This window comes from Rhodanobacter sp. Root561 (genome assembly GCF_001427365.1).
Lineage (GTDB): Bacteria > Pseudomonadota > Gammaproteobacteria > Xanthomonadales > Rhodanobacteraceae > Rhodanobacter.
The window spans coordinates 113,736-167,938 of record NZ_LMGH01000014.1 but is presented as its reverse complement, the minus strand read 5'-3'; the positions used below and the strand labels follow the sequence as shown (position 1 = coordinate 167,938).

The window sequence follows — 54,203 nt, the reverse complement described above, 5'->3', positions numbered from 1 at the left end:
CGACGAAGCGTCACCGTTTCTCGCGGCCGGCTACGCGCTGGCGCAGAGCAGCTATGCCTCGCAGGGCTGGGCGGTGGATGACGCGCTGCGCGACAACGAACGCCTGCGCGCCTGGTTCGTGCAGCGGCACGGCCAGCCCCGGCATACCTACGTCGTGGGTTTCTCGATGGGTGGCTATGTCGTACTGACCAGCCTGGAGCATCACGGCCAGCACTACGACGGCGGGCTCTCGCTGTGCGGTGCCAACGTGCCCGGCACGCGCGTGTTCGACGACATCCTGACCTCCGTGGTCGCGTTCGACTACTTCTTTCCCCGCACGACCGGCTTGCCGCCGGGCGGCCTCGCCGATCCCGCCGCACCCGCGCTGGGCCAGATGGAAGTGATGCATGCGGTGGACACGGCGCTGAAGACCGACGAGCACGCCGCGCAGCTGCTCGCCACGCACCTGCATGTATCGCGCGAACGCCTGGCCGGCGCCATCGGCGTGCATTACCTGGTGCTGCACCAGATGCAGCAACGCGCCAAGGGCATGCCGGTCGACAATCGTGCGACGGTGTATGCCGGCTTCGGCGACGATGCGGCATTCAATCGGGGCGTGCACCGCTACACCGGCGACCCGCAGGCGATGCGCTACCTGGCCGCGGCCACCTCGCTCAGCGGCGAGATCCACAAGCCGCTGGTGCTGCAGTACAACCACGACGACTTCCTCATCCCCGCGCGCTACCAGTCGGTGTATCCGGCCATGGTGCAGTCCGCGCACGGCCGCGCGCCGACCGTGCTGCCGTCGGTCGGCGAAGGCCATTGCGGCTTTGCGCCGGAGCAGATCATGCAGGCATTCCAGACCCTGACCCGCGAGGTCAGCGAAGGACACTGACCCATCGGATGGAAGGCGACCTCGCACGGGCGAGCGGAGGCGGAGAGGGTGGTCTGCGGCCATCGTGGGAAGGCTGTCTTCCAGCCCACTGGATCGGAGCACCGCCGGTGAGCCGCGGGGGCGGTGCCGAACGGGTGGTTGAGCCGGCTTGATTCGGCGGAACCGTTCGTTTCAGGGAACGGATGACCCATCCGTTTGTGCTCAGCCCGGTCGATAGATCAGTGCCACCACCCCGCCCGGAAAGCTCTTCGAGCTGATCAGTTTGAGTGGCCTCGGCGCGGGCAGGTCGGAGAAGATCGCCAGGCCTTGGCCCAGCATGATCGGATGGACCATCAGTGCGTACTCATCGACCAGGTTCCGGGCGATGAGGCTGCGCGCGAAGCTGGCGCCGCCGTGGGCGAGGATCGGCTTGCCGTCTTCGGCCTTCAGCCGGCTGATTTCATCGGACAGGTCGCTGCTGGCCACGCGGGCCCGGGCCCAGCTTTGCGCGCCAGGTTGAAGCTGCCCTGTCTGGCCATCGCCCGCATCGTCCAGTGCATTCCCGAGTTGTCGGGTCGAGGTGGCCGCTTTCTGGATCGCCGGCCCCTGTCCGGAAAACACCGCCTTCGGGATCTGGTTCATCGGCGGCGCGAATGCCATGGTCGACGTGGGCCAGTAGGGCGCCATCGCCTGGAAGAAGCGCGATTTCGACTCACCGTCGCCGTTCAGCTGTGGCGAATGAATGCCCGCACCTCCACGGGTGCGCGACAGGCGACGACGGCCCGGGACCCCCACGCCAGCGCTTCATCCATGTCGGCGGCTTCCAGTATCCAGAAACCGCCCACGTGTTCCTTGGCCTCGATATACGGCCCATCGGTGACGATCACCTTGCCAGTGGGTTGCCTGCGCAGCGATTTCGCCTTGCTGTTCGACTCCAGGCCGCCGGCGAAGAACCTGGCGCCTGCGGCCTTCATCTCTTCATTGAGCATGCCGATGTCGCGGATCATCGTTTCGTCCTCGGTGGACGGGTCGTAGTTTTCGGGGTGATGAATGGCAACCAGGTATTGCGGCATGTTGTTCTCCCAAGGGCCAGCCCGGACGGCCTGATCGCCGGTCCATGTCATTGAGACGAACGGGCGGAGCCGAATTCGACACCTTCGCCGGAAACCATGGGTGCTGGCATGCAGCGAACAATTTCCGGGCGCCGGAACACGACAGGGAAAGTTTTTTGAAACCAGCTTCGACCAGTTGAATCCGCCACCCGGAGCGGGCGTTCCAAAATGCGCTCTGCCCCGGGTTCTACCCGGCCGCCGCCCGTTCTGGCGAAGCTCAAGCTCAAGCCACCGCGATCTCGACCGTCACGTGCACCAGTTCGTCGTGGATGGCCAGTTGCCGGCGGACTTCCTCGGCACTGATGGCCGTGGTGGCAACCAATCCGAGGATGCAGGCGTAGCTGTCGCGGCCGACTCGCCAGACATGCAGGTCGCTGATGGCCGCTGTGGCGAACTGCTCCCGCACCACGTCGCGAATTTCCTCGACCACCGGCTGGTCCATCTCGGCGTCCAGCAGGATCTTGCCGGACTCGCGCAACAGGCCGAACGCCCAGCGCGCCACCAGGATCGAGCCCACGATGCCCATCACCGGGTCGAGCCAGGCCGCGCCATAAAGCTTGCCGCCGACCAGCGCGACGATGGCCAGCACGGAGGTGGCCGCGTCCGCGATGACATGCAGGTAGGCCGCGCGCAGGTTCACGTCGTGATGGTGGTGGCCATCATGTCCGTGGTCGTGGCCATGCCCGTGATCGCGGCCGTGCCCATGGTGGTGTTCCCCTTTCAGCAGCCATGCGCACAGCAGGTTGACGCCCAGGCCGAGTATCGCGATCAGGATCGCGTCGTCATAGTGGATCACGGCGGGCACGAACAGCCTCTGCAGCGACTGGATCATCATCAGCGCGGCAACGACGGCCAGCAGCAGGGCGCTGCTGAAACCGCCGAGTATTTCGATCTTCCAGGTGCCGAAGGCGAAGCGGCGGTCCTTCGCGTAGCGTCGTGCCAGCACATAGGCCATCACCGAAAGACCCATCGCCAGCGCATGCGAACTCATGTGCCAGCCATCGGCCAGCAAGGCCATCGAGTTCAGCCAGTAACCGCCGATGATCTCGACCACCATCATCGCCGCCGTGATGTACACCACGCGTCGGGTGTTGCGCTCCGCTTTCGCGTCCACGTGGTTGAACTGGTGGCTGTGGGTGTAGGGGGCGATGTCGGGGGCAGGCATGAAGCGTTCTCGGGTCGTATACTCCCCCATAGTATATGACCGGAAGGCCATCGCCATGTCCCACGTGCAGGAAAACCGCAAGAAACTGGTCGCCCGGGTTCGCCGCATCAGCGGCCAGATGGCTTCGCTGGAACGCGCCATCGAAGGCGATGAGGATTGCGGCGCCGTATTGCAGCAACTGGCCGCCGTGCGCGGCGCGGTCAATGGCCTGATGCTGCAGGTGATGGAAGGGCACCTGCGCTCCCACGTTGTCGAGGCCGGCAACGTCAAGCAGCAGGACGAACTGCTGCCGGTGCTTGCGGTGCTGAAGAGCTACCTCAAGTAGCGGCGCCGTCGAACGCCCCCGCTTCCTTCAGTGCGGTGCCGGCCGGTTCCTGCGCACCCGTCGCGCCACCGGCACCAGCGCGAGCAAGGACACGATCGCGAAGCCCGCGCCGGCGAGGAAGGTGGCGCGCGAACCAAACGCATCCCACAGCCCGCCGGCGACCACGCTGGCTGCCAGCAGGGCCAGTCCGTTGACCAGATTGAACATGCCGTACGCCGTGCCGCGCAGGTCGGTCGGCGCCGCGTCGGCGACCATCGCGGCCAGCAAACCCTGGGTCATGCCCATGTGCAGTCCCCACAACGCCACGCCCAGCGCCAGTCCGGCCAGTCCGCCGACGAAGGCCAGCGCCAGATCCGCCAGCACCAGCACCAGCACCGCCAGCGCAAGCAGGCTGCCGTGGTCGAAGCGGTCGGCCAGCACGCCGACCGGATAGGACGACAGCGCATACACCACGTTCAACACCACCAGCACCAGCGGAATCAGCACCAGTCCCAGGCCCAGTTCCTGCGCGCGCAGCACCAGGAAGGCCTCGCTGAAACGGGCCAGGGTGAATACCGCAGCGATCACCACCACGCCCCAGTACAGCGGCGGCAGGCGCGCCAGCTCGGCGCGCGACAACGGCGAGCGCGCCCGCCTGCTTTCCCGGCCGCGCGGCGCGTCGTGCACGCCGAACAGCACCAGCGCGAACGCGGCAAAGCCCGGCACCACCGCGAACCAGAACACCAGCGGGATGTTGTCGGCGGTCAGCCACATCAGGGCGATCGCCAGCGCGGGGCCGAGAAACGCGCCGGTGGTGTCCAGTGACTGGCGCAGGCCGAACGAGGCGCCGCGCAATTCGGCCGGCGCCAGGTCGGCGATCAGCGCGTCGCGCGGTGCGCCGCGGATACCCTTGCCGACGCGGTCCACAAAGCGTGCGCCGACCACCCAGCCGAGCGTGCCCGCCAGCGGAAAGACCGGCTTGGTGAACGCGGCCAGGCCGTAGCCGATCGCCACCAGCAGCTTGCGCCGCCCCAGCCAGTCCGACAGCGCGCCGGAGAACACCTTGGTGATCGCCGCGGTGGATTCGGCGATGCCCTCGATCACGCCGACTGCCAGCGCCGAGGCACCCAGCGCGCCGACCAGGTACACCGGCAGCAGCGCGTGGATCATCTCCGAGGAGGTGTCCATCAGCATCGAGACCATGCCCAGCGCCCAGATGCCGGGCGGAATCCGGCGCAACACGGAAGGCGCTTTCACCGTGGTGCTGCGGGTTGCTTCCGGGGACTGGCTCATCGTGGCGCCTATCGGAATGTCGCGGTCGGCTCGGGCCACCCGCTGGCGGGCAGGGTGCAGGCGAGATCGTAACCGCGCCTGCCGTCGACGGTGGTGATCGCCATCAAGTCGTTCAGGTCAGGGGCAGACGCAGTGCGCGATGCGTTGGTGGCATGCAGGGTGAAAAGCTTTCGTCCTTTGCGGAGGCGGGTTTCTTTGCTGCGCACTCGCTCGATGCGGGGAACGCCCGCCGTTTGAGGAAAGTGTCGTCGACGGTGTTGAATCGGTAGCGGCTCTGTGGGGGCGGTCAGTGTCGGTGAGCGTACAGTTGACCGGGAATGTCCTCGCACTCCAGGCCACCCGCTTCGAGCCAGTTGGATGTGGCTTCATAGGCGCGTGCGATGAGGCGGTCCGCCGAAGAGTAGTCATATGGTGACGTTGCCAGTGGGCAAAGGCTTGGCACGATGCGCAGCTCTATGTGGCTATGGGACCAGTGTTCGGCGTCGCGTGTGAGTTGGCCCGCCACCATCATGGTCAGCGCATGCATCGCGCGTGGAATCGCGCCTCGGGGTGCCGAATCCAACGCGCACGCGAAGCCAGTAGGGAGCACGATCACACGCTTTGCGCCAAGCGCGACTGCTACGGAAAGAGGTGCATTGTTCGCAACTCCTCCATCGACCAGCAAATGAGGCCCGATTCGCACCGGTGGGAACAAGCCAGGGATTGCGGTGCTTGCGAGGACTGCATCTATGAGGCACCCCTCGGACAAGACGACTTCGCGCGAGCTCACGAGGTCCGATGCAACGATGTGCACGGGCACTTCGGCTTCTTCGAACAGCCGATAGGGGAGATTGCGTTCGAGAAGGTGGCGCAGTCCCCGTGGATCGACAAGATAGCCACGTCGGCCGAACAACCCGGTTACCAGTGTGCGCAGATCGATCGGCAAGACGTCCCGCCTGCGGATCGAACCAGGCATCACGCAGGCGTTCCACGCCCTGTACGGTTGGATTGCCGGCAAAATACGTGGCATTGATGGCGCCAGCCGATGCGCCTACCAGGAAATCGGGGGATTCCCCGAAGGAAAGGAGGGCGGCAAGCATGCCGACTTCGACCGCGCCGAGACTGCCGCCTCCGGCCAGGACGAACGCTGTCGGAGACGGCCTGCCGGAAGCGGAGGCGAACACGATGCAGCCCCGCCAAACCTATAGCCCGTCGTAGACAAGACGAGTGAAGAAGGCCGGATCGATGAGCGAATTTCCCCATTTTGCGTCATAGGCCGCGGTGGGTTTCGCGGCAATGGTCGCTTCCAGGCTCTTGCCTTCGCCCTTGAGCTTGGCGACATTGTTGCGAATCGCCTGGAGCAGTGAGCGATACGCCTCCAGATCAGCGCGAGTTGCGATCGGACCATGGCCGGGGACGATGATGGTGTTTTTGCCGGACATCTGCAGACCGCGGTCCGCGGCGCGGATCATTCCGTCGATGCTGCCGCCATGTTTGTTGTCGATGAACGGGTACATCCCGTTCCAGTAAGTGTCGCCAACGAACAGGACGTCGGCGTTGTGGAACCGCACGAACAGGTCACCATCTGTATGTGCAGGCGGGATGGCCTCGACGTCGATCTTCTCACTGCCAACGAGAAAGCGCTTGTGCCTGGAGACCAAGGTTGTGGGGCGGCCTGAGGCAGGTAGCGCGTCGAAGCTATGCCGCCAATCATCGACGACTTCGGTCCGGGCAAGATAGGTGGCCGTCCGTGGGTGGGCGATGATCTGGGCACCGGCGTCATGAAGCCACGCGTTGCCATCGGTATGGTCCCAGTGCCAGTGTGTGTCGATTACGTGCGTGACAGTCGCCGGTCCCAGTTCGGCCAGCGCGCGCGACAGTTTGTCTTTCGACACCGCGATGCCGGAATCGACCATGAACTTTTCCCGCGGCGTTACCAGCACGCCAATGTTGCCACCGGAGCCTTCGAGCATCGAGACGCCACTTCGTAGCGGAGTCGCCTTGATGTCCGACTGTGCTGCTGCGGCGTTGATCTTGTCGACCGGGCTGTCCTGCCCCAATGCGATAGGCGCGCAGGCAAGAGTGGCTATTGCGAGAAAGATGCGGGAGCCAACCAGGGCCCACGCCGATACGGATTGACTATATGTGCGTGACATGGTTTTGAGTCCTCAGGATTGTATGAACGCGAGCAGATCCTTGTTGAGCCTGTTGCGATGCGTATCGACAAGCCCGTGTGGAGCACCTTCATAAACAAGCAGCTTGTTGTTCTTGATCAGCCTCGCGCTCTGGCGCGCCGACGCGATGATCGGTACGACCTGGTCGGCCTCGCCGTGTACGATCAGTGTGGGGATATCGAATTTCTTCAGGTCTTCCGTGAGATCTGTTTCCGAGAACACCTTGATGCACTCATACGTGGCTTTGTAGCCACCTTGCATGCCCTGCAGCCACCAGAAGTCGATCAAGCCCTGATCGGGCGTTGCGCCCGGTTTGTTGAAGCCGTAGAACGGTCCACTCGGGATATCGCGGAAGAACTTCGAACGATTTTCGAGAAAGGCTTTGCGCAGTCCATCGAAGACTTCGATGGGTGTGCCCAGAGGGTTGCTCTCGGTCTTCAGCATCAGTGGCGGGATCGCCGAGATCAACACGGCCTTCTTCAGTCGCTTGGTCCCGTGCCGACCGATATAGCGCGCCACTTCACCTCCGCCGGTGGAGAAGCCGACCATCGTGGCGTCCTTGACGTCGAGATGATCGAGCAGCTGTGCAAGGTCGTCGGCGTAGGTGTCCATGTCGTTGCCTTCCGAGGGCTGGGCGGAACGCCCATGGCCGCGTCGATCGTGCGCGATCGTGCGATAGCCTTTGGAAGCCAGGAAGAACATGTGTGCTTCCCAGCTGTCGGATGACAGCGGCCAACCATGACTGAACGTGACGATGGGGCCTTTACCCCAATCCTTGTAATAGATCTCCGTGCCGTCTTTGGTGGTGAATGTGCCCATGGTCTTGCTCCAGGTATTGGGAGGAGGAGGGGAGGGTGTCATCGCGACAGTTGGGAGATGTGATCTGTCGCATCCGCCGAGTGGAAGCAGAAGGCTGATTGCCGCAAGTCCGCTGCCGAGAAGAAGACCCCGACGAAGTTCATCGACATTGTGGTCAGTAACGGAAATGGGCTTCATGGTGGCCTCCCGTATTTGGTCATCCGAGAAGACTCCTGACGCCAGCGACGGTCAATGCGTTTTCCGTGGCGAGCAGGCAAGTCCGCAATGCCGAAGAACTGTGCGCAAGCAGGCGAAACTTGCTGCCATCCCGGCACTAGCGACTGGCGTCGGCTTTTTCCGCCCACGCAAAGATGGCGCGGAAGACGGGTCCCAGCGCCCGTGCCTTGCCGGTGATGCGGTACTCCACTCGTGGCGGCATTTCCGGGTAAACCATTCTTGACACCATGCCGTCCCGCTCGAGTTCGCGGAGCTGCTTGGTCAGTGTGTGCTGGGTAATTCCCGGCAACGCCCGGCGGAGAGAGTTGAACCTCACCGTGTCGTTCCTGAGCAGCCACAAAATTTCAAGCTTCCACTTGCCATGAAACGTCGCGATGGCATCACGCAGTCCCGAATTCAGGGCATGGGTTTCAGGCGGTTCGGGTTGCGGTCCAGTCTGCTTTTTCATACCTGGTATCCATCGAAATCCTTCTTGTTGCATCGGAGCCGAATCCCTAAATTGCTGCGCCCAATCATTAGGAATTCAGTCATGCGCATCTTGCACATCGATTCAAGCATTCAGGGCGATCAGTCGATCAGCCGGCAGATCTCCGCTGCTGTCGTGCAGAGGCTCACCAATCTGGATTCCCGTGCACAGGTCGTCTATCGCGACCTTGTGGCGAACCCGTTGCCGCATTTCTCCATTGAGCCGGTGGGCTCGGATGCACAGGTTCTCACCCGGGTGCTCGAAGAGGTTTTGGCCAGCGATGTGATCGTCATCGGCGCCCCCATGTACAACTTCAGCCTGCCGAGCCAACTCAAGTCGTGGATCGATGCGATCGTGATCCCTGGACGGACCTTCGAGTACGGTGCCGATGGCGTACGGGGCCTGCTGGCCAGCAAGCGTGTGGTCATCGCCTCTTCGCGAGGTGGCGTTTATGTCGCGGGTACGCCAGCTGCGTCGTTGGACCATCAGGAGTCGCTGTTGCGCGACATACTCGGGTTTCTCGGCGTGATGCACATCGAAACCGTGCGGGCAGAGGGCGTTCGAATGGGCCAGGATATCGCTGCGCGTGCCTTGACCGATGCTTTTGCGCATGCGGCGAGCCTCGCGCAGGCGATACCGTGACGCCAAAAGTCATGGAGCGCCGACAGGCTCCGGGTGCGGCGGTAGCTGACTGGCAAATTCGGCGCGCGTCACGGGGCGTCCAACGATGGCCTCATGAGTGGCCTTCGAGCGATCGAGCCACTCCATCAAGGAGCGTGGGCCCTCGAACGGCCTACCGCCGATGTGCCAGCCGTCGGTGTGCAGTTCTTCAATCAGCACCCACACTACCTCGCGGAATGCTTCGGAGCCTTCGCATCTCACCATCACATCGGTGATCTGTCGCGCCATGTCGTGCTTCTGCTCCGGCGTGAATACGCCGTCGACCAGCTTTATGTTTACGAAGGGCATGGTGGGTTCTCTTTGCAAGTTGTGCGGCGGAGTCCGCGCCGCAAGGAGGCGCTTCGTGAAACAAGCCAGTCAATCCCTTCGCAGTGCTGAAGTGCGAGCTTCGCAATTCGGAAGAACTGCACGCAATGAGGCAAAAGTCGCGGTGTGGTCGAACCCATACACTCATCACGAATCCTCCATGGAGGCGATGCAATGAACAACACGGTGATTGAGCAAGTTCGAGCCGGGAAGGCGCGGTACTGCCGCTACCTCGACACGAAGCAGTGGTGCGATTTCGCGGAGTTGTTCACGCCGGATGTGCACGTGCTTGTGTTCGATCCGGACGGCAAGGAGCTGGCTGCTTTCGATCATCGCGACGCATTCGTGAAATCGGCTCGCGAGTTTCTTGCAGAAGCACGCTCGATCCATCAGGTCCATAACGACGAGTTCGTGCAGCTGCCTGATGGCGAGATTGCAGCCACGTGGTCCATGGAGGACTACATCGTGTTTCCGTCTACGCCGGGGAATGCGTCTCCCAGCGTGCATGGGTACGGGCACTACCACGAAAGGTGGGTCGAACGCGGCGGAGGTTGGCGCATTGCCAGTCTCGAACTAAGGCGCACCATCCTCGAGACCACAGTCGCTGGTGGGGAATCATGAGCCAACGTCCTGTTCGCGTAGGCATCATCGGCGTGCATCCCGACCAGGGATGGGCCGCAACCTCTCATATTCCGGCCTTGCGCCAACTACCCCAGTTCCACATCGAGGCTATCAGTCACACGCAGTTGGACATAGCGAAGGCCGCTGCGGAAAAGTTTGGCGTGCCGCATGCCATGGACACGAGCGAAGCGCTCGTTGCGCATCCGGATGTGGATCTGGTCGTGATCACCGTACGTGTGCCGCAGCACCGTCAGTTGGTGACATCGGCGATCGAGGCAGGGAAGGCAGTGTTCTCCGAATGGCCGCTCGCTACGGATCTCGCGCAGGCAAGAGCACTACGCGATCTCGCTCGCGAGAAGGGCATTGCGACGTTCATCGGACTGCAAACACGCGCTTCGCCGGTGTTCGTGCACGCACGGAACCTGGTCAAGGATGGATATGTCGGGAAAGTGCTCTCGGCAACGGTAGTTGGTTCGGGCATTCTTTGGGGCGAGGAAATAAGCGAGCGGTTTGCTTACACGCTCGATCGGCGAAACGGCGCATCGATGCTGAACGTGCCGTTTGCGCATTCAATCGATGGCTTGTTGCATGTCCTGGATTCGCCCGTCGCGACCGTGACGGGCCTGCTGGGCAATGCGCGCCAGTCCATTCGCATGGCCGAGTCCGGCATGGATCGTGAGCTCTCTGTTCCTGATCAGATTCACTTCTCGTGCAAGCTGGGGAACGGCGCATTCATCAACGCGCATTTCCGGGGCGGGCTTTCGCGCGCGACGAATTTTCATGTCGAGATCAACGGCACGCGCGGGGACCTGATCATCACCAGTCCGGTCGGCTACGTGGGCATTGGTGGCATGGCGTTGCAGGGCGCACGAGGCGAAGAAACCCTGCATGCACTGGAGATTCCCCACGAATGCGGCCCAGATCCTGACGCGCAGGGGCCGGTGCAAACTCTGGCCATCGCGTACGCGCGGCTAGCATCGGACCTGCGAACCGGCACGCAGTTGTCTCCAACGTTCGACGATGCGGTGACGTTGCACCGCTTGATCGATGCGGTTGAGCGTAGCGAAGGCGTGCCGCAGCCGTTCGACGGGTCGACCGATATCGGGCGGCCAGCATGAAAGCGATCGTCATGACCGGGCCCGGCGAGTGCGATGTGCTCGCGCTCGCTGACCGCGCGGAACCGGTTGCGGGTCAGGGCCAGGTCCTGGTCGAAGTGGCTGCGGCGGGTGTCAACTTCATGGACATTGGTGTGCGCCGCGGAAAGTTCTGGACAGATATGCCGGATCCGAAGGTGCTGGGCGTCGAAGGGGCCGGGCGCGTGCTTGCCGTCGGTGCGGGAGTACACGACTTCCAGCCAGGACAGCGCGTGGCGTGGGCATATGCTCCTGGCAGTTATGCTGAGCGCGTCGTGATATCGGCCGATGCGCTCGTTCCCCTTCCCGATGCCATCGACGATCGTACTGCAGCAGCGCTGATGATGCAGGGGCTCACGGCAAGTCACTTTGCCACCGATTTCTATGCAGTGCGCACCGGTGATGTTGCCTTGGTGCACGCGGCGGCGGGAGGAGTGGGCTTGCTGCTGACGCAGATCATCAAGCTGCGCGGCGGTCGTGTCATTGGTCGGGTCTCCCACGCCGGGAAGGTCGACGCAGCGAGGGACGCTGGCGCCGAGCACGTGATCGTGGAAGCGGAAGGCCAGTTCGCCGATACGGTCTTGCGACTTACCGCTGGCGATGGTGTGCATGTGGTCTACGATGGCGGTGGGCCGAAGACGTTCGCTGACTCTCTGGCATCGTTAAGGCGCTCGGGTACCTTCTGCTGGTTTGGCCCCGTTCTTGGCACGCCAGGCACGCTGGACCTGCTGCAACTGCCGCGGAGCATCAAGATCGGCTACGCGGTGTTTTTTGATCACATCGTGACACCGGCGCTGTTGCGCGAGCGGGCGGCGAGGCTTTTTGGCTGGGTCATCGCGGGGAAGATGAAGGTCAAGATCGGTGGTGTATATCCGCTAGCCGACGCTCTGCACGCCCATGCCGACCTGGAAGGGCGCAAGACCATCGGCAAGTTGTTGTTGATTCCTGGAGGCGTGTCATGAATGTCTCGCCCATCCCGACTTCCATGCGCGCCGCGGTTTTCGAGGCCGACGGTGAACCCCTGCGCATCAAATCAGTTCCCGTCCCTGCAGTTCGCCCGGGCGAGGTGCTGGTGCGCGTACAGGGCGTCGGACTCAATCCGCTGGACATAAAGATCCGTTCCGGCAACGCAGCACACGCTGCGCACCCGGCGCCAGCGATCCTCGGCATCGATATGGCCGGCATCGTAGAAGCGGTGGGAGATGATGTGGTTGGTTTCAGTCCTGGCGACACCGTGTTCGGAATGACGGGTGGCGTTGGGGGGATGCAGGGCGCGCTGGCACAGTACGCATCGGTAGACGCGTCGTTGCTTGCGCCCGCACCCGCGACATTTTCGTCGCGTGAGGCGGCGGCGACGCCATTGATATTCATCACCGCATGGGAGGGTTTGGTCGATCGCGCGAAAGTTGGGCCTGGGAGAACGGTACTGGTCCATGGAGGCGCCGGCGGCGTTGGGCACGTAGCGATCCAGATTGCTCTGGCCTTCGGTGCCACCGTGTATGCGACTGGCAAGGGTGCGCAACAAGCGATCATCGAGGCGCTCGGAGCAACCTTCATCGATCATCAGAGGCAATCGGTAGACCAATACGTGTCGCTGCATACGGATGGCGAAGGCTTCGACATCATTTTCGACACTGTGGGCGGTGTGACGCTGGACGCTTCTTTCCAGGCGGTTCGCCGTTACCACGGCCACGTGGTCAGTGCGTTGGGCTGGGGCACGCATGCGCTCGCACCACTTTCCTTCCGGGCCGGGACCTATTCGGGCGTGTTCACCTTGCTGCCATTGCTCAGCGGTCGCTACAGGGCACACCACGGTGAAATTTTGCGGGAGGCAAAGAGGCTCGCGGATGAAGGGCACCTCAAAGTGCGCGTCGATCCGCGTATTTTTGTTCTGGACACCGCAGAGGATGGCTATCGATATCTCGAGTCGGGGGCGGCCAACGGGAAGGTTGTTGTCGAACTGGCGTAGTGCGAGCTAACCCATGGCACCGCGGTAAGCGCGTGGCGAGGTTCCCGCATGGCGACGAAACGCGGTCGAGAAGGTCGAAAGAGAGCTGTACCCAACGGCGGCACCAACGTCGCTGACGGAAAGAGGTGTGGTCCTGAGCAGGTCACAGGCGACTCGCATCCGCATGTGCGTGAGGTACTCGTACGGTGCCATGCCGGTTGCCCTTCGAAATGCGGTGCAGAAGTGAAAGCGGCTCTGGCACGCGATATCCGCCATTTCCTGTAGCGTGATCTCGGTGCTGAGGCGTTCCCGCATGTAGGCGGTGACCCGCTTCACCTGCCAGGGCGCAAGGCCGTGCTGTTTCTGCGGCGGATAGACAAGAGTGGAGTGCGAGCGCAACAGCACATGGCAAAGCAGGTCGATCGCGTGTTCCAGAAACATTACGCATTGCGGTCCGGGTGAGCTTGCCTCGTCCGAGATGATCTTCATGATCGTGAAAAGCTTGGGATCGGCGTGATGCACGCGATCCAGCAGTTCGAAACTTCGGCCTTCAGCCAGCATGTCTGCACATGCGAGCAAACGATCGTGGCCGAGGAATACATTGGAAACGCTTGAGCCTCCGTCCATGGCCCAATACCCATGGTGACCACGTGCGAGAATGTTGACCGTCTCAGGCCGGATGGGTGCGACCGTTCGCTTGTTGTCCAGGATCGCGGTCGCCATGCCGCTGCCTAAATGCATGGCGGCGATGATATGGTCTTGCATCGGATGGACTTCCGCCTCGTAAGGAGCGTGCGACCATACGCCGGTGATCTGCGTTTTTCCGTGCAAAATGGAATCCAGGATCGGCGGGGTGGCTCCCCCGGCGATCCGGATCACTTCAGCCCTGGTCTCGCACAGTTCTCGCCTGCCCATGCGATGCGTCCCCATATGCCGTTCATGCCGAGGTACCGACGGCGCGCGCATTTGGCGCCATTGGGCTTTATAGGCTTGGGAAACATCTTGGTCAATCGCGGCAACGTGGTTTCGGGTGTATCTGCCCAGGCTCTAATCGATCACCGCGCCACATCCCACCCCGGCACCGCAAACGCCTCCACCAGAAAATCCACCAGCCGCCGCGTCTTGATCGGCAGGTGCTTGCGCGACGGATACACGGCGTGGATGCCGAGCGTCATTGTCCTGTAGGTCGGCAGCAGTTCGACCAGGTCGCCGCGGCGCAGGTCGTCGGCGATGATGAAGTCCGGTTGCAGGATGATGCCCTGGTGGTCGAGCGCGGCGGCGCGGCAGGTGTCGCCGTTGTTGGCGTGGATGCGGGCGTGGGTGCGCACCGCGACGAGGGTGTCGTCGGGCGAGACGAAGGTCCATTCGTCGCGGGCGGCAAAGTAGCTGTAGGAGATCACTTCGTGCTGCGCCAGCTCGGCGGGGTGCGTGGGCGTGCCGTGCTGCGCCAGATAGGCCTGTGAGGCGCAGGCGATCATGCGGGTGGTGGCGAGTTGCCGGCTGACCAGTTGGGAGTTGGCCAGGTTGGTGATGCGCACGGCAAGGTCGTAGCCCTCCTCGACAAGATCGACGACGCGATCGCTCAGCTCGATGTCCAGCGACACTTTCGGATACCGCTGCGTGAAGCGCCCCCATAGCGGGGCCAGGTGCAGCACGCCGAAGGTGAGCGGCGCATTGATGCGCAACCTTCCGCTGGGCTCGCCGCTGCGCGAACTGATTTCGGATTCCGCCTCGTCAACGGCGGCCAGCATTTCCTTCGCCCGGGCGAAGAACAGCTGGCCGTCGTCGGTCAGCGACAGCCGCCGCGTGGTCCGATGCAGCAGGCGCGCGCCGAGGCGCTGTTCGAGTTCGCCGACATGGCGCGACACCGCCGCCTTGGACAGGCCGGTGGCCTCCGCGGCGCCGACGAAGCTGCCGGCTTCGACCACCGCCACGAAGCTGGCCATCTCCTGGAATTTGTCCACGGCACGGTCCTTTTGTCTCGTTTTTCGGAACAGTCAGTCAATCCATGCCCAGTTTATCGGCGTTTCTTTGGCGAATAGAGTGTCTCCCATCAAATCGCTCCATCACCCATACCCAAGGAATCGTCATGAACGCTTCGCTCGCACTGCTCGGCCGCATCGGCCTCTCATTGATCTTCATCATTTCCGGCTGGGGCAAGATTGCCGCCTACGCCGGCACCCAGCAGTACATGGCATCCGCGGGTTTGCCGGGTGCGCTGCTGCCGCTGGTGATCGCGCTGGAACTCGGCGGTGGCCTGGCCATCCTCACCGGTGCTTTCACCCGCTGGATCGCGCTGGCGATGGCCGCGTTCTCGCTGGCCAGTGCCGTGGTGTTCCACGCCCACTTCGACGATGCCGCCCAGGCGATCAACTTCTGGAAGAACGTGGCGATGGCCGGCGGCTTCCTGATGGTCGCGGCCCACGGCGCCGGCGCGCTCAGCCTCGATCATCTGTGGAGCAAGCGTCGCAACGCGTGACGTTTGCAGCATCGATTCGTGCATTCCCCAGCAACAGGCGCGCCGCGCCTGTTGCCCGATGGAGCTTTTGGACAACCGTCATCATTCCCGCGCAAGCGGGGAGCGCTTTTCAACAGACGAATGTCTGGTCATCCATGGATGCAAGCCACGAAAAGCCGAGTCACTGGATTCCCGCTTGCGCGGGAATGACGAGCAAAAAATTCAAGCTTTCCAGACTTTCCGAGCAGGAATTGCCATGACCACCGCCCCTTCGCTCTTCATCTCCCACGGTTCGCCGATGTTCGCACTGGAACCGGGCCTGCTGGGCCCGAACCTGCGCGCCATCGGCCAGTCGTTGAGCGGCATCACCGCCGTGCTGGTGGTGTCGCCGCACTGGCAGACGCGCGGCGTGCGCATCGGCAGCAGCGCCGCGCCGGAAACGATCCACGACTTCGGCGGCTTCCCCGAGCCGCTGTACCAGCTGCATTACCCCGCGCCGGGTGCACCGGCGCTGGCGCAGGACGCGGCGCGCCTGCTCGCGTCGGCCGGTTTTGAAGCGACCCTCGACGAACGCCGCGGCCTCGATCACGGCGCGTGGGTGCCGATGCGCTATCTGTTCCCCGACGCCGACGTGCCGGTATTCCAGGTGTCGCTGCCGCAGGGCATCGATGCGGCCGGCGCCTTGCGACTGGGCCAGGCGCTGGCGCCGCTGCGCGAGCGTGGCGTGCTGGTGGTCGGCTCCGGCAGCCTCACCCACAACCTGTACGAATTCCGCCAGCACATCCGCGACCCGGAATACGCCCAGCAATTCGTCGACTGGGTTCGCGACGCGATAGCCGCGCGCGATGTCGAAGCGCTGCTCGACTACCGTCGTCGCGCCCCGCACGGCGAGCGTGCGCATCCGACCGAGGAACACTACCTGCCGCTGCTGGTGGCCGTGGGCGCAAGCTCCGCGACGGACACGGCGCAATTGGTCGAGGGCGGCATGACCCACGGCGTACTGTCGATGGATTCGTTTGCGTTCGGTCTGCCCCACATCGCGCAGGCCGCGCCGGAGAAATCAGCATGAAGACCTTGTCAGCACCGTCGAACGACTCGGCCTTTGCGCTGGCCTTCCGCACCTTGCAGCCGCCGCCGGACAAGCCGTCGTCGCTGCTGGTGCTGCTGCATGGCGTGGGTGGCAACGAAACCAACCTCGCCGCGCTCGGCGCCGAGGTCGAAAGCAACACGCTGGTGGTCTTGCCGCGCGGCCCGATCACGCTGGGCCCGACGGCCTTCGGCTGGTTCCGCGTGGCCTTCAGCGGCAACGGTCCGCAGATCGTGGCAAGCGAAGCCGACGCCAGCCGTCGCAGCCTGATCGACTTCATCGGACAACTGCAGCAGGCTCACGGCATCGACGCGGCGCATACCGTGGTGGCCGGCTTCAGCCAGGGCGGCATCCTCAGCGCCAGCGTGGCGTTGACCGCGCCCGAACGCGTCACCGCATTCGCCGTGCTGGCCGGGCGCATCCTGCCGGAGCTCGAGCCGCTGTTGGCGAGCCCGGAACATCTGTCCGCCTTGCGGGGCTACATCGCGCATGGCACGCACGACGACAAACTCCCGGTGAGCTGGGCACAGCGCAGCGATGACTGGCTGACCCGCCTTGGCGTCGCCCACGAGACGAAGCTCTATCCGGCCGGCCACAAACTGGGCGCGCCAATGTGCGCCGACTTCCTCGCCTGGCTGTCCCGGGAAGAGCCGCGCGGGAACCGGCCCACCGCCGGGCGATAGGTCGATCCTGCACTTGCGGCGTGCGGGACGTCCGATCCGGCCGGGTCGGACGTCCGGTCCGACGGTCTCGGGCGACCGAACGCCCCGGTGGAGCGAGGCTGGAGTTCGCATTCCGCCCAGGTAGACCACCATGTCCCTTCTGCTGTCTCTCGTTCGCTGGACCGCCCGGCTTCTGTTCGCGCTCACGTCGGTGGCGGTCGCCGTCTACGCCTTCGGCTATCTCTATCGCAGCCACGCGGCCGGCAATCCATTCGCCGCCCAGTTCGCGATTTCCGGATGGGACGTGCCGCTGCACATGTTCCTGGCCGGGCTGGCGTTACTGCTGGCGCCGTTGCAGCTCAGTGCCGGCGTGCGCCGACGCCTGCCGGCGCTGCATCGCACCGCGGGCTGGTTGTACGTGGCCGCGATCCTGATCGGTGCGCCGTCGGGACTGTCGCTGGCGTTCCATGCGCAAGGCGGCGCGGCCAGCGGCGTCGGCTTCGCCCTGCTGGCGCTGCTGTGGCCGGTTTTCACCTTGCGCGGCGTGGTGCTGGCGATCGCGGGCGACACCGCCGGCCACCGGCGCTGGATGTGCCGCAGCGTGGCGTTGACCTTCGCTGCCGTCACGCTGAGGGTGGGACTCGGCGTGGGCGCGGGCGTGCTGCACCTGCCGTTCCTCGCGGTCTACATCACGATGGCGTGGGCGTCCTGGCTGCTCAACCTTGCCGTGTGCGAAATCATCCTGCGCTGGCCTTCGTGGCGTCGCGCGCGTGCCGCCGGCGGTAGTCGCTGGGCGTTTCGCCCAACTGGCGCTTGAACGCCGCGTTGAAGGTCGATTTCGAGGTGAATCCGCAGGCGTAGGCGAGGTCCAGGATCGTACGCGTCTCGCCCGGATCGGCCAGATGGTCGCGCATCGCGTCGATGCGCAGGCGGTTGACGTAGTCCCAGAAAGTGGCGCCGAAGCGGCGGTTGATCACCACCGATACCAGGTACTCCGGGTAACCGCTGCGTCGCGCCAGCTGGCCGATCGTCAAGGCCGGCTCGCGGTAGAGCTGTTCGCCGCTCATCAGTCGGGTGAGCCGGACCTCGACTTCGGGAAAGCGCGGGTCGTCTTCCGCCTCGTCGCGCGAGCGATCGGGCGGCACGCCGCTTTCGTCGGGCGTCGCTGCATCGTGTCCGGCACCGGTCATCGGCTGGGCCGGCACCTGCGGCTGCGCCAGGCTGAACCAGCCGATCACGAAGATCCACAAGGCCACGGCACCGTAGATCAGGTGGTAATCCACGAACGGAATGTGCGCGATTTCCCGCAAGGCGGCGATGCACCAGATCAATGCCTGCGAGAACGCCATCGCGCCGAGCCATTGCAGCGACTGGCGGTCGGCGTCGGCACGCCGCGCGCGCAATTCCTGCCGGAACCGGGCGATCCGCACCAGGGCCGCGGCGACGTAGGCCAATGCATAGCCGAACAGGAACAGCGTGAACCACGCTCCGGGTCCTTCCCAACCGGCGTTGCCGGCAAGCCGCGGCCAGGCCACCACCAGCGCCAGCGCGAAGCCGGCGAAATGCACCAGGTCGCGCATGCGCAGGCGACTGCCGGTGGTGAGTGCACGCACGTAGACATAGAACAGGCTGGCGTGCAGGAACGGAAACAGGCTGACGACCGCGTAAGCCAGCGACCAGCGATCATCGCCTGCGGCCAGATGGACGGCCTTGACCGCCAGGTCCACGCCGACCAAGCCGGTCCATGCGGACAGGACGCGGTTGGCGGCAGCATTGGCCGGGCGCCGCCACAGCGCCAGTGCGAGCAGCACCGCCTGGGCGGCGGCACTGGCGTAGATGATCACCCAAGCCTGCATACGGAAACCGTGGAAGCCGAAGCGCGCCAGTGTAGCTGCACGGCGAACAGCCAGGACTGGTCAGGCCGGCGTCACCGCGGTCTCAGTGCAGCGCGGCGCCGAAGCGGTCTCCGCGCGGCAGGTAATGCTGTTGCGGGTCCAGCGAGACGAGGACGTGGTGCGCACGGCCGACGATCTCGCTGCGGGCGAAGAAGCCGAAGTAGCGCGAGTCCATGCTGTTGTCGCGGTCGTCGCCCAGCAGCAGGTACTGGCCGGGCGGAACCCTGGTCGGGCCGAAGTTGCTGAGCGGGCTGGGGTGACCGTTGGACAGGCGGATCGCGTGGCGCAGCGCGCCGTAGCGTTCGGTTTCGTAATGCGCGGGATCGCACAGGTCGTCGTGGATGCCCTGCTCGTGGCTCGCCGCATAGCCAGCCGCATGACCGTTGATGAAGAGCACGTTGCTGCGCATCGCCACTTCATCGCCGGGCAGGCCGATCACGCGTTTCACCAGGCGCTCGCGCGCGGCCGGCGAATCCAGCACCACGATGTCGCCGCGTTGTGGATCGGCCAGGTGGCGCAGCGAGACGTGGGTCAGCGGCAGGCGCAGGTCATAGGCCAGCTTGTCGACCAGGATGCGGTCGCCGATACGGATGGTCGGCTGCATCGAGCCGGTCGGCACCACGTTCCAGTCGGCCACCGCGCTGCGGAAAACGACCATGCACAGCATGAAGGTGATGAAGCCCCGGTTGCGGGTCAGAAAGCGGACGAGCCTGTGCATGCAGATCTCCAGTCGGGTGTTCCGGGTGCAGGGCGATGCGGGGCGAACGCCCGTGGTCAGGAGGATGACCGCGCCGGCAAGTTGAAGTTTCCTGATGGCCCCGGTTCGTCACCCGTCGGGTGCGACGAAGCAGACTTCAGTCGTGCGCAGCCGGGACGGCTGGAAGCTGCGCCGCCATCTTCACCAGATCCGGCAGCGAGCGCGCATGCATCTTGCGCATCACCTTGCCGCGGTGCGCCTTCACCGTGATCTCGCTGATGCCCAGGTCGGCGGCGATCTGCTTGTTCAAGCGACCGGCCACCACCATCGCGAGCACTTCGCGCTCGCGCGGCGTCAGTGAGGCATGGGCGTCGCGCAGCCCGTGCAGGCCTTGCTCCCGCACCAGCGCTTCGCGGCTGCGCTCCAGCGCGTCGGCCATGGCGAGCAACAGCACGTCGTCCTCGAACGGCTTGGTCAGGAACTCGGCGGCGCCGGCCTTCATCGCGCGCACGGTGAGCGGGATGTCGCCGTAGCCGGTGATGAAGATGATCGGCATCTCGGGCCGGTCGGTGCCGATCGACGTCTGCAGGTCCAGCCCGTTGAGGTCCGGCAGGTTCACGTCCAGCACGAGGCAGCTGGGCGCCGTGGGCCGCGGCCGGGCCAGGAAGGCCTGCGCGGAGTCGAACAGCTCGGGTAGCCATCCGGCGGAGCGGATCATCAGCTCCAGCGATTCGCGCACCGAGATGTCGTCGTCCACCACGAAGACGATGGGCAGGGCCGAAGGCATCGCTGAAAACCTCGATTCGTCGATGGGTGCAAAGTCTGCGTTGAACATGCCACGACCTCCCGCTGGCGTCGAATGTTTGTCAGTTCAGCGGCAGAGCGGCGCCGAGTGCCCGCAGCAGGGCCGCCTCGCTGAACGGTTTGAACAGGCAGTCCACCGCGCCCTGGCGAATCAGCCGTGGCCGGTCGGCGGCGTCGCCGTGCGCCGTGATGAAGATGATCGGAATCGCGTGACCGCGCCGGATCAGTTCAAGCTGCAGGTCCGGCCCGGACATGCCCGGCATCGCGATGTCCAGGATCAGGCAGCGGGTCGTCCCGACGTGGCCCGAGGCGAGAAACGCCTCGGCCGACGCGAACGCCTCGACCGCGAAGCCGAACTCACGCAGCAGGTCCGGCAGTGACTCGCGCACGGACTCGTCGTCATCCACCACCGACACGAGTAACGGCAGGCCCATCAAGAACGCTCCATGACGTGATCCGGATCGACGTTGCTTTCCGGGTGAACGTGGTCTGCCTCCGGCGCATCGAGCTCGCTGGCGGCCAGCTGGGGCAGGGAAAACGCAAAGCTCGCACCGCAGCCGTCATTGGGTGTGGCCCAGAGACGGCCGTCGTGGCCTTCGATGATCGAACGGCTGACTGACAAACCCATGCCCATGCCCGTGCTCTTGGTGGTGTAGAACGCCTGGAACAGCCGTTCCGCATCGTGCGGGTCGAACCCGATGCCGCTGTCGCTCACGGTCAGGCGAACCCGCGCGCCATCGTCGCGCGAGGTGCTGATCCGCATCTGCCGCGGTCGATCCGCCACCTCGCTCATTGCGTCGCTGGCATTCATCACCAGGTTGAGGATGACCTGCTGCAGTTGCACCCGGTCGCCGCGGATAGGGGGAAGGTCGTCGTCGAAATCCGGATGCAGGATCACGCCGCCACGTTGCAGTTCGCCCAGCAGCATCGCGATCACCTCGCGCGCGGCCTCGTTGAGGTCGACGCGTTCGGTCGTCATGTCCTTCTTGGCGAACAGCGCGCGCAACCGCTTGATCACGTCGGAGGCGCGGTTGCCGTCGCGGATCGTGCGGCGCGCGGTTTCGCGTGCGCCATCGACATTGGGCGGATCGGCGCCGAGCATGCGCAGGCAGGTATTGGCGTTGGTGATGATGCCGGCCAGTGGCTGGTTCACCTCGTGCGCGATCGACGCGGTCAGGGCGCCGAGCGTGGCCACGCGCGCCACGTGGGCAAGTTCGGTGCGCGCCTTGCCCAGGGCTTCTTCCGCCAGCCTGCGGTGGGTAATGTCCTGCACGGCGGAGATGTATTCCAGTCCACCGTCCTCGTCGCGCGTCATGTGGGCGACAAGGTGCAGGAACTTCACCTTCCCGTCGGGCATGAGCAATCGGTGCTCGCTTTCGAAATCCCTGGCCTCGTAGCGTTGCCGCCGCAGCATTTCATCGTGGGCGGGAATGTCTTCCGGGTGGATGCGGGTGTTGATCAGGTCGTGTGTCAGCGTCACGCCGGGATCGAATTCGTAGATGCGATACAACTCTTCCGACCAGAGGATTTCGTCGGTAGCCACCCGCCAGGCAACCGTGCCGGTCAGGGTGAGTCGCTGGGTCCTGGCCAGAAACGCTTCGCTCTGCCGCAGCGCGGCCTCGCTGCGGGAGCGTTCGATCGCGATGCTGGCCAACTGCGTGAACTGTGCGATCAGGTTGTGGTGCGACGGCTCCGGTGCCCTGGGTTCGCGGAACAGGATCGACAGCACGCCCATCACGTCACCGGTGCTGGACTTGACCGGCGTCGACAAATGGGCGCGGATGCCGTGCGCGAACGCGGTTGACTGCCACGCCTCCCAACGGGCTTCTTCGGCCACGTTCGCCACGAACACCGGCACGTCGCGCGTCGCCGCCAGCGCGAGGGGACTGGCATCGGACTCCAGCGGTCGGCCATCGGTGTCTTCCAGCAGGTCGGCGGGCACATCCGGGGCGGCGCCTGGCTGCAGGCGCAGGCGCCGCGATGTTTCCTGCACCGAGCGCGTGCGCCGGGGGTCGACCAGCACCACGCTGCAAAGTGCGTCATCCAGGCTCGCCTGCACCAGCTTGCAAAGCGATGCGAGCACCTGCGACAGCGGTGCGCCGCCAGCCATCAGCCCCAGCAGGTGTTTCTCGCCCGCGAGCAGCATCTCGGCCCGCTTGCGATCGTTGATCTCGGTGTTTTGCCCGTACCAGTTGACGACACGGCCGGCGGCGTCCAGCAGCGGCACGGCGCGGATCAGAAACCAGCGATAGCTGCCGTCGAGGTGGCGCAGCCTGGCTTCGAATGATCCGGGTTTGCCGGCATCAAGCAGCGCTTGCCAGTAGTTGCCCAGCGGGAGGGCATCCTCCGGATGAATCCGCGACGTCCAGCCATGGCCCAGCGACTGCTGCAGGCTGAGGCCGGTGTAGTCGCACCAGCGCTGGTTGATGAATTCCACCTCGCCGGTCGGCTTGGCCCGCCACACGAAACCCGGCACCGTGTCGATCAGCGCGCGCATGTGGTTTTCCGAATCCGCCAGCTCATCCAGCGTGCTTGCCAGCAAGGCCTCGCCGCGCTTCTGGTCGTCGATGTCCACGTCCAGCGTGCACCAGCGCTCGATGCGGCCTGCGGCACCCCGCATCGGCTGGCTGAACACGTGGAACCAGCGATAGACGCCATCGGCGCGGCGTGAGCGAAATTCCATCTCGAACAGGTCGCCGGTCTCGACGCAGCGTTCCCAGGCGGCAACCACGGCAGGCAGATCGTCCGGGTGAATCAGATCGGCCGACTTCCAGCCTCGCTGCTGCTCCAGTGTCGCGCCGCGAAATTCCTGCGACCGGCGATTGGAATACTCGATCTCTCCGTCAGGCGTCATGAGCAGCACGGAGGCGGGGATGACATCGGCCATTGCCGCGAAATCGCCGACGAAGCTCAAGGCTACGCCGGTCGTGTGCCGGTGATCTTCGATGTCACAGGCCATGCCGAGCCAATGGGTCAGCTTGCCGGTGTCGTCGGTTACGGGGCTGACCCGCAAGACGAAGTGGTGCCAGGCGCCATCGAAACGCCGCAGGCGTGCCGCCATGTCCACGGGTTGCCGCGACGCCACGATGACATGCCAGTGCTCACGCAGCTCGGGCAGGTCGTCGGGATGGATGGCATCGAGCCAGCCCTGGCCGGCGGCATCGCCAGGCGTGCCGCCGGTGTATTCGCACCAGCCCCGGTTGACGTGGTCGACCTGCCCGTCGGGACGCGCGATCCAGACAAGTCCCGGAATCACATCGACGGCGCGGCTGAATTCGTTCTCCATACCGGCCCTCGCTTGGCGTCGTCGTGGCAGCAGGATGCGCCAGTCACCGGCGCCTGCCCATCATACTTTGGTGTCGGTTGGCGGCGTGCCGGTTCGGTGGCCCCGAGCGGGGCCGTCCGGAAGGGCGCGTCGATGGAGGCTCGCTTCGTGTAGCGTGCGCCCGCTCCAGGTAGGCGTGGCGCAAGGTCGACCGACACCATCGTGCGATCGCGCGGCCGTGATCGCTCTGGTCTGATCGCTCCCCTGACTTTCCAGAGAGAGCACGCTCATGAACGACACCAACAGTCTCGCCGGCAAGGCCGCGCTGGTCACCGGCGGCTCCCGTGGCATTGGCGCGGCCATCGTGCGCCGGCTCGCCAGCGAAGGCGTTGCGGTTGCCTTCACCTACGCGGCTTCACCGGCGGCCGCCGAAGAAATCGTTGCCGGCATCGCAGCGAACGGTGGCACCGCCGTTGCGATCAAGGCGGATAGCGCCGAGCCTGCCGAAGTCGAAGCGGCGGTGGCACAGGCGGCGCAGCGGTTTGGCCGTCTGGACATCCTGGTCAACAACGCGGGCATCATCAGCAACGGCAGCGTCGACAACTACGCGCTGGCCGATTTCGACCGCATCGTGGCAGTGAACGTGCGCGCTGTGTTCGTGGCGGTGCAGGCGGCGCTGGCCCACATGGGTGAGGGTGGGCGGATCATCACCACCGGAAGCGTGGCGGCGGACCGCACCGGCTTTGCGGGCTCGTCGGCGTACAGCATGAGCAAGGCGGCGGTCGCCGGCCTCACCCGCGGCATGGCCCGCGACCTCGGGCCACGCGGCATCACCGTCAACGTGGTGCAGCCCGGCCCCACCGAAACCGACATCGTCAGCGACGAAGCCGTGCGCGAACGGCTGCGGCCGATGATGGCGCTGGGACGCATGGGCAGTGGTGATGAAGTGGCCAGCCTGGTCGCCTACCTGGCCCGCCCCGAGGCCAGTTACATCACCGGCGCGGCACTGACGGTCGACGGCGGCTACCTGGCGTGAACGGCCAGCGAGCGCTGCCCTTGCGGATCATCAGAAGGCCGGCACGAATGCTCCTGGGCGACTGGCGGTGATCAAGACCTGCGCGCCTTGCAGGCGCGCTGCGTTCACCACATGCCATGTCTGGAAGAACGTGAGGTGGCTGCCAAGGCCAGGCGCCGTTGTTTGAGCCTGCCAGGAACCTCCGCCCCCATTAATATCGCCGATGGCAATTCAAAACGTCATTCAGCGGAGTCCGCCATGCACCTCGAAGTGTTGAAAGTACGCCTCCATTCACTCAAGGATTTCGCCAAGCATTATCTGATGATCGTGCTGAGCATCCTCACGGCGCTGGGGCTGGAAGCCTGGATCGAACATGCGCATCACCGTCATGCAGCGGCCGAGGCCAGTACCCAGATCGAAGCGGAAATCCGCGCGAACCTCGCGGAATGCGATACCGATCTTCAACACGACCTGGCGCAGATGGTGCGACTGCGGGGCATCCGGGATGAGGTGACCCGGGAGCTGAAGATGCACACCTCCGATGACCTGATCGCGCAGCGCGTCCTGGAGCAGACCAGGCAACATTTCGACCTGAAACTCATGTTTCCCACGTTGCGCCATGAGGCATGGGACGTGATGGTCGCCAATCAGTCGGCCGGGTGGATCGATCCGGGCCGCTTGCAACGGTACGCCGTGGCCTATGCGAGCCAGCGCGACGTCGTTACCACGATGTCCGAAGACACGGAGCTGCTGATGAGCGGGACCGGTCTGGTCGACACGGTGGCCGACTTGCGTACCGATACGGTGCGTCCGCGGGAATTCCTGCATGTGGTCAGTCAGATGACGGCCATGCTTGAGCAAGCGGTGAACAATCTGCAGACACTGAGGAAGCAACTTGCCTCCGCATTGCCGGATACAGACACCGGCGCCTCATAGCGGCCATGTCTCCGCTAGCCGAATGAGCAGGCGGGCGCCTCACGCTCGCCTGATGTCGTTCCTCGGATAAGCGCGCCGCTCGACGCCACTGCAAGCTGCGTTTCCTTGCGAGGCGCTGTTGCGCGTGTCCGCATCCGCGAGTGCGGACACGCCTGAATGTCTCCATGCCAGCGTCATGGCAGGGAAGATCGGCGAATTCGCGGCAGTCTCAGGGTAGCCTTGCGCACAGCCACCGATACCAAGGTATCGACCGACACCATCGTGCAATCGTGCGTCTCCGGGTCTTCTGGTGTGATCGGTTCTGCGAGTTGCCGCTCGGCAGCTCACCGTTTCGCATCGCTCGCTGCGGTGCTCCCGTCCCCGGAGATCGGTCATGTCTGCATCCCCTTCGTTGCCCCGTCGGCGCCCCATCGTCGCCTCGTTCCTGGTCATGGCGAGTGCTGTCGTCTTGTCGGTGCCTTGCCATTTCGCCCAGGCCGCTTCGGTCGCCGGTGCGCGATCGACTGCCGGCAAGGGCGACACGAGCATTCGTCCTTTCCGAATCCACGTGCCGGAGTCCGAGCTGGCCGACCTGCGCAAGCGCATCGCTGCTACACGTTGGCCCGACAAGGAAACCGTGAGCGACGCCTCGCAAGGTGTGCAGCTGGCGACGATGCAGGCGCTGCTTAAGTACTGGGGCAACGGTTATGACTGGCGCAAGGTGGAGGCGAAGTTGAATGCACTGCCCGAATTCGTCACCACGATCGACGGTGTCGACATCCAGTTCGTCCACGTGCGTTCGCGCGAACCGAATGCGATGCCGCTGATCCTCACCCACGGCTGGCCGGGTTCGCCGCTGGAGTTCATCAACACGATCGGGCCGCTGACCGATCCGGTGGCCCACGGCGGCCGTGCCACGGATGCGTTCGACGTGGTGATCCCGGCGATCCCCGGCTACGGCTTTTCGGGCAAGCCGACCGAGCTTGGCTGGAATCCCGACCGCGTGGCGAGGGCGTGGGACGTGCTGATGAAGCGCCTGGGCTACACGCATTACGTGTCGCAGGGTGGCGACCACGGCTCGGTGATTTCCGATGCGCTGGCACGCCAGGCGCCGAAGGGCCTGCTCGGCATCCACCTCAACATGCCGGCGACGATACCGGCGAACCTGGTGACCGGCATCAACACCGACGCGCCGGCGCCGGCGAATCTTTCCGCCGACGAACGTCGCGCGTACAACCAGCTCAGCACCTTCTTCGGCCGCAACGCGGCGTACGGCGCGATGATGGTGACGCGGCCGCAGACCATCGGCTATGCGCTGTCCGATTCGCCCGCCGCCCTGGCCTCCTTCACCTACGAGAAGATCGCCGAGTGGATCGACAGCGACGGCCACCCCGAGCGCGTGCTCAGCCGCGACCAGATCCTCGACGACCTGACCCTGTACTGGGTCACCAACACCGGCGCCGCGTCGTCGCGCTTCTACTGGGAAAACAACAACAACAACTTCAGCGCCGAGGCGCAGAAGACCGCCACCATCAAGGTGCCGGTGGCGGTGACGGTGTTTCCCGGCGAGATCTACCGCGCGCCGAAGAGCTGGACCAGCCAGGCGTATCCGTCGCTGTACTACTTCCACGAAGCGGCCAAGGGTGGCCATTTCGCCGCGTGGGAGCAGCCGCAGGAGTTCAGCGAGGAATTGCGCGAGGCGTTCCGTCCGCTGCGCAAGAACGCCGAGGACGTGACGGCCGCGCCGGCCGGCTGACCACGGAGGCAGGTGCGGCCCCTGGCTGCGCTTGTCCATTCTCCACTTCGCCATGGAGCGAACCATGACCACGACTACCACCTTGAAACGTGCCGTCCTCGTAGCGCCGACGCGTCCGCGCCCGGCGAACCGGTCCTCCCTGTTGCGGCTGTACCTGGTCCGCGGCGTGCTGGCCGTGCTGTGGGCGGCAGCGTTTGCCAAGGGACATGACCCGCTCGATGCGCTGGCGATCGCGCTGCTGGTGACGTATCCGCTGATCGACGCGGTCTCGTCGCTGATCGACTACTGCAACATGCCGCGCGACGCGGAGCGTCGGATCACCGCCTTCAACGCGGTGCTGAGCACGCTCGCCGCGATCGGCATGGGCGTGGCGGGAACGCTCGGCGTGGCGCAGGCGCTGGCGCTGTTCGGCGCGTGGGCGGTGATCGCCGGGGCGGCGCAGCTGGTGCTTGGCCTGCGCCGGCGCGGACGCGAACTGGGCAGGCAGTGGCCGATGCTGATTGCCGGCGGCCTGTCTTTCCTGGTCGGGACGTCGTACGTCGCCCGTGCGCTCGGCGAGCAGCCGTCGCTGGCCGTGTTGTCGGTCTACGCCACCGGCGGCGGCGTGTTTTTCATCATCCAGGCAGGCCTGCTGGCCTGGCGCGCCAGCCAGCAACGACGCGCCCCGCACTGAGCGTTGCCTGTTTCCCCACTTGAACCCGAACCGCAGGCACGCGCCTGCACGGAGACTGTCATGAACTTGAACATGTTGAACGGACCGAGCCGGTCCATCCGTCGCCGCTTCCTCAGTACCTCGCTGCTGGCGCTGGCGATCACGCAGCTGGGCCTGGCCGGTTCGGCCGATGCGCAGCCGATCCAGCCCGTGCCCGCGCCGGTTGCCACGGCGCACGCGACGCTGGGACCGTTGAAGCACGTCAAGGCCGGTGTGCTGGACGTGGCCTATGCCGAGCTCGGGCCGGTCAACGGCCCGGTGGTGATCCTGCTGCATGGCTGGCCGTACGACATCGACAGCTTCGCCGAGGTGGCTCCGGCGCTGGCGGCGAAGGGCTACCGCGTGCTGGTGCCGTACGCGCGCGGCTATGGCGGCACGCGGTTCCTGTCGGCGAAGACCAAGCGCAATGCCGAGCCTGCCGCGCTGGCGCAGGATGTCATCGACTTTATGGATGCGCTGAAAATCGAGCGCGCCGAACTGGCCGGCTTCGACTGGGGTGCTCGTTCGGCCGACATCGTCGCAGCCTTATGGCCGCAGCGGGTGACGTCGCTGGTGTCGGTGAGCGGCTACCTGATCGGCAGCCAGGAATCCGGCAAGCAGCCGCTGCCGCCCAAGGCCGAGCTGCAGTGGTGGTACCAGTATTACTTCGCGACCGAGCGCGGCCGCATCGGTTATGCAAAGAACCGCCACGACTTCGCCAGGCTGATCTGGCAGCTGGCCTCGCCGCAATGGAAATTCGACGACGCCACCTTCGAACGCAGCGCCGTGGCGATGGACAACCCCGACCACGTCGCCATCGTGATCCACAATTACCGCTGGCGGCTGGATCTGGCCAGGGGCGAGGCGAAGTACGCGACGCTGGAAAAGAAGCTGGCCACATTCCCGGCGATCAGCGTGCCGACCATCACCATGGAAGGCGACGCCAATGGCGCACCGCATCCGCCAGCGGAGGCCTACCGCAAGCGCTTCAGCGGCAAGTACGAATACCGCCTGATCAGCGGCGGCATCGGCCACAACCTGCCACAGGAAGCACCGCAGGCGTTCACGAAGGCAGTGGTCGACGCTGATCATCTCTGACGCCGCCCGAGCCTTCCCCTCCGGCCGTCATTTCCGCGAAGCGGGAATCCATCCTGATCTCGCAGGGAAGCGACCTGGATGACCCGCTCCGCCGTGGTGGAGCGATTCCCGCTTTCGCGGGAATGACGGCATTGAAAAAGTCGAGTCTGTGAAGGGAGTACTTCGATGAAACTGCTGCAGCTCGTGATTTTCGCGGCGGCCGCCACCTCTTGCACGTTGGCGGTGGCGTTCGCCACTCACGCCACCGCCGAAAAGCCCGCCTCGCCGATCTACGGCGTCACCATCCCCGACGGCTACCGGCAATGGCAGTTGATCGCCCCGGCGCAGGAAGCGGCGCCGCTGAACGAGCTGCGCGCGGTATTGGGCAATGCCATCGCGATCCAGGCCTATCGCGAAGGTACGCTGCCATTTCCGGATGGCGCGGTGCTGGCCAAGCTGGCGTGGAAGCGTGTGCCGTCGAGCGAGTTCGAGCCGGCTTCCGTCCCCGGTGCGGCCACCACGGTGCAGTTCATGGTGAAGGATTCGAAGAGGTACGCGGCCACTGGCGGCTGGGGCTTTGGCCGCTTCATCAACGGCAAGCCGGCCGACGAGACGCAGCACCGCACCTGTTACGCCTGTCACCATTCGCGGGTGAAGAACCACGATCTGGTGTTCACCCGCTACGCGAAGTGAGTTGTTGATCAGCAGAAACCATCAGGAGAGAACCCATGTCACAACGATGGCTCATCACCGGCAGCTCGCGCGGCATCGGCCGCGCACTGGCCGAGGCCGTGCTGGAGGCCGGGCATCAACTGGTCGCCACCGCCCGCGATCCGTCAACGCTCGACGATCTGAAACAGCGTCACGGTGACGCCGTGCGACTTGTCGCGCTGGACGTGACCGATCCGGTGGCGGCCGCCCGTGCCGTGGCGACGGCGCTGGAGGATTTTGGCGGACTCGACGTGCTGGCCAACGTGGCCGGTTACGGCAATGTCGATTCGGTGGAAGACACGACCTTGGAGGATTTTCGCCGCGAGATCGACACGAACCTGTTCGGCACCATCATCATGACCAAGGCCGTGATTCCGCTGATGCGCGCGCAGCGCGGCGGCCACATCATCCAGTTTTCGTCGGTGGGCGGACGCATCGGCGCGCCGGGGCGCGCGCCTTATTCCGCTGCCAAGTGGGCGGTCGAGGGCTTCTCCGAATCGCTGGCGCGCGAGATGGCCCTGATCGGCGTGCACGTCAGCGTGGTCGAACCCGGTGGCTTTCGCACCGACTTTGCCGGCGCGTCGACCCGTTTGAACTCGGGACGTCCGGAATACGATGCGGTGGTCGGCGCGACCGCACGGGCGCAGCGCGCTTATGACGGCAAGCAGCCGGGTGATCCCGTACGCGCCGCGCAGGCCATCCTCAAACTGGCATCGCTGGAACAACCGCCGTTTCGCCTGCCGCTGGGCAGCGATGCGTTGAAGATCATCGAGCAGGCTGACCGGGCGAAGCTCGACGAACTGGAGCGATGGCGCGAATTGAGTGCCTCCACGGATTTTCCGGTGGCCTAGTTTGCTGCAGCTGGCCTGTCTGTAGAATGCGTGTTCCTGCAGGAGATCGCGATCCACATGTGAGCCATACGGTCCATCCATAGCATCTGACGACATGCCCAAGGGCTGCCGTCCGGCTTCAGCTGCATCCGCCATGGCGGTTGCGCACTATGGGAGATTCCGCATGCCGGATCCACGCATTCGCGTTTCCAATCTCGTTTTTTCCTGGCCCGACGGCACGCCGGTGCTGCAGGATCTTTCCTTCGTCCTGGGTGCCGTGCGCACCGGTCTGGTCGCACCCAACGGTGCGGGCAAGAGCAGCTTGCTGAAACTGCTGGCGGGCGAACTGCAACCGCAAGCGGGCCGGATCGAGGTGTCCGGCATCGTCGGCTACCTGCCGCAGGACCTGGTGCTGGATGGCGACGCCACGGTGGCCGAGGTGCTGGGCATCGCGGCGAAGCTGCGTGCGCTGGAAGCGATCGCCGCTGGGGATGCCGATCCCGCGCACTTCGACACGGTGGGCAACGACTGGGACCTGCGTGAGCGCAGCATGGCGACGCTGGCCCGACTGGGTCTCGGCGAGCTGGCGCTGGAACGCCGGCTCGCAACGTTCAGTGGCGGCGAGACCATGTCGCTCGGGCTTGCCGCGCAACTGCTGCGACGCCCTGATGTCCTGCTGCTGGATGAGCCGAGCAACAACCTGGATCGGGCGGCGCGCCAGCGGCTCCATTCGGTGCTTCAGGACTGGAAGGGTTGCCTGCTGGTGGCCAGCCACGACCGGGAGTTGCTGGAGCGGATGGATCAGGTTGCCGAGCTGACGCCGACCGGCCTGCGTATCTACGGCGGCGGCTTTTCGTTCTATCGCGACGCGCTGGAAACCGCGCAGAACGCGGCCGAGCAGCAGGCACGCAACCTGCGCAGCGAGGCGAAGCGCGAGCAGCGCGCGATGCAGCAGTCACGCGAACGCGCCGCGCGACGGGCGGGCAACGCCGCGCGCGGCGTGGCCGATGCCGGGCTGCCGCGGATCGTCGCGGGCAACCGCAAGAGCGCGGCGCAGGTCTCGGCAGCGAAGACGGAGGCGACGCACGCCGCGCGGGTGGAGCAGGCGCGTGCGCGTCTGCTCGATGCGTTACAGGCGTTGCGCGACAGCGCGCCGCTGGATCTCTCGTTGCCGGCCACGCGGGTGCCAGCCGATCGCGTGCTGTTCGCCGCCGAAGGTTTGCGCGTGCGGCAGGGCGGCCGCGAGCTGTTCGGCCCGCAGGGACTGGCGCTGGACATCCAGGGGCCACAACGCATCGCACTGGGCGGCCGCAATGGTGCGGGGAAGTCCAGCCTGCTGCGGGTGATCGCCGGCGAACTGACGCCGGACGCGGGCAGCGTGCGACGCGGCGCGGGCCGCGTGGCCTATCTGTCGCAACGACTGGACGGGCTCGATCCTGCTCGCACGGTGATCGAGAACCTTGCGCTTGCCGCACCCGACATGCCGGCGCGGGAGCGCGCGAACCTGCTCGCCCGGCTGCAGTTCCAGGGCGCGCGCATGCACCTGCCGGCCGCCGCGCTGTCCGGCGGCGAGCGCCTGCGTGCGATGCTGGCCTGCGTGCTGCATGCCACGCCGGCACCGCAACTGCTGCTGCTGGACGAGCCCACCAACAACCTCGACCTCGCATCCGCCGATCTGCTGGCGCAGGCGCTGCGCGCGTACGAAGGCGCGCTGGTCGTGGTCAGCCACGATCCGGCCTTTCTGGCGGAGATCGCCGTGGAGCGCTGGCTTGAACTTTCCGACGGGCAGCTGGCGGAATACATCCGGCGCTGACCGCGCGGCGCAGTGATGCTTTGGTATCGGTCGATACCTTCGTGCAATGGAGCCGGGGCACTGGCTTTGATGTCATGCGCCACGCGTCATCGGCATCGCGCTGAGTGGCCTGCTGCTTCCGGGAGGCGCCCGTCAACAGTCTTTCGTGTCGACAGTCTGTTGCCCTGAACCCGGCTGGCCGGTGCTGCGCGATATCGCAAACATGTCTGCCACAGGGCAGCCACCTCTTCATCGCGAAACGGGGCTGGCGGTTGCCGGTGGATTCGGGTTCTTCCATTCCGCAAGAGGATTCAGCATGACCAGGCCACTCGAGAAAATCCTGTACACCGCGCATACCCACACCACCGGCGGTCGTGACGGCGCGGGCACATCCAGCGACGGCGCTCTCGATGTCACGCTCAGTCCGCCCGGCTCGGGCAAGCCGGGCACCAATCCGGAACAGCTGTTCGGCGTCGGTTATTCCGCCTGCTTCATGGGTGCGATGCAGATCGTCGGCGCGGCGCAGAAGATCAGGCTGCCGGCGGATACCGCAGTGGACGCCAGCGTGTCGCTGGGGCGCACGGAAAACGACACGGCCTATGGACTCGCCGTGACCTTGTCGGTTTCGCTGCCGGGACTGGATCGCGAGCAGGCGCAGCGGCTGGTCGACGGCGCGCACCAGGCTTGCCCGTACTCACATGCCACGCGCGGCAACATCGTCGTGACGATCGAACTGGCCTGAACTCTCGCGTCAGCCTGGCTGACCTTCCCCATCCCACCTCGGAGGCAAGCTCATGAAATTCCTGTCCCAACGTCTCATCAACCCGCTCGCCGGATGGCTCGTGCTGGGTGCCCTCGCGCTGGCCATGCCGCTGGCCGCCTCGGCACGGAACGCGCCGGCGCCCAAGCCCACGGTGGTGCTGGTGCATGGCGCCTTCGCCGATTCGTCCAGCTGGAATGGCGTGATCAAGCGCCTGCACGACAAGGGCTATACGGTGATCGCGGCGGCCAACGAGTTGCGCAGCGTCAACGGCGACGCGGTGGCGGTCACCAGCCTGGTCAAGTCGATTCACGGGCCGGTGGTGCTGGTCGGCCATTCCTATGGCGGCCCGGTGATCAGCGTAGCGGCCACGGGTCAGGACAACGTCAAGGCGCTGGTCTACGTGGCGGCGTTCGCGCCCGAAGTCGGAGAGAACGCGGCTGAGCTGTCCGGCCGCTTCCCGGGCAGTTCGCTGGGTTCGGCGCTGGCACCGCCGGTGGAGCTGGCCGACGGCGGCAAGGATCTGTACATCGAACAGGACAAGTTCCATGCCCAGTTCGCCGCGGACGTTCCCGCCGCGCAGGCTTCGCTGATGGCCGTCGGGCAGCGTCCCGTCACCGACGCCGCCTTGCACGAGGCGAGCACGTCGGCGGCGTGGAAGAGCATCCCGTCATGGTTCATCTACGGCAGCGCGGATCTCAACATCCCGCCGGCAGCCCAGGCCTTCATGGCGAAACGCGCCCACTCGCGCAAGACCGTGGTGATCAAGGGCGCCTCGCATGTGGTGATGGTGTCGCACCCCGCCGAGGTCGCGGCGCTGATCGAACAGGCCGCGCAGGCAAGGTAACCGGGCCAAGCGGGCAGGCGTTGGCGTTCTGCCAGCGCTTGCCTGTCGATCTTTACAGGCCGACCACGTGAACAGGACACCGCTGAGCCGCGCCCGCTCCGATGGTATCGATCGACACCATCGTGTGATGGGTGCCGCCACCGGACCCTGCCGTGATGGACGCACGCCGTGCGGCTGGATCACTTCGGGAGAGTGCCATGGGTTTGTCAAGCGAATCGAGGCGGGACAGCGCCGCTTTGCTGCCTCCGGCCAGTGACATGCTGGCGGTGTGCCGGGCCGCGTCGCGCATCGAGCGCAACCCCGACGAGGCAGCCGACTGGTATCTGCACACCCGCATCGCGGAGTTGGATGGCCTCACGGCCGCGAACCTGGTGGCTCTTGGGCGCACCAATGAGGTGATGCGCTTTCTCGAAGCCATCCGCAGCGGCGCCCGCGACTGAAGACCGTCGTTGCGAAGTGGCGTCACCCGGTTCCTGCTTGCCTTGCCCCGGCCACATGCCCGCCCTCGAACGGGCCGTTTGGGGCGCGGTGCAGCCCGTTGCGCCTGCTTTCATGCAGGCTCCATTCGGGGAGGCGACATGATGCAATGGACACAGACGGTGACCGCCAAGGTGCTTGGGGTCGGGGTGCTGGCGTTGTTGATGACGATACCGCTGATGCAGGTACGCGGGCTGGTGGGCGAGCGGCAGCAATTGCGCACCGATGCGATCAGCCAGATCGCGCAAGGCTGGGGCGGCAAGCAGGTGCTGGGCGGGCCGGTGCTGGTGGTGCCCACGTTGCGTCAGGTGGCGGTGGAAGGTCAGGCGACGCCGCGCTGGCAGGCGGGCAGCGAAAGCATGCTGGCCGACGCGCTGAAGCTGGACGTGGCGATGGCTGTGACCACGCGAAGTTATGGCATCTACACCGCTCCGGTCTTCGTCGCCACGGTGAAGCTCGACGCGCAATTCCGGGCGCAGGACATCGCCCAGTATCGCCATGCCAGCGACGCGCCGTGGCAGGGCGGCAAGGCCGAGCTGCGGCTGCCGATCGGCGACTTGCGCGGGCTGCAGGAAATTTCCGACCTGCGGGTCAACGGTCAGCCGGCCCGTTTCGAATCGTCGGCCGATCGCCTGGGCGGATGGCCGAACGTGGTGGTGCCGATCGACCTCGACGTGCTGGGCGACCAGCCGATCGACGTGCAGATCAGCCTGAAGCTGGCTGGCACCGAGGCGCTGCAGATGCTGCCGCTGGCGCGTGGCACCGACGTGACCATGCGCGCGCCGTGGAGCGACCCCAGCTTCATCGGCGCCGCGCTGCCGCTGGAACACGCCATCGATGCCAGCGGCTTCAGCGCCCACTGGCACCTGCTGGATCTCAATCGCAGCTACGGCCAGCACTGGACGGACGGCGACGACATGACGGCCGCGCTGCAGGCGTCGACCTTCGGCGTGCAGCTGTACCAGCCGGTCGACGTGTACCAGCGCAACGTGCGCGCGGGGAAGTACGGCCTGCTGTTCATCGCGATGACCTTCGTGGCGTTCTTCCTGTTCGAGGTGCTCAAGCGGCTGCGCGTGCACCCGGTGCAATACCTGCTGGTCGGCGCGGCGCTGGCCACCTTCTACGTGGTGCTGCTGGCGTTGTCCGAGCAGATCGGTTTCGGTCTGGCCTACGCACTGGCGGCGGCCGCGGTGGTCGTGCTGGTCGGTGGCTATGCGATGGCGGTGCTGCATGCACGGCGCGCCGGCCTGCTGCTGGGCGGCGTGCTTGGGCTGATCTACGCGATGCTGTACGGGCTGATCGCGGCCGAGCAGTACGCGCTGCTGATCGGCGCCCTGGTGCTGCTGGCGATGGTCGCGCTGATGATGTACCTGACCCGCCGCATCGACTGGTATGCGTATGTACCGACCTCGACCGAGCCGCCAGCGGCTATCATGGAACAATCATGAATCTGCTCGCGATCGAAACCGCCACCGAAGCCTGCTCCGTCGCCCTGATCCACGGCGACGAACTGATCGCCCGCAGCGAAATCGCGCCGCGCCGGCACACCGAACTGGTGTTGCCGATGGCCGACGAACTGCTGGCCGAAGCCGGCATCGGCCGCCACGCGCTCGACGCGATCGCCGTGGGCCGCGGCCCCGGCGCGTTCACCGGCGTGCGCCTGGGCGTGTCGCTGGCGCAGGGCATGGCGCTGGCGCTGGACCTGCCAGTGATCACCGTCTCCTCGCTCGCCGCGCTGGCGCTGGAGGCGCCGGAGGAGGAAGGCACCGCCATCCTCGCGGTGATCGACGCGCGTATGGGCGAAATCTACGCTGCCTGCTACCGCCGCGACGACAACGGTGGCCTGGTCGCGCTGGACGACGAACGCATCTGCACCGCCGACACCTTGGTGTTGCCTGAAGCGGATGCCTGGCAGGTGGTCGGCAGCGGCTGGGCCACCTACGCCACCGTGCTGAGCCAGCGCCTCACCGGCACCCTGCATTCGGCCGATGGCGTTCGTTATCCGCAGGCGGCCCACGTCGCCGAGCTGGCCATGCGCGAGTTCAGGGCTGGCCACGCGCAAGCGCCGGAGCTGGCCTTGCCGGTGTATCTGCGCGACAAGGTGGCGTTGACGTTGGTGGAGCAGGGCAAGGCGTAAGTGTCGAGGGTCATGCAGGGAGGCAGCGTGGAATATCCCGTTGCCACCCTGTCCGCGGAGCATTGCGATGCTCCGCATGATGCCCATTCTCGAAGTTCTACTTGTTGCGCCGGCCTTCGTCCATGACGCATTTTCGCAGAGCCGACGGATCGTTGGCTTTGCTCATGCAGTTGTAATACTTGCGATGGGTTTTGCGCGCAACGCACTTGGCCACGAGATCGGCACGGTCATCCGCGTGTGATTTGCGGAACCAGTCTTCGGCATCAGGCGGCATGACCGAGACGGCGAAGTCGATTTCCTTGTCGATCAAGGTCCCACATTCATCGGCAGAAAGCTTTCTGGAACTGCAGGAGGTGAGAAGACCGAGCGCCAGGGCGGCAAAAATCACCTGTTTCATCATTCGACATTTCCCTATGTGCCGCTGGACGCGGGCGTGGTCGGCAAAGCATGGCAGGTGGTTGGCGCAGGGTCACGCCTCGAGCAGTGGCTCAGAGCCGCCCGATCACCAGTTGCACCAGCAGGCTGCTCACTGCCACCGCGATCCACACGCCCAGGCCGAGCAGGATCGGGCGGGGGCCGCTGGAGATCATCTTGCGCAGGTTGGCGGACAGGCCGATCGCGGTGAGCGCCACGATGATCAGGAATTCGGCGAGCAAGTGGATGGATGGCTGGATGGCCAGAGGGATCAGGCCGGCGGTGCGCAAGGCGGAGGCGACAAGAAACCACAGGATGAACCACGGGAAGATGCTGGCCAGACTGAAGTGGCCGGCGCTGCCTGCTTCGGCGTGCTTGCGCTTTTCGCGGGCTGCGACCACGAAGGCCAGCACCAGGCAGATCGGGATGATCAGGGTGGCGCGGGTCAGCTTGACGATGGTGGCGTAGTCCCCGGCGGCGTGGCTGTAGCTGTAGCCGGCGGCAACCACCGACGAGGTGTCGTTGATCGCGGTGCCGGCCCACAGGCCGAAACCGAGGTCGGACAGGTGCATCAGGTGGCCGAGCAGGGGGAACAGCAACACGGCGACCACGTTGAACAGGAAGATGGTCGAGATCGCGAACGCGGTGTCGTGGTCGTCGGGACGGATGATCGGCGTCACCGCGGCGATCGCCGAGCCGCCGCAGATCGCGGTGCCCACGCCGATCAGCACCATCAGCTTGTCGTGCACGCCGAGCCAGCGGCCCAGCGCCCAGGCGGAAAGGAAGGCCATCGTCATCGTGATCAGGGTGACCGAGAGCGACTCCAGCCCGGTCTTCGCCACCTGGTCCAGGCTGAGCCCGAAGCCCAGCGCGATGATCGACCACTGCAGCACCTTCTTGCCGGCGAAGGCGATGCCCGGCGCGTAACGCGCGCCCAGCGGCAACGTGTTGCCGACCACGATGCCCAGCACGATGCCGATCACCGGCCCGCCGATCAGCGGCGCCCAGCGGCCCAGCAACCAGGCCAGCAGCGCGATCGCCACCGCCAGCAACAAGCCAGGCGCGCGTTGCAGCAAGGGGTTGGGCGTGGCGACGGAAGCGGGGGCGGACATGGTGGACTCCTGGAATGGCGGCCATTGTCCGTCGTGCAGTCCATAACCAGAACTTGGAATATGTGATTGGTCGTATAAACTCGGCTGATGATCAACATCAGCCCGCGACAGATGGACGTGTTCGTGCAGATCGCACTGCTCGGCAGCGTGCGTGCCGCGGCCGAGCGACTGCACCTGACCCAGCCGGCGGCCAGCATGGCGCTGGCCGAGATGGAGCGACAGCTGGACGGGCCGGTGTTCGACCGCGAGCGCGGCCGCTTGCACCTCAACGCCCGTGGCCGCGAGCTGTTGCCGCTGGCGCAGGAGCTGCTGGAGCGACACGCCGAGTTCGGTCGCCGCGGCCGCGAGGACGGTGCCGAACTGGGCGGCGAGCTGCGCGTCGGCGCCAGCAACACGGTGGGCAATTACCTGGTCGGCGAATTGCTTGGCGGCTTCGTGCGGGCGCATTCGCAGGTGGCGATCCGGCTGCGCGTGGCCAACACCGAGACGATCACCGCAGGCATGCTGGAGCACAGCCTGGACATCAGCTGCGTCGAGGGGCCGGTGGCCCATCCGCTGCTGGAAGTGCGACCGTGGCGCGACGACTCGCTGGTGGTATGCGCGCCGCCGGAACATCCACTGGCGCGCAAGCGGGGTTTGAAACCCGCCGATTTCGCCGGTGCCCGCTGGGTGTTGCGCGAGCCGGGTTCGGCCACTCGCGCCACCAGCGAGCGGGTGCTGTCACAGCTGCCGCCAGGTGAGACGGTGCTGGAGCTGGATCAGATCGAGGCGATCAAGCAGGCCGTGGTCGCCGGTCTGGGCATCGCCTGCCTGCCTTCGGTGGCGGTGACCGATGCCCTGGCCACCGGACGACTGAAGGCGCTGAAGACGCCGTTCCTGGATCTGCAACGCAAACTCTCACTGCTGCTGCACCGGCAGAAATACCGGGGTGCGTTGCTGGAGGCGTTTCTCGACAGCATCGGTTTCTAGATCGCCGCCTGAAGCCCGCGCCGCCTTGCCGCGCCGGAAACCCGCGATGATTTACGTGGAAGCGCTGGCGGGCAGCGCCTGCTCCTGCGAACGGCTCACGATCTCGCGCAGCATCGCCTCGGCCTGCTCATGGGTGTGGGCGCGCAGCAGGCGGGCCAGGTTGCGGCGCAGGTCGGCGTGGTCGAGCGTGGCGAGGCGATCGCGCACCTGCAGGATCTGCGCCGGGTGCATGCTGAATTCGTTGAGGCCCAGCAACAGCAGCAGCGCGGTGAAATTCACGTCGCCGGCGATTTCACCGCACAGGCTGACCGGCTTCTTCGCCCGGCGGCCGGCGCTGAGCACGTGCGAGATCAGTCGCAGCATCGCCGGCTGCAACGGGTTGTAGATGTTCTCCAGCGCGTCGTTGCCGCGATCGGCGGCTAGCACGTACTGGGCCAGGTCGTTGGTGCCGATGGCGAGGAAGTCGGCGTGCTCCAGCAGCGCGCGCACGTTGATCGCCGCCGCCGGCACCTCGATCATCGCGCCCAGCGGCAGTTTCTCGGGCAGGTCGATGTTCTCGCGCTTCAGGTCCTGGCGCGCCAGCTTGAACAGCGTGCGCACCGCGATCAGTTCGTCGGGCTGGGTCACCATCGGCACCAGCACGCGCACCGGGCCGTAGCAGGCGGCGCGCAGGATCGCGCGGATCTGGGTGGTGAACACCGCGGGATAGCGCAGCGACAGGCGCACGCCGCGCACGCCCAGCGCGGGGTTGTCCTCGCCGCGCAGGCTGAGCCCGGCGGCGTCGGCCTTGTCGGCGCCCAGGTCCAGCGTGCGGATGGTGACGGGCAGGCCGCCCATGCCCATCACCAGGTCGCGATAGGCGATGAACTGCTCGTCTTCCGAAGGCAGCCCCTTGTGCTTGAGGAACAGGAATTCGGTGCGGTACAGGCCCACGCCGTCGGCGCCGCGGGCGCGGGCCATGGCCACGTCCGATGGCGTTTCGGCATTGGCCAGCAGGGCGATCTCGACGCCGTCTCGGGTGCGGGTGGGCGCGTTGGCCAGCTTGGCCAGGCGGCGCCCCTCGATGGCCGCCTCGCGCTGCCAGGCACGGTAGCGCGACAGGTCCTGCGCGGTCGGATGGACGATCGCCTCGCCGCCTTCGGCGTCGAGCAGGATCAGGTCGTCGTCGTGGATGTTGGACAGAGCGTCACGGGTGCCCACCAGCATCGGCAGGCCCAGGCTGCGCGCCAGGATGGCGCTGTGCGAATAGGCGCTGCCGGAACTGGCGACCACGCCGAGCAGGCCGTTGCCGGCCAGCTGCGCCATGTCGCCCGGGGCAATCGAATCGGCCACCAGGATTTCGCCCACGCGGGCGGCCAGCTTGCGTTCTTCCGGACTGGTCTGTCGCTGCAGCGCGGAGATCACCCGGTTGATCACCTGCTCGACGTCTTCCTTGCGGCTGCGCAGGTAGGGGTCGTCCATCGCCTCGAACACGGCAGACAGGCGATCGCGCTGCTTCTTCAGCGCGGCGCCGGCGCGGTAGTGGCCGATCCGGACCAGGTCGTCGAGCCCGCGCAGCAGTTCGGCGTCGTCCAGCAGCAGGCTGTGCGCGTCGATGAATTCGTTGACCTCGCGGGCCAGCGCGCCGTGCAGCCGGTTGCGCAGTTCGCGCAGTTCCTGCCGCGCCGTGTCGAGTGCGCGGTGCAGGTGTTCCAGTTCGCCCTCGATCTCGTCCTCGCCCAGCGGACGGTTGTCGACCGCGTAACGACTGGGCTGCACCAGCCGCGCACGGCCAAGCGCCATGCCATGGGCGGCGACGGTGCCGGGAAGGAGGTGTCTCACGCTTGGCTCCTTGCGGAGTCGGGAATGGGCAATGGGGAATGGAGAATGGTCAGGAGCAGGGCGCGCGCAGGCCGGCGATGCACCGTCAACCTGGTGCAGCCGACTTTGCCGATTCCCGGTTCCAGATTCCCGATTCCCTGCATCACTACGCCCCCTCGTCGAACTTGCGCTCGAACAGCTCGACCACGGCGGCGAGCGCAGGTTCCTCGTCGGGGCCTTCGGCGCGGATGGTCAGCGGACTGCCCAGGCCGGCGGCCAGCATCATCACGCCCATGATGCTCTGGGCGTTGACCTCGCGGCCCTTGCTGATCAGCCACACGGTGGACTTGAAGCCCTGCACCAGCTGCACCAGCTTGGCCGAGGCGCGGGCGTGCAGCCCGAGTTTGTTGGAGATGACGACTTCTTGTTCAAGCATGGATGGAGTCAGGCATGGTCGATGAAAATTCCCCCGCGGCCACCGCTGGCCGCGATCTCGGCCAGTTCGTCCAGCGGTTTTTCCGCATAGTTGAGTACGCGCAGCAGCATCGGCAGGTTGAGCCCGGAGACGCAGCGCAGGCGCACGCCCAGCGCACCCAGCGACAGCCCGATGTTGCACGGCGTGGCGCCGTACAGGTCGGCAAGGATCAGCACGCCATCGCCGTGGTCGAGTTCGCGGGCGTGATGCGCGGTGAGCGTGCGCATCACGTCGGGATCGGCATTGGGCGGCACCTCCACCGCGTCCACCCGCAAGGGCAGCTTCGGCATCACGTGGTGCGCGGCCGAGATGATCGCGTGACCGACCGCTTCATGGGTCATCAGCAGCACGCCCACGCTCATGGCTGCTGTTTCCTGCGGGTTGCCGAAGTCATGCCGGTTCACTCCAGCTCGCGATGGAAGGCGAGCACGCCCTCGCGGCGGTCACGATAATAGGCGGCCAGCTTTTCGACCAGGTAGACCGAACGATGCCGGCCGCCGGTGCAGCCGATCGAGATGGTCACGTAGCTGCGGTCGTCCTGTTCGAAGCGGGGCAGCCAGGCATCCAGCCAGCGCGCGGTGTCGGCGAAGTATTCGCCGACCAGGGGTTCGGCTTCGAGGAACTCGCGCACCGGCGCGTCCTTGCCCGACAGCGGACGCAGGTGGGCCTGCCAGTGCGGATTGGGCAGGCAGCGCGCGTCGAACACGAAATCGGCGTCCAGTGGCAGGCCGCGCTTGAAGGCGAACGACTGGAACATCAGGGTCAGGCCCTCGGTGGCCTGGGCGTAGCCGGTGGCCACCAGGCGACGCAACTGGTGCACGTTGAGTTCGCTGGAGTCGATCACCTTTTCGGCGATCGCCATCAGCGGGCGCAGCAGCCGGCGCTCCTCGACGATCGCGTCGGCCAGCGACACGCCGCGGGTGGCCAACGGATGGCGGCGGCGGGTTTCCGAGTAGCGCTTGATCAGCACCTCGTCGCGGCAGTCCAGGAACACCAGGTGCACCTGCACGCCGGCGGCGGCCAGCTCGGACAGCACGGTCGGCATGTGGGCGAAGTCGGTGCCGCGATTGCGCACGTCCACGCCCACCGCGATGCGCCGGTGCTTGCTGTTGCCCTGGATCACCGCGTTGACCAGCTGCGGCAGCAGGGCCGATGGCAGGTTGTCGACGCAGTAGAACTCCAGGTCCTCCATCGCGCGCAGCGCCACCGTCTTGCCGCCGCCGGACATGCCGGTGAGCACGATCAGGTGGATCTCGCTGGGGTCGACCTGCAGGTCGAGCAGGGGAGTGTTTCCGTTCATGCGTTCACCATGGCGGCAGCCGGCGCAACTGGTGCGCCTGACGGTCAATGAAGGTCTGCGCCGGATCGATGCCCTTGCTCTTGAGCGCATGGCTGCGCACGGCGGCCTCGACCAGCACGGCGAGGTTGCGGCCGGAGGCGACCGGCAGGGTGATCATCGGCACCTGCACGTCGAACACCTCGCGATGGCCGATGTCGCCGGTCAGACGGGTCAGCGCGTCGATGTCCTCGCCGTCGCGCAGCGGTTTCAGGTGGACCACCAGGCGCAGGTATTTGGACGGCTTTACCGACATGTGGCCGAACATCTCGCGCACGTTGAGCACGCCCAGGCCACGCACTTCCAGCAGGTCCTGCAGCAGCTCGGGGCAGGTGCCGTCGATCACGTCCGGCGCGATCAGGGTGAATTCGGTGGCGTCATCGGCGACCAGACGGTGGCCGCGGCTGATCAGTTCCAGCGCCAGCTCGCTCTTGCCCGAGCCGGCTTCGCCGGTGATCAGCACGCCGATCGAGAAGACCTCCATGAACACGCCATGCAGGGTGATCTTCGCCGCCAGCATGCGCGCCAAGTGGTATTGCAGGTAGGTCAGCAGTTCGTGGCCGCGCTTGGAACTGGTCCACAGCGGCGTGCCGGTTTCCTCGGCGACCTCGCGCAGGTCGGCGGGGATCGGCTGGTCCTTGGTCACGATCAGGGCCACCGGCTGGTAGGCGGCGATCTTGTGCATCACCTCCCAGCGCTGGCGCGAGTCCAGCCCGTCGAGGAAGTTCAGCTCCTCCGAGCCGATGATCTGCACCTTGTTCGGGTAGATCACGTTGAGGTAGCCGATCAGCGAAGGCCGCCGCGACTGCGCCACGCCCGGCTCCAGCACGCGCGATTCGCCACGCATGCCCGACACCCAGCGCAGGGCCATGCGTTCGTGGACACCATCGTAGAGTTGTCGCGCGCTGATCCGGTCCAAGCTCAGTCCTCTGCGCCGCGTGTCGTTGCCCGGCGGGGCTTCGCGGCGACGCGGCCATTGTGCCAGCTTGGACGGTGGTACGTGTTCAGAAAAGGAAACGGCCCGCACGTGGCGGGCCGTTCCGGGTGGCGTTCAAGCGACGGGATCAGCCGTACTGGCGCTCCTCGCGCGCTTCGCGTTGATGCTTGTCGGCCACTTTCTCGCGGTGCTTGCGCAACTGGGCGACCAGCTTGTCGAACAGCACGTCGATCGAGGCATACATGTCGGCCTCGGTGGCTTCGGCATGCAGGGTGGCGCCGACCGCGTTGAGCGTGCCGTCGGCGCGCTGCTGCAGCTTGTCGACCGAAAGCACGATCGCGAGGCTCATCAGCTTGTCGTCGAGGCGAGTGAGGCGGTCGAGCTTGGCCGTGGCGTGTTCGCGCAAGGCCGGGGTGACTTCAATCTGCTGGCCGCTGAGTTGGAATTGCATGGGTCGCCTCCTCTGGTGGTGCAGTGCCGCGTTGTCGCGGCGGGGTGGACGCGTCGGGCCGCAGGCGCCGACACATCGTCAGTCATTCTGTAACAGGTATGGGAGCGAATTTTCGTTAACCAAGTTCCCGCCGCGACGAGGCGGTTCAGCCCGCGCGCTGGCGCTCGCTGGAGGTGGGAATGCGCAGGCCTTCCCGATACTTGGCGACGGTGCGACGGGCAACCTGGATGCCCTTGCGCTTGAGCTCCTCCGTGATGGCGAGGTCGGACAACGGCTTGCGCACGTCTTCGGCGTCGATGAGTTTGCGCAGCATGGCCTGGATGGCGGTGGCCGAGGCGCTGCCGCCGTCCTCGGTGGATACGCCACTGGAAAAGAAGTATTTCAGCTCGAAGGTACCGCGTGGCGTATGCAGGTACTTGCGCGTGGTGACCCGCGAGATGGTCGATTCGTGCATGCCGACCTCCTCGGCCACCTCGCGCAGCACCAGCGGGTGCATCGCCTCGGGGCCGTAGTCGAGGAAGGCGCTTTGCCGACGCACGATCGCGTCGGCCACTTTCAGCAGCGTCTCGGCGCGCGATTCCAGGCTCTTGATCAGCCAGCGCGCTTCCTGCAGCTGGCCGCGCATCCAGCTGGCATCCTCGCCGCGCGCCTTGGCGATCAGCCCGCAGTAGTGCTGGTTGAGGCCCAGCCGCGGCTGTGCGTCGGCATTCAGGCTGACCCGCCAGCGGGGGCCGTCGCGCAGGGCGTAGACGTCCGGCGCCACGTATTCCACCGGCGTGGTGTCCAGCGCCGCGCCGGGGCGCGGGTCCAGGCTGCGGATCAATACAGCCGCCTCGGCCACGTCGTCCTCGCTGGCGCGCAGGCGCCGGGCCAGCCGGGCGATGTCGTTGCGGGCCAGCAGGTCCAGTTCGCTGTCCACGATGTGCAACGCCAGTTCGCGCTGCGGCGTGGCGGCATCGAACTGTTCCAGCTGCACGCGCAGGCAGTCGCGCAGGTCGAGGCTGGCCACGCCGGTGGGATCGAATCCCTGCAACTGGCGGCGCACGGTCTCGATCTCGATCATGCTGGCATCGAAACCGGCGGGCAGGGCGGCGATGACCGCATCGAGGCCCTCGGCCAGGTAGCCGGCGGGGTTCAGCGCATCGATCAGCACCGTGGCGATCAGGTGCTGGCGCGGACTGAACGAGGCGAGGTTGAGCTGCCACAGCAGGTGTTGCTGCAGCGTTTCCGGCGCGACGCTCTGCGGCTCGAAGTCGTCGTCGCCACGCGAGCCGGAGCTGCTGCTCGAACTGCTGCTGGAGAAGTCGATGGGCGCTTCCGCCGTGCCGCCGCCGTCAGCCCACTCGCTGCTTTCGCCCTCGTCATTGCTGCCGGCCGTGGCCACCGCCTCGACGCTGGGGTAGTCGAATTCGGCCTCGCTGACCTCGGGGGCTTCCTCGTCCTCGATCTCCTCGGCGAATTCCAGCAGCGGATTGCTTTCGGCGATTTGCCGCAGCTCGGTCTCCAGCTCCAGTTGCGACAGCTGCAGCAGGCGTATGGCCTGCTGCAATTGCGGCGTCAGCGTCAGCTGCTGGTGGAGGCGAAACTGCAGTGCGGGTTTCATGCCAGCCGGATCGGAAGGGGACGCGGGCCATCGTAACCCGAGCCTGCGGGCGCGGCCATAGATTCCCGTGGCGCCAAAAGATGCCGCGACAGCTTTTTCAGAGCCGGAACTCGCGGCCCAGGTACACCTCGCGCACCTTGTCGTCGGCCAGGATGTGCGCCGGGGTGCCCCGCGACAGCACTTCGCCCTCGTTGAGGATGTAGGCGCGGTCGCAGATGCCCAGGGTCTCGCGCACGTTGTGGTCGGTGATCAGCACGCCGATGCCGCGTTCCTTGAGGTGGCGCACGATGCGCTGGATTTCGCCCACGGAGATCGGATCGACGCCGGCGAACGGTTCGTCCAGCAGCATGTAGCGGGGGTTGGCGGCCAGCGCCCGGGCAATTTCCACCCGGCGCCGCTCGCCGCCGGACAGGCTGATGCCTTTCTGTTCGGCGATGTGGGCGATCTTCAGCTCGTCCAGCAGGCTTTCCAGCTCGGTCTCGCGCTGCTGCGCGGTCAGCCCGTCGCGCAGTTCCAGCACCGCCATGATGTTGTCGGACACGCTGAGCCGGCGGAATACCGACGCTTCCTGCGGCAGGTAGCCGATGCCGAGCTTGGCGCGCGCATGCATCGGCAGGCCGGTGATGTCGAGCTTGTCCAGCTTGATGCTGCCCGCGTCGGCCTCGATCAGTCCCACCACCATGTAGAAACAGGTGGTCTTGCCCGCGCCGTTGGGGCCGAGCAGGCCGACCACTTCGCCCTCGCGGATCGAGAAACCGAATTCGCGCACGACCTGGCGCGACTTGAAACTCTTTTGCAGACCTTCGGCGGAGAGCATCGGTTACGGCTGTCCCTGCGTGGCCGGCTTGGCCGGTGCGCTCGAGGATGCGGCGGGCGCCGCGTCGTCGGCAGGTTTCGCCTTCGGCTTGAAGGTCATGTGGACCAGGCCGTCACCGCTGCTTTCACCGGTCATCTGGCTGGTCTCGGTGTTGTAGGTGAGCTTGTCGCCGTGGGCGTCGCCACGTCCCTTCTGGGTGATCGAGGCGTTGCCGCTGAGCACGGCGATCCCCTTGAGGTTGTCGTAGTCGAGCGTGGCGGCGTCGCCCAGCACCAGGTTGTTGTTCTCGTCCAGTTGCTCGAGATGGGCCGGGCTGCCGGTGATCACCACGCGGCTGATCTGGCTGTCGCCGTCGAAATACACCTTGGCCTGCGCCCCGGTGGCTTTCAGGGTGCCCTGGGTGATCACCACGTTGCCGCTCAGCGTGCTGACGCTGTTGGGCTTCTGGAAACCGTCGAAATGTTTCGCGCCGACGTGCATTTCCTGCTGGCGGTCGCTCTTTTTCGCCAGGGCAGGTTGTGCCGCGAGCAGGCCCAGAGCGGCAATGCCGAGCGCGAACCTAGCGCTTGCGCGGCGGGAAGGTGGCATGAACGTCATCGAGCAGCTCCAGGTGTTTGTCATTCAGGTCGGCGCGCATGCCGATACCGCTGATTCTAGTGCCGCCTTGCACCATCTGCGCGGGCGCGGCGGTTTCCAGCCGGTTCTGTTTCGGCCAGGCGGTGATGTCGGCGGTCTGGATCTGCGCGGCGGGCGCATCGCGGAAGGCTGCCCGGCGCATGTCCACCGGACCTTGCAGCTTCAGTTCGGTACCGCTCTTGTTGACCCAGCCATACAACGACTTGCCCTGCCAGTCGGGGACGCCAGCCTGGTTCGCCGGCAGCTGGAACGTGGGCGAATTCAGGTACAGCGAGTCGTCGCCCTCGCGGCGTTCCAGGTGCGGCGACTGCAGGTGGAAGCTGGGCTTCCCCTCGGCGTTGAACTCGGTCATGCGGGCGTCGGTCAGGGTGTAGCCCGAGCGGGGCGGGCCCACGAAGTCGTTGGTCCTGGGCGCCGGACCGAACCACCACAGCAGGATCTGGGCGACGCCGGCGGCCAGCGCGATGGCGATGGTCGCGGCCGGCAGGCGCCGGTCGCGCAGCCACAGGCGAAGGCTCACTGCCAGCGCTCCCGTTCGGTATCGCTCTTGCCCTGGGCGTGCAGGATCAGGTCGCAGGCCTCGCGCGCCGCGCCCATGCCGCCGCTGCGGGTGGTCTGCCAGTGCGCCGCCTCGGCGACCCAGGGGTGGGCGTTGGCCACCGCTACGGCGAGCCCGGCGATGTGCATCGGCGGCAGGTCGGGCAGGTCGTCGCCGACGAAGGCGGCCTGTTCGGGCGTCAGCTGCAGGGCGTCGAGCAATTGCTGCAGGCAGCCGCGCTTGTCGCCCTGGCCCTGGTAGACGTGGCTGATGCCCAGTTCCTCGGCGCGCAGCGACACCGGGTGGCTGATGCGTGCCGTGATGATGGCCACCTGCACGCCGTTCGCCTGCAGCCGCTTCAGGCCCAGGCCGTCATGCACGTGGAAGACCTTGGTTTCGCGGCCGTCCTCGCCGTACCACAGGCGGCCGTCGGTCAGCGTGCCATCCACGTCGAACACGGCCAGGCGAATTTTCGCGGCGCGGGTGAGGATGTCGGCGGAGAGGTTGGCGAGGTAGGGCATGAGTCCATGGTTTGCTGTGAAAGCCTCGAAAGGCGGGTTTGCCGGCTTTCCGATTTGCCAGGGCAAATCGGGATCAGACCACACGCGCCCGGAGCAGATCATGAATGTTCAACGCGCCGACCACGCGCTGTTCGTCGTCGACCACCAGCAGGGCGTGGATCTGGTATTTCTCCATCAGCTGCGCCGCCTCGGCCGCCAGCTTCTCGGCGCCGATGGTTTTCGGGCCGCGGGTCATCAGCTCGGCCACGGTGGCCCCGCGCAGGTCCACGCCTTCGTCGTCCAGCGCGCGGCGCAGGTCGCCGTCGGTGAACACGCCCAGCAGGCGCTGATCGGCGTCGACCACGGCGGTCATGCCCAGGTGCTTGCGGGTCATCTCGACCAGGGCGGCGGTGATCCCGGCGTCGGGCGAGATCTTCGGCACGTCGTCGCCGGTATGCATGACGTCGCTGATGTGCAACAGCAGGCGGCGGCCCAGCGCACCGGCCGGGTGCGAGCGGGCGAAGTCGTCCGAGGTGAACCCGCGCGCTTCGAGCAGGGCGATCGCCAGCGCGTCACCCCACACCAGCGCCACCGTGGTGCTGGTGGTCGGCGCCAGGCCCAGCGGGCAGGCTTCGCTGGAGATGCTGCCGTCCAGGTGCACGTCGGCCTGGGTCGCCAGCGAGGAGGTGGGGCGTCCGGTGATCGCGATCAGCGGGATGCCCTGACGTTTGATCACCGGCAGGATCAACAGCAGTTCGTCGGTCTCGCCGGAATAGGACAGCGCCAGCACTACGTCCTGCGGCAGGATCATGCCGAGGTCGCCATGGCTGGCCTCGCCCGGATGCACGAAGAATGCCGGCGTGCCGGTGGAAGCCAGGGTGGCAGCGACCTTGCGCCCGATATGGCCGGACTTGCCCATGCCGCTGACCACGACGCGGCCCTTGCAGCCCAGGATCAGCCGGCAGGCCTCGACGAACTCCGGCCCGATCCGCGATTCCAGCGCCAGCGCGGCGGCCGCTTCGGTGGCGACCACCGTGCGTGCGCTGCGGGTGACCAGGTCGGCATCCAGCGAGGCCGGGAGGGGTGGGGCGGTGCGTGCGTTCATGAGGGCTCAGGCAAGGTGGCGGGGACACGGAGGGCGATGGAAAGCGGGCCGGTTCCGCCTGCTGCCGAGCCCTCGTCATTTCTGCGCCAGCGTATTTCCATTACCATGGCATCTTCCCATTTTAACGTCATAAGCCAGCACAAAGGATTCCGATCCAGCGGGAATCCGCCTTCCGGCTGGCCCGACCACCTCATGGAACACTACCCGATGGACTCCAGCCGCATCCAGGCGATGATCGAACAGGGCCTGCCCGGTGCAAAGGCGGAGGTCAGCGGCGCCGATGGCGTGCATTTCGAGGCCACCGTGGTGGCCAGCCAGTTCGGCGGCAAGTTGCCGCTGGCCCGGCATCGGCTGGTGTACGCCACGCTGGGCGAGCTGATGGGCGGTGCGATCCACGCGCTGGCGCTGAAGACATTGACTCCGGAAGAAGCCGGGATTCGGGAATAGGGAATGGGGAATGGTCAAAAGCCATTCCGTCCAGTTCCGCGCCCGACCTCGACTCCTCCGATTTCCCATTCCCGATTCTCCATTCCCGATTCCCTGCACCCATGGCCAAAATCCTGATCAGCGGCGGCACGCCACTCAACGGCGAGGTTGCCATTTCCGGCGCCAAGAACGCCGTGCTGCCCATCCTCGCTGCGTGCCTGCTGGCCGACGAGCCGGTGAGCATCGGCAACGTGCCGCACCTGCATGACGTCACCACCTTCATCGAGCTGCTCGGTCAGATGGGCGTGCGACTGGTGCTCGACGACCGCATGAAGATGCACGTCGACCCGCGCACCACCAGCACCTGCGTGGCGCCCTACGACCTGGTGCGCACGATGCGCGCCTCGATCCTGGTGCTGGGGCCGCTGGTGGCGCGCTTCGGCCAGGCCGAGGTCTCGCTGCCGGGCGGCTGCGCGATCGGCTCGCGTCCGGTCGACCAGCACATCCGCGGCCTGCAGGCGCTGGGCGCCGAGATCACGGTCGAAAACGGCTACATCAAGGCGAAGGCATCGCGGCTGAAGGGCGCACGCATCGTGATGGACATGGTCACCGTCACCGGCACCGAGAACATCATGATGGCGGCCACGCTGGCGCAGGGCACCACGGTGATCGAGAACGCGGCGCAGGAGCCTGAAGTGGTCGACCTGGCGCACTGCCTGATCGCGATGGGCGCGCAGATCGAGGGCGTGGGCACTTCGACCATGGTGATCCATGGCGTCGAACGACTGCACGGCGCCCAGCACGACGTGCTGCCCGACCGCATCGAAACCGGCACTTACCTGGTCGGCGCGGCGATGACCGGCGGCAAGGTGCGTGCCCGCCATGCCCGGGCAAGCTCGCTGGAGGCCGTGCTGGCCAAGCTGGAGGAGACTGGCGCGCACATCTCCACCGGCGACGACTGGATCGAGCTGGACATGGGTGGCCGTCGGCCAAAGGCGGTCAACATCAGCACCGCACCATACCCTGCGTTCCCCACCGACATGCAGGCGCAGTTCACCGCGCTCAACTGCGTGGCCGAAGGCACCGGCGTGGTGACCGAGACGGTGTTCGAGAACCGCTTCATGCATGCGCAGGAATTGCAGCGACTGGGTGCGAACATCCAGCTCGAAGGCAACACCGCGGTGATCCAGGGCGTGTCCCGGATGAGCGGCGCGCCGATCATGGCCACCGACCTGCGCGCTTCGGCCTGCCTGGTGCTGGCCGGCCTGGTGGCCAAGGGGGACACCACCGTCGACCGCGTCTACCACATCGATCGCGGCTACGAGAACATCGAGGAGAAGCTCGGCGTTCTTGGCGCGAAGATCCGGCGTTTGCCGAACTGATCCTTCGTCTTGCTCCCTCCTCTGCGTAGCAGGGGAGGGTTGGGATGGGGGCGCTTGATCTTCGGTGAGGGGGCTGGGTTACCTGTTTCCTTTTGCCCATCTTCTGCGAGGGTGTGGGCTGCCCTGCTGGTTCCGCCCATTTTCCGCGAGGGCCTTGGCTACCCCCGCTGGTTCCGCCGATTTTCCTCGAGCGCCTGAGCTACCCCCTCCCTTCCTCCCCCTGCGAGCAGGGGGAGGGATCAAGGTGCTCTCGGGGCTACGAGTTTGCCGGGGAAGCGGGTCTGCCGGGACGGTGGGTCTGCCGGGATGCGGGTTTGGGCTTACTCGGGCCGGTAACTCACCAGCTCCAGCACCAGGTCGCCGCCGTCGTGCTGGGCCAGTTTCACTGGCAGCGGGTAGCGGTCGGGGGCGTACCAGGCGCTGAAGCCGCGGTCGGCGTCGGTGCGGTCGATGCGTTCGGCGTCGAAGCTGCCGGCGGGTACCTTGACGGTTTCCTTGCCGCTGACCTTGAAGTTCTGCGTCTGCACTTCCTGGCGTACCGCCACCGGCAGGGCGATCTGCTGCCTGCCGTCGCGCAGCGCCAACCCCAGCGCCAGCGCCAGGGTGTTGCGTTCGACCATGCCGGGACTGGCGGGATAGCTCTGCGCGCCCTTGCCCTCGTCGACGCTGACCCGGTTTTCCGCCCAGTCCACCACCAGGTGGCGCTGCTTCTGCTTCACCGCGGCCTGCATCTGGTAGTCGTAGCTGATCGCCTCGGGCACGTCGCCTTTCCAGCGGAAACGCGAGGACTCGCTGACGCTGGCGCCGAGCAGGGCGGCCAGTCCGCCGGTGCCCTTGACGTCCTTGCTGTAGATCCACTGGCCGTCGCCGGCCGCGTGCAACCGGATCGTGGCGACGCCCATGGGCTGGCCACCCTGCAGCACGTCGTAGGTGGCGGTGAAGGCCTGGGGTTGGGTGGCTGCGGCGGCGTGGCTGCCGAACAGCAGGCCAAGGCCGAGCAGGGGAGCAAGCAGGGATCGGATAGTCATGCGCCGAGTCTGCGCAGGCCGGGCTGAACCTGCTTTAAGGCTGCAGCCCGTGCTCGCCCAGTTGCAATGGCATCGCCAGCGACTGGCCGTCGAAGCGTGGGCCGTGGCCGTCCCATTGCAGTCGACCGTGGGCCAGGTCGGCCAGCACCGCCGGCAGCAGGCGGTGTTCCAGTGGCAGCAACCGCTGGGCCAGCGACTGTTCGTCGTCGTCGGCCACGATCGGCAGGCGCGCCTGGGCGATCACCGGGCCGCCGTCCAGCTCGGCAGTGACGAAATGCACGCTGGCGCCATGCTCGGCGTCGCCGGCTTCCAGCGCGCGACGATGCGTGTGCAGGCCCCGGTATTTCGGCAGCAGCGAGGGATGGATATTGATGATGCGCCCCGCCCACGGTCGCAGCGCCTCGCCGTCGAGGATGCGCATGAAGCCGGCCAGCACCAGCCATTCGGCGCCGCTGTCGGTGATTCGTTCGAACAGGTCGAGATCGAACGCGCGCCGATCCGCGTAGCTGCGCGGGTCCAGCGCCAGGGTGGCGATGCCGGCGGCTTCGGCCAGCCGCAGCGCGCCGGCGGTGGCCTTGTCGCTGCCCACCAGCACGAATTCGACCGGCAGTTCGCCGCGCGCACGCGCGTCGAGCAGGGCGGCGAGATTGCTGCCGCGCCCGGAGGCGAGCACGGCGACCTTGGCGGGTGCGGAGGCCAAACGGATCAGCCGATATGCACGCGCTCGTCGCCCTGCGCGGGCACGATCTCGCCGATCACCGAGCTGGCCAGGCCGTGCGTGGCCAGCAGCGCGGACGCGCCGGCCACCGCATCGCGCGGCAGGATCACGGTGAAGCCGACGCCGCAGTTGAACGTGCGCCACATTTCCTCGCGCGCCACGTTGCCTTCGCGCATCAGCCAGTCGAATACGGGCGGCAGCACGATCGCGGCGGCATCCAGTGCAATGCCGAGGCCATCCGGCACCACGCGGATGATGTTTTCCTTCAGGCCGCCACCGGTGATGTGGGCCATGCCGTGGACGGTTTCATTCTTCAGCAATTCCAGCATCGGCTTCACGTAGATCGTGGTGGGCGCCATCAGCGCGTCGACCAGCTTCACGCCGCCGAGGTCGAGATCCAGCGGGCTGCCCGCCCGTTCGAGGATCTTGCGCACCAGCGAGTAACCGTTCGAATGCGGGCCGCTGGAGGCCACGCCCAGCACCACGTCGCCGGCGACGATCGCGTCGCCGGTCAGCATCTGCGACTTTTCCACCGCGGCCACGGTGAAGCCGGCCAGGTCGTATTCGCCCGGCGGATACATGTCCGGCATCTCGGCGGTCTCGCCGCCGATCAGGGCGCAGCCGGCCAGCTCGCAGCCGGTGGCGATGCCGCCGACCACGGCCGCGGCGGTGTCCACGTCCAGCTTGCCGGTGGCGAAGTAATCGAGGAAGAACAGCGGCTCGGCGCCCTGCACCAGCACGTCGTTGACGCACATGCCGACCAGGTCGATGCCGATCGTGTCGTGGCGGTTCAGCATCTGCGCCAGCTTCAGCTTGGTGCCCACGCCGTCGGTGCCCGAGACCAGCACCGGCTCCCTGTAGCGGCCGGAAAGGTCGAACAGGCCGCCGAAGCCACCCAGCCCGCCCATCACCTCGGGCCGCAGGGTGCGCTTGACCAGCGGCTTGATGCGTTCGACCAGCGCATTGCCGGCATCGATATCGACGCCGGCGGCGCGGTAGGTGAGGGCGTC

General features: G+C 66.1%; 60 protein-coding genes (2 of these 60 cut by a window edge). 27 read left to right on the top strand and 33 right to left on the bottom strand.

The window, feature by feature from the left end; translation table 11 throughout:
* Window positions 1-874: the 3' portion of a hypothetical protein gene (locus ASD55_RS14815; RefSeq protein ID WP_082542806.1), read on the top strand. It extends 278 nt beyond the left edge of the window; only the last 874 of its 1,152 coding nucleotides appear in the window; its start codon lies beyond the left edge, outside the window; its stop codon occupies window positions 872-874.
* 201 nt (window positions 875-1,075) lie between these two features.
* On the opposite strand, the gene ASD55_RS14810 is transcribed toward ASD55_RS14815, so the two are convergent.
* From ASD55_RS14810 to dmeF, 3 genes are all read right to left on the bottom strand, one after another.
* Complete coding sequence (locus ASD55_RS14810; protein ID WP_056767252.1) at window positions 1,076-1,540, bottom strand: dihydrofolate reductase family protein; 465 nt, start codon at window positions 1,538-1,540, stop codon at window positions 1,076-1,078.
* Between the two features lie 38 nt (window positions 1,541-1,578).
* A complete protein-coding gene (locus tag ASD55_RS14805) occupies window positions 1,579-1,977 on the bottom strand; it encodes a YciI family protein (protein WP_235577838.1) in 399 nt (132 codons plus the stop codon).
* A 211-nt stretch (window positions 1,978-2,188) separates the two neighbouring features.
* Window positions 2,189-3,130, bottom strand: a complete 942-nt coding sequence (gene dmeF, locus ASD55_RS14800; protein ID WP_056767251.1) for a CDF family Co(II)/Ni(II) efflux transporter DmeF — start codon at window positions 3,128-3,130, stop codon at window positions 2,189-2,191.
* 55 nt (window positions 3,131-3,185) lie between these two features.
* On the opposite strand from dmeF, the gene ASD55_RS14795 reads away from it, so the two are divergent.
* Complete coding sequence (locus tag ASD55_RS14795) at window positions 3,186-3,455, top strand: metal/formaldehyde-sensitive transcriptional repressor (protein ID WP_056767248.1); 270 nt, start codon at window positions 3,186-3,188, stop codon at window positions 3,453-3,455.
* Window positions 3,456-3,482: 27 nt separating this feature from the next.
* Here ASD55_RS14795 and ASD55_RS14790 read toward each other — a convergent pair whose 3' ends face one another.
* The 5 genes from ASD55_RS14790 to ASD55_RS14765 form a co-directional block, all read right to left on the bottom strand.
* On the bottom strand, window positions 3,483-4,727 hold the full coding sequence (locus tag ASD55_RS14790) for an MFS transporter (RefSeq protein ID WP_056767245.1): 1,245 nt from the start codon (window positions 4,725-4,727) through the stop codon (window positions 3,483-3,485).
* A gap of 286 nt (window positions 4,728-5,013) precedes the next feature.
* Window positions 5,014-5,652, bottom strand: coding sequence for a patatin-like phospholipase family protein (locus tag ASD55_RS14780; RefSeq protein WP_235577837.1), 639 nt, complete (start codon window positions 5,650-5,652; stop codon window positions 5,014-5,016).
* A gap of 256 nt (window positions 5,653-5,908) precedes the next feature.
* A complete protein-coding gene (locus tag ASD55_RS14775) occupies window positions 5,909-6,862 on the bottom strand; it encodes an MBL fold metallo-hydrolase (protein ID WP_082542805.1) in 954 nt (317 codons plus the stop codon).
* A gap of 12 nt (window positions 6,863-6,874) precedes the next feature.
* Window positions 6,875-7,699, bottom strand: coding sequence for an alpha/beta hydrolase (locus tag ASD55_RS14770; RefSeq protein WP_056767237.1), 825 nt, complete (start codon window positions 7,697-7,699; stop codon window positions 6,875-6,877).
* 313 nt (window positions 7,700-8,012) lie between these two features.
* Window positions 8,013-8,363: a helix-turn-helix domain-containing protein gene (locus ASD55_RS14765; RefSeq protein ID WP_157599021.1), complete on the bottom strand. Its 351-nt coding sequence runs from the start codon at window positions 8,361-8,363 to the stop codon at window positions 8,013-8,015.
* Window positions 8,364-8,444: 81 nt separating this feature from the next.
* Between ASD55_RS14765 and ASD55_RS14760 the strand changes: the two genes are divergently transcribed.
* Window positions 8,445-9,023, top strand: a complete 579-nt coding sequence (locus ASD55_RS14760) for an NAD(P)H-dependent oxidoreductase (RefSeq protein WP_082542804.1) — start codon at window positions 8,445-8,447, stop codon at window positions 9,021-9,023.
* 9 nt (window positions 9,024-9,032) lie between these two features.
* Here the strand turns inward: ASD55_RS14760 and ASD55_RS14755 are convergent, their stop codons facing one another.
* Entirely contained in the window at window positions 9,033-9,350 is a 318-nt protein-coding gene (locus tag ASD55_RS14755) for a tautomerase family protein (RefSeq protein ID WP_056767234.1), read from the bottom strand.
* 192 nt (window positions 9,351-9,542) lie between these two features.
* Between ASD55_RS14755 and ASD55_RS14750 the strand changes: the two genes are divergently transcribed.
* From ASD55_RS14750 to ASD55_RS14735, 4 genes are read left to right on the top strand one after another with little or no spacing between them, the layout of a single operon-like run.
* Window positions 9,543-9,989 (top strand): nuclear transport factor 2 family protein, encoded by a 447-nt coding sequence (locus tag ASD55_RS14750; protein ID WP_056767232.1) that lies wholly within the window; start codon window positions 9,543-9,545, stop codon window positions 9,987-9,989.
* Window positions 9,986-11,107: a Gfo/Idh/MocA family oxidoreductase gene (locus ASD55_RS14745; protein WP_056767230.1), complete on the top strand. Its 1,122-nt coding sequence runs from the start codon at window positions 9,986-9,988 to the stop codon at window positions 11,105-11,107. The genes ASD55_RS14750 and ASD55_RS14745 overlap by 4 nt, the downstream gene beginning before the upstream one ends.
* Window positions 11,104-12,084 carry a quinone oxidoreductase gene (locus ASD55_RS14740; protein ID WP_056767228.1) on the top strand — a complete coding sequence of 327 codons (981 nt, stop codon included), beginning with the start codon at window positions 11,104-11,106 and terminating at the stop codon, window positions 12,082-12,084. Before ASD55_RS14745 ends, ASD55_RS14740 begins: the two co-directional genes overlap by 4 nt.
* Window positions 12,081-13,091, top strand: coding sequence for a zinc-dependent alcohol dehydrogenase family protein (locus tag ASD55_RS14735; RefSeq protein WP_235577836.1), 1,011 nt, complete (start codon window positions 12,081-12,083; stop codon window positions 13,089-13,091). The genes ASD55_RS14740 and ASD55_RS14735 overlap by 4 nt, the downstream gene beginning before the upstream one ends.
* A gap of 6 nt (window positions 13,092-13,097) precedes the next feature.
* On the opposite strand, the gene ASD55_RS14730 is transcribed toward ASD55_RS14735, so the two are convergent.
* Window positions 13,098-13,985 (bottom strand): AraC family transcriptional regulator, encoded by an 888-nt coding sequence (locus ASD55_RS14730; protein ID WP_056767223.1) that lies wholly within the window; start codon window positions 13,983-13,985, stop codon window positions 13,098-13,100.
* 140 nt (window positions 13,986-14,125) lie between these two features.
* Window positions 14,126-15,034: a LysR family transcriptional regulator gene (locus tag ASD55_RS14725; protein ID WP_056767220.1), complete on the bottom strand. Its 909-nt coding sequence runs from the start codon at window positions 15,032-15,034 to the stop codon at window positions 14,126-14,128.
* A gap of 125 nt (window positions 15,035-15,159) precedes the next feature.
* Here ASD55_RS14725 and ASD55_RS14720 point away from each other — a divergent pair, with 125 nt between their 5' ends.
* From ASD55_RS14720 to ASD55_RS14705, 4 genes are all read left to right on the top strand, one after another.
* Window positions 15,160-15,549: a DoxX family protein gene (locus ASD55_RS14720; protein WP_056767218.1), complete on the top strand. Its 390-nt coding sequence runs from the start codon at window positions 15,160-15,162 to the stop codon at window positions 15,547-15,549.
* A gap of 235 nt (window positions 15,550-15,784) precedes the next feature.
* Entirely contained in the window at window positions 15,785-16,597 is an 813-nt protein-coding gene (locus ASD55_RS14715; protein ID WP_056767215.1) for a class III extradiol ring-cleavage dioxygenase, read from the top strand.
* Complete coding sequence (locus ASD55_RS14710) at window positions 16,594-17,298, top strand: alpha/beta fold hydrolase (RefSeq protein WP_056767213.1); 705 nt, start codon at window positions 16,594-16,596, stop codon at window positions 17,296-17,298. The genes ASD55_RS14715 and ASD55_RS14710 overlap by 4 nt, the downstream gene beginning before the upstream one ends.
* Window positions 17,299-17,428: 130 nt before the next feature.
* A complete protein-coding gene (locus tag ASD55_RS14705) occupies window positions 17,429-18,094 on the top strand; it encodes a DUF2306 domain-containing protein (RefSeq protein ID WP_056767210.1) in 666 nt (221 codons plus the stop codon).
* Here the strand turns inward: ASD55_RS14705 and ASD55_RS14700 are convergent.
* The 5 genes from ASD55_RS14700 to ASD55_RS14680 all read right to left on the bottom strand — a co-directional run bounded on the left by ASD55_RS14700 (window position 18,015) and on the right by ASD55_RS14680 (window position 23,959).
* On the bottom strand, window positions 18,015-19,133 hold the full coding sequence (locus ASD55_RS14700) for an AraC family transcriptional regulator (protein ID WP_056767207.1): 1,119 nt from the start codon (window positions 19,131-19,133) through the stop codon (window positions 18,015-18,017). The two genes, ASD55_RS14705 and ASD55_RS14700, sit on opposite strands and share 80 nt — an antisense overlap.
* 82 nt (window positions 19,134-19,215) lie before the next feature.
* Window positions 19,216-19,890, bottom strand: coding sequence for a signal peptidase I (lepB, locus tag ASD55_RS14695; protein ID WP_056767205.1), 675 nt, complete (start codon window positions 19,888-19,890; stop codon window positions 19,216-19,218).
* A 136-nt stretch (window positions 19,891-20,026) separates the two neighbouring features.
* Entirely contained in the window at window positions 20,027-20,704 is a 678-nt protein-coding gene (locus tag ASD55_RS14690; protein WP_235577835.1) for a response regulator, read from the bottom strand.
* 31 nt (window positions 20,705-20,735) lie between these two features.
* Complete coding sequence (locus ASD55_RS14685; RefSeq protein WP_056717001.1) at window positions 20,736-21,107, bottom strand: response regulator; 372 nt, start codon at window positions 21,105-21,107, stop codon at window positions 20,736-20,738.
* Complete coding sequence (locus ASD55_RS14680) at window positions 21,107-23,959, bottom strand: PAS domain-containing protein (RefSeq protein ID WP_056717004.1); 2,853 nt, start codon at window positions 23,957-23,959, stop codon at window positions 21,107-21,109. The genes ASD55_RS14685 and ASD55_RS14680 overlap by 1 nt, the downstream gene beginning before the upstream one ends.
* Window positions 23,960-24,227: 268 nt before the next feature.
* Between ASD55_RS14680 and ASD55_RS14675 the strand changes: the two genes are divergently transcribed.
* The 13 genes from ASD55_RS14675 to tsaB all read left to right on the top strand — a co-directional run bounded on the left by ASD55_RS14675 (window position 24,228) and on the right by tsaB (window position 36,946).
* Window positions 24,228-24,974 carry a 3-oxoacyl-ACP reductase family protein gene (locus ASD55_RS14675; protein WP_056717006.1) on the top strand — a complete coding sequence of 249 codons (747 nt, stop codon included), beginning with the start codon at window positions 24,228-24,230 and terminating at the stop codon, window positions 24,972-24,974.
* Between the two features lie 237 nt (window positions 24,975-25,211).
* Window positions 25,212-25,889 carry a hypothetical protein gene (locus tag ASD55_RS14670; protein WP_056767199.1) on the top strand — a complete coding sequence of 226 codons (678 nt, stop codon included), beginning with the start codon at window positions 25,212-25,214 and terminating at the stop codon, window positions 25,887-25,889.
* A gap of 373 nt (window positions 25,890-26,262) precedes the next feature.
* Complete coding sequence (locus tag ASD55_RS14665; RefSeq protein ID WP_056767196.1) at window positions 26,263-27,624, top strand: epoxide hydrolase; 1,362 nt, start codon at window positions 26,263-26,265, stop codon at window positions 27,622-27,624.
* A gap of 64 nt (window positions 27,625-27,688) precedes the next feature.
* Entirely contained in the window at window positions 27,689-28,297 is a 609-nt protein-coding gene (locus tag ASD55_RS14660) for a hypothetical protein (RefSeq protein ID WP_056767193.1), read from the top strand.
* Between the two features lie 60 nt (window positions 28,298-28,357).
* Entirely contained in the window at window positions 28,358-29,413 is a 1,056-nt protein-coding gene (locus ASD55_RS14655) for an alpha/beta hydrolase (protein WP_056767190.1), read from the top strand.
* Window positions 29,414-29,578: 165 nt separating this feature from the next.
* On the top strand, window positions 29,579-30,085 hold the full coding sequence (locus ASD55_RS14650) for a cytochrome P460 family protein (RefSeq protein ID WP_056717015.1): 507 nt from the start codon (window positions 29,579-29,581) through the stop codon (window positions 30,083-30,085).
* 35 nt (window positions 30,086-30,120) lie between these two features.
* Window positions 30,121-30,954, top strand: a complete 834-nt coding sequence (locus ASD55_RS14645) for an oxidoreductase (RefSeq protein WP_056767186.1) — start codon at window positions 30,121-30,123, stop codon at window positions 30,952-30,954.
* A 163-nt stretch (window positions 30,955-31,117) separates the two neighbouring features.
* Window positions 31,118-32,746, top strand: coding sequence for an ABC-F family ATP-binding cassette domain-containing protein (locus ASD55_RS14640; protein ID WP_056767182.1), 1,629 nt, complete (start codon window positions 31,118-31,120; stop codon window positions 32,744-32,746).
* 295 nt (window positions 32,747-33,041) lie between these two features.
* Complete coding sequence (locus ASD55_RS14635; RefSeq protein ID WP_056717020.1) at window positions 33,042-33,467, top strand: organic hydroperoxide resistance protein; 426 nt, start codon at window positions 33,042-33,044, stop codon at window positions 33,465-33,467.
* A gap of 52 nt (window positions 33,468-33,519) precedes the next feature.
* On the top strand, window positions 33,520-34,332 hold the full coding sequence (locus tag ASD55_RS14630; RefSeq protein ID WP_056767179.1) for an alpha/beta hydrolase: 813 nt from the start codon (window positions 33,520-33,522) through the stop codon (window positions 34,330-34,332).
* Window positions 34,333-34,529: 197 nt separating this feature from the next.
* Complete coding sequence (locus ASD55_RS18545) at window positions 34,530-34,772, top strand: hypothetical protein (protein ID WP_235577833.1); 243 nt, start codon at window positions 34,530-34,532, stop codon at window positions 34,770-34,772.
* A gap of 138 nt (window positions 34,773-34,910) precedes the next feature.
* The gene (creD, locus tag ASD55_RS14620) at window positions 34,911-36,257 is read left to right on the top strand and encodes a cell envelope integrity protein CreD (RefSeq protein ID WP_056767173.1); all 1,347 of its coding nucleotides are present in this window, start codon (window positions 34,911-34,913) and stop codon (window positions 36,255-36,257) included.
* On the top strand, window positions 36,254-36,946 hold the full coding sequence (gene tsaB, locus ASD55_RS14615) for a tRNA (adenosine(37)-N6)-threonylcarbamoyltransferase complex dimerization subunit type 1 TsaB (protein WP_056767170.1): 693 nt from the start codon (window positions 36,254-36,256) through the stop codon (window positions 36,944-36,946). Before creD ends, tsaB begins: the two co-directional genes overlap by 4 nt.
* 97 nt (window positions 36,947-37,043) lie before the next feature.
* On the opposite strand, the gene ASD55_RS14610 is transcribed toward tsaB, so the two are convergent.
* On the bottom strand, window positions 37,044-37,343 hold the full coding sequence (locus ASD55_RS14610) for a hypothetical protein (RefSeq protein WP_235577832.1): 300 nt from the start codon (window positions 37,341-37,343) through the stop codon (window positions 37,044-37,046).
* Between the two features lie 91 nt (window positions 37,344-37,434).
* Entirely contained in the window at window positions 37,435-38,472 is a 1,038-nt protein-coding gene (locus tag ASD55_RS14605) for a putative sulfate exporter family transporter (protein ID WP_056767164.1), read from the bottom strand.
* Between the two features lie 87 nt (window positions 38,473-38,559).
* Between ASD55_RS14605 and ASD55_RS14600 the strand changes: the two genes are divergently transcribed.
* Window positions 38,560-39,441, top strand: a complete 882-nt coding sequence (locus tag ASD55_RS14600) for a LysR family transcriptional regulator (protein WP_056767161.1) — start codon at window positions 38,560-38,562, stop codon at window positions 39,439-39,441.
* Window positions 39,442-39,492: 51 nt separating this feature from the next.
* On the opposite strand, the gene ptsP is transcribed toward ASD55_RS14600, so the two are convergent.
* The 12 genes from ptsP to ASD55_RS14540 all read right to left on the bottom strand — a co-directional run bounded on the left by ptsP (window position 39,493) and on the right by ASD55_RS14540 (window position 49,639).
* Window positions 39,493-41,262, bottom strand: a complete 1,770-nt coding sequence (ptsP, locus tag ASD55_RS14595; protein WP_056767159.1) for a phosphoenolpyruvate--protein phosphotransferase — start codon at window positions 41,260-41,262, stop codon at window positions 39,493-39,495.
* A 145-nt stretch (window positions 41,263-41,407) separates the two neighbouring features.
* Entirely contained in the window at window positions 41,408-41,677 is a 270-nt protein-coding gene (locus ASD55_RS14590; protein ID WP_056717038.1) for an HPr family phosphocarrier protein, read from the bottom strand.
* An 8-nt stretch (window positions 41,678-41,685) separates the two neighbouring features.
* On the bottom strand, window positions 41,686-42,078 hold the full coding sequence (locus ASD55_RS14585) for a PTS fructose transporter subunit IIA (RefSeq protein WP_007805705.1): 393 nt from the start codon (window positions 42,076-42,078) through the stop codon (window positions 41,686-41,688).
* Window positions 42,079-42,116: 38 nt separating this feature from the next.
* The gene (rapZ, locus tag ASD55_RS14580; protein ID WP_056717040.1) at window positions 42,117-43,016 is read right to left on the bottom strand and encodes an RNase adapter RapZ; all 900 of its coding nucleotides are present in this window, start codon (window positions 43,014-43,016) and stop codon (window positions 42,117-42,119) included.
* A 4-nt stretch (window positions 43,017-43,020) separates the two neighbouring features.
* Window positions 43,021-43,971, bottom strand: a complete 951-nt coding sequence (hprK, locus tag ASD55_RS14575) for an HPr(Ser) kinase/phosphatase (protein WP_056767157.1) — start codon at window positions 43,969-43,971, stop codon at window positions 43,021-43,023.
* 145 nt (window positions 43,972-44,116) lie between these two features.
* On the bottom strand, window positions 44,117-44,440 hold the full coding sequence (gene raiA / locus ASD55_RS14570; RefSeq protein WP_056717044.1) for a ribosome-associated translation inhibitor RaiA: 324 nt from the start codon (window positions 44,438-44,440) through the stop codon (window positions 44,117-44,119).
* Window positions 44,441-44,585: 145 nt separating this feature from the next.
* Window positions 44,586-46,043 carry an RNA polymerase factor sigma-54 gene (locus ASD55_RS14565; RefSeq protein ID WP_056767154.1) on the bottom strand — a complete coding sequence of 486 codons (1,458 nt, stop codon included), beginning with the start codon at window positions 46,041-46,043 and terminating at the stop codon, window positions 44,586-44,588.
* Between the two features lie 97 nt (window positions 46,044-46,140).
* Entirely contained in the window at window positions 46,141-46,860 is a 720-nt protein-coding gene (gene lptB, locus ASD55_RS14560) for an LPS export ABC transporter ATP-binding protein (RefSeq protein WP_056767152.1), read from the bottom strand.
* 3 nt (window positions 46,861-46,863) lie between these two features.
* On the bottom strand, window positions 46,864-47,457 hold the full coding sequence (gene lptA / locus ASD55_RS14555; RefSeq protein WP_056767150.1) for a lipopolysaccharide transport periplasmic protein LptA: 594 nt from the start codon (window positions 47,455-47,457) through the stop codon (window positions 46,864-46,866).
* The gene (gene lptC / locus ASD55_RS14550) at window positions 47,420-48,016 is read right to left on the bottom strand and encodes an LPS export ABC transporter periplasmic protein LptC (RefSeq protein WP_056767148.1); all 597 of its coding nucleotides are present in this window, start codon (window positions 48,014-48,016) and stop codon (window positions 47,420-47,422) included. The genes lptA and lptC overlap by 38 nt, the downstream gene beginning before the upstream one ends.
* Window positions 48,013-48,555 (bottom strand): HAD-IIIA family hydrolase, encoded by a 543-nt coding sequence (locus ASD55_RS14545; RefSeq protein ID WP_056767146.1) that lies wholly within the window; start codon window positions 48,553-48,555, stop codon window positions 48,013-48,015. Before ASD55_RS14545 ends, lptC begins: the two co-directional genes overlap by 4 nt.
* 73 nt (window positions 48,556-48,628) lie before the next feature.
* Window positions 48,629-49,639, bottom strand: a complete 1,011-nt coding sequence (locus tag ASD55_RS14540; protein WP_056767144.1) for a KpsF/GutQ family sugar-phosphate isomerase — start codon at window positions 49,637-49,639, stop codon at window positions 48,629-48,631.
* 207 nt (window positions 49,640-49,846) lie between these two features.
* On the opposite strand from ASD55_RS14540, the gene ASD55_RS14535 reads away from it, so the two are divergent.
* The gene (locus ASD55_RS14535; RefSeq protein ID WP_056767380.1) at window positions 49,847-50,086 is read left to right on the top strand and encodes a BolA/IbaG family iron-sulfur metabolism protein; all 240 of its coding nucleotides are present in this window, start codon (window positions 49,847-49,849) and stop codon (window positions 50,084-50,086) included.
* A 101-nt stretch (window positions 50,087-50,187) separates the two neighbouring features.
* Window positions 50,188-51,447 (top strand): UDP-N-acetylglucosamine 1-carboxyvinyltransferase, encoded by a 1,260-nt coding sequence (murA, locus tag ASD55_RS14530; RefSeq protein WP_056717052.1) that lies wholly within the window; start codon window positions 50,188-50,190, stop codon window positions 51,445-51,447.
* 320 nt (window positions 51,448-51,767) lie between these two features.
* Here murA and ASD55_RS14525 read toward each other — a convergent pair whose 3' ends face one another.
* The 3 genes in view from ASD55_RS14525 to purM are tightly spaced (at most 34 nt apart) and all read right to left on the bottom strand, a layout consistent with a single transcriptional unit that may run on beyond the window.
* On the bottom strand, window positions 51,768-52,475 hold the full coding sequence (locus ASD55_RS14525) for a DUF3108 domain-containing protein (RefSeq protein WP_056767142.1): 708 nt from the start codon (window positions 52,473-52,475) through the stop codon (window positions 51,768-51,770).
* Between the two features lie 34 nt (window positions 52,476-52,509).
* On the bottom strand, window positions 52,510-53,175 hold the full coding sequence (gene purN / locus ASD55_RS14520; protein WP_056767141.1) for a phosphoribosylglycinamide formyltransferase: 666 nt from the start codon (window positions 53,173-53,175) through the stop codon (window positions 52,510-52,512).
* 5 nt (window positions 53,176-53,180) lie between these two features.
* Window positions 53,181-54,203, bottom strand: the 3' portion of a protein-coding gene (purM, locus tag ASD55_RS14515) for a phosphoribosylformylglycinamidine cyclo-ligase (protein ID WP_056767139.1). Its footprint extends 6 nt past the window's final position; 1,023 of the gene's 1,029 nt are visible here — the last part of the coding sequence; the start codon falls outside the window, past its right edge — the gene reads right to left on this strand; the stop codon is at window positions 53,181-53,183.

Bases quoted from the DNA above. Each gene is read 5' to 3' on its own strand.
- ASD55_RS14635 (WP_056717020.1), top strand. From the start codon at position 33,042: ATGACCAGGCCACTCGAGAAAATCCTGTACACCGCGCATACCCACACC.
- ASD55_RS14565 (WP_056767154.1), bottom strand. From the start codon at position 46,043: ATGAAACCCGCACTGCAGTTTCGCCTCCACCAGCAGCTGACGCTGACG.
- ASD55_RS14540 (WP_056767144.1), bottom strand. From the start codon at position 49,639: ATGAACGCACGCACCGCCCCACCCCTCCCGGCCTCGCTGGATGCCGAC.
- ASD55_RS14610 (WP_235577832.1), bottom strand. From the start codon at position 37,343: ATGAAACAGGTGATTTTTGCCGCCCTGGCGCTCGGTCTTCTCACCTCC.
- ASD55_RS14740 (WP_056767228.1), top strand. From the start codon at position 11,104: ATGAAAGCGATCGTCATGACCGGGCCCGGCGAGTGCGATGTGCTCGCG.
- lepB (WP_056767205.1), bottom strand. From the start codon at position 19,890: ATGCACAGGCTCGTCCGCTTTCTGACCCGCAACCGGGGCTTCATCACC.
- ASD55_RS14525 (WP_056767142.1), bottom strand. From the start codon at position 52,475: ATGACTATCCGATCCCTGCTTGCTCCCCTGCTCGGCCTTGGCCTGCTG.
- ASD55_RS14590 (WP_056717038.1), bottom strand. From the start codon at position 41,677: ATGCTTGAACAAGAAGTCGTCATCTCCAACAAACTCGGGCTGCACGCC.
- ASD55_RS14715 (WP_056767215.1), top strand. From the start codon at position 15,785: ATGACCACCGCCCCTTCGCTCTTCATCTCCCACGGTTCGCCGATGTTC.
- ASD55_RS18545 (WP_235577833.1), top strand. From the start codon at position 34,530: ATGGGTTTGTCAAGCGAATCGAGGCGGGACAGCGCCGCTTTGCTGCCT.
- murA (WP_056717052.1), top strand. From the start codon at position 50,188: ATGGCCAAAATCCTGATCAGCGGCGGCACGCCACTCAACGGCGAGGTT.
- ASD55_RS14760 (WP_082542804.1), top strand. From the start codon at position 8,445: ATGCGCATCTTGCACATCGATTCAAGCATTCAGGGCGATCAGTCGATC.
- ASD55_RS14680 (WP_056717004.1), bottom strand. From the start codon at position 23,959: ATGGAGAACGAATTCAGCCGCGCCGTCGATGTGATTCCGGGACTTGTC.
- ASD55_RS14765 (WP_157599021.1), bottom strand. From the start codon at position 8,363: ATGAAAAAGCAGACTGGACCGCAACCCGAACCGCCTGAAACCCATGCC.
- ASD55_RS14710 (WP_056767213.1), top strand. From the start codon at position 16,594: ATGAAGACCTTGTCAGCACCGTCGAACGACTCGGCCTTTGCGCTGGCC.
- ASD55_RS14585 (WP_007805705.1), bottom strand. From the start codon at position 42,078: ATGAGCGTGGGCGTGCTGCTGATGACCCATGAAGCGGTCGGTCACGCG.
- ASD55_RS14675 (WP_056717006.1), top strand. From the start codon at position 24,228: ATGAACGACACCAACAGTCTCGCCGGCAAGGCCGCGCTGGTCACCGGC.
- ASD55_RS14640 (WP_056767182.1), top strand. From the start codon at position 31,118: ATGCCGGATCCACGCATTCGCGTTTCCAATCTCGTTTTTTCCTGGCCC.
- ASD55_RS14720 (WP_056767218.1), top strand. From the start codon at position 15,160: ATGAACGCTTCGCTCGCACTGCTCGGCCGCATCGGCCTCTCATTGATC.
- tsaB (WP_056767170.1), top strand. From the start codon at position 36,254: ATGAATCTGCTCGCGATCGAAACCGCCACCGAAGCCTGCTCCGTCGCC.
- ASD55_RS14700 (WP_056767207.1), bottom strand. From the start codon at position 19,133: ATGCAGGCTTGGGTGATCATCTACGCCAGTGCCGCCGCCCAGGCGGTG.
- ASD55_RS14775 (WP_082542805.1), bottom strand. From the start codon at position 6,862: ATGTCACGCACATATAGTCAATCCGTATCGGCGTGGGCCCTGGTTGGC.
- ASD55_RS14735 (WP_235577836.1), top strand. From the start codon at position 12,081: ATGAATGTCTCGCCCATCCCGACTTCCATGCGCGCCGCGGTTTTCGAG.
- ASD55_RS14795 (WP_056767248.1), top strand. From the start codon at position 3,186: ATGTCCCACGTGCAGGAAAACCGCAAGAAACTGGTCGCCCGGGTTCGC.
- raiA (WP_056717044.1), bottom strand. From the start codon at position 44,440: ATGCAATTCCAACTCAGCGGCCAGCAGATTGAAGTCACCCCGGCCTTG.
- ASD55_RS14805 (WP_235577838.1), bottom strand. From the start codon at position 1,977: ATGACATGGACCGGCGATCAGGCCGTCCGGGCTGGCCCTTGGGAGAAC.
- ASD55_RS14770 (WP_056767237.1), bottom strand. From the start codon at position 7,699: ATGGGCACATTCACCACCAAAGACGGCACGGAGATCTATTACAAGGAT.
- ASD55_RS14660 (WP_056767193.1), top strand. From the start codon at position 27,689: ATGACCACGACTACCACCTTGAAACGTGCCGTCCTCGTAGCGCCGACG.
- ASD55_RS14730 (WP_056767223.1), bottom strand. From the start codon at position 13,985: ATGGGCAGGCGAGAACTGTGCGAGACCAGGGCTGAAGTGATCCGGATC.
- ASD55_RS14690 (WP_235577835.1), bottom strand. From the start codon at position 20,704: ATGTTCAACGCAGACTTTGCACCCATCGACGAATCGAGGTTTTCAGCG.
- ASD55_RS14665 (WP_056767196.1), top strand. From the start codon at position 26,263: ATGTCTGCATCCCCTTCGTTGCCCCGTCGGCGCCCCATCGTCGCCTCG.
- ASD55_RS14605 (WP_056767164.1), bottom strand. From the start codon at position 38,472: ATGTCCGCCCCCGCTTCCGTCGCCACGCCCAACCCCTTGCTGCAACGC.
- ASD55_RS14705 (WP_056767210.1), top strand. From the start codon at position 17,429: ATGTCCCTTCTGCTGTCTCTCGTTCGCTGGACCGCCCGGCTTCTGTTC.
- ASD55_RS14545 (WP_056767146.1), bottom strand. From the start codon at position 48,555: ATGCCCTACCTCGCCAACCTCTCCGCCGACATCCTCACCCGCGCCGCG.
- ASD55_RS14630 (WP_056767179.1), top strand. From the start codon at position 33,520: ATGAAATTCCTGTCCCAACGTCTCATCAACCCGCTCGCCGGATGGCTC.
- lptA (WP_056767150.1), bottom strand. From the start codon at position 47,457: ATGACGTTCATGCCACCTTCCCGCCGCGCAAGCGCTAGGTTCGCGCTC.
- ASD55_RS14790 (WP_056767245.1), bottom strand. From the start codon at position 4,727: ATGAGCCAGTCCCCGGAAGCAACCCGCAGCACCACGGTGAAAGCGCCT.
- ASD55_RS14600 (WP_056767161.1), top strand. From the start codon at position 38,560: ATGATCAACATCAGCCCGCGACAGATGGACGTGTTCGTGCAGATCGCA.
- ASD55_RS14655 (WP_056767190.1), top strand. From the start codon at position 28,358: ATGAACTTGAACATGTTGAACGGACCGAGCCGGTCCATCCGTCGCCGC.
- creD (WP_056767173.1), top strand. From the start codon at position 34,911: ATGATGCAATGGACACAGACGGTGACCGCCAAGGTGCTTGGGGTCGGG.
- dmeF (WP_056767251.1), bottom strand. From the start codon at position 3,130: ATGCCTGCCCCCGACATCGCCCCCTACACCCACAGCCACCAGTTCAAC.
- lptB (WP_056767152.1), bottom strand. From the start codon at position 46,860: ATGCTCTCCGCCGAAGGTCTGCAAAAGAGTTTCAAGTCGCGCCAGGTC.
- ASD55_RS14645 (WP_056767186.1), top strand. From the start codon at position 30,121: ATGTCACAACGATGGCTCATCACCGGCAGCTCGCGCGGCATCGGCCGC.
- ASD55_RS14810 (WP_056767252.1), bottom strand. From the start codon at position 1,540: ATGGCGCCCTACTGGCCCACGTCGACCATGGCATTCGCGCCGCCGATG.
- ASD55_RS14755 (WP_056767234.1), bottom strand. From the start codon at position 9,350: ATGCCCTTCGTAAACATAAAGCTGGTCGACGGCGTATTCACGCCGGAG.
- ASD55_RS14670 (WP_056767199.1), top strand. From the start codon at position 25,212: ATGCACCTCGAAGTGTTGAAAGTACGCCTCCATTCACTCAAGGATTTC.
- rapZ (WP_056717040.1), bottom strand. From the start codon at position 43,016: ATGAACGGAAACACTCCCCTGCTCGACCTGCAGGTCGACCCCAGCGAG.
- ASD55_RS14650 (WP_056717015.1), top strand. From the start codon at position 29,579: ATGAAACTGCTGCAGCTCGTGATTTTCGCGGCGGCCGCCACCTCTTGC.
- ASD55_RS14745 (WP_056767230.1), top strand. From the start codon at position 9,986: ATGAGCCAACGTCCTGTTCGCGTAGGCATCATCGGCGTGCATCCCGAC.
- ASD55_RS14685 (WP_056717001.1), bottom strand. From the start codon at position 21,107: ATGGGCCTGCCGTTACTCGTGTCGGTGGTGGATGACGACGAGTCCGTG.
- ASD55_RS14535 (WP_056767380.1), top strand. From the start codon at position 49,847: ATGGACTCCAGCCGCATCCAGGCGATGATCGAACAGGGCCTGCCCGGT.
- ASD55_RS14750 (WP_056767232.1), top strand. From the start codon at position 9,543: ATGAACAACACGGTGATTGAGCAAGTTCGAGCCGGGAAGGCGCGGTAC.